This is a genomic window from Paenibacillus sp. FSL R10-2782, from assembly GCF_038592985.1.
GTDB classification, from domain to species: domain Bacteria; phylum Bacillota; class Bacilli; order Paenibacillales; family Paenibacillaceae; genus Paenibacillus; species Paenibacillus terrae_C.
Genome location: NZ_CP151951.1, coordinates 1,037,743 through 1,095,413 on the forward strand (window position 1 = coordinate 1,037,743; position 57,671 = coordinate 1,095,413).

The window sequence follows — 57,671 nt, forward strand, 5'->3', positions numbered from 1 at the left end:
AATATTCAACCCAATAACGCATTGGCAGCCCATGAAGTGGATGCAAACTTCTTTCAGCATGCTCCTTTTATGCAACAATACAATGAAAGCAACAAGTCTGATCTGGTAGCAGTCAAACCGATTTACAACGCCATCTATGGCGCGTACTCCAAAAAATACAAGAACATTAAAGACCTGCCCGAAGGTGCGACCATTGCGATTGCCAACGACCCGGCAAATACCGGACGTTCTCTCGTGATGATGGAACAAAACGGTCTGATCAAGCTTAAAGAAGGCGTAGGCTATAATGCCACACAGGCTGATATTATAGAAAACAAGAAAAAGTTTGTGTTCAAGGAAGTCGATCTCTTGATGCTGGCGCGTTCGCTGGATGATGTGGACATGGCTGCCATGTATCCCGCTTATGCCAAGCCGCTGGGCCTGACACCGAAGAAGGACGCGCTGATTACAGAAAAGGATGATACCCACTTTGCCATTAATCTGGTAGCGCGCAAGGATAATGCGGATTCGGATGCCATTCAAAAGCTGGCGAAGCGAATGACCGGTCCGGAGGTTCGCAAATTTTTCGAGGATAATTACAAGGACAGCGTCATTCCAGCGTTTTAATTGAAGTGTTGAAACGTTGTTTTATGATGAGTTGTGGCCTGTATAAGGTAATGAAGTCTGTGATGAGCAGATGGAGTTCCTTGTGCAGGTCTTTTTCTTTTCTATCCTTAATATGGATATTTTTCATCGAAAACAGGGTAAAAAGTCTTAGTTTTTAAGTTTACTGGGCGTGATATGGCTGTGATTTTTGGTCATATAGGGCGATGGAGTAATGCTTGCGAGCATATTAAAATAAACATACGAACAAGCATTCGTTTTCGATTTCGTTAACAGTGTCTTTGGATGGATGAAAAATTCAACTGACAACGGGTAAGAAGCGGAAGCAAGAAAGAAGGGGAACGACATGAAGCTGGCTGTAACTGTAAAAAGTTTGGGAAAAAGAAAGCCAGAACTCGCAAAACAGGAATTGGAGCTGAATCCTGCCCCTGAAACTTTGCGAGAGCTGATTGCTGCTACCGTCGCCCTGGATGTCCGCAGACTGCGTGAAAAGCAGGAGAGTGTTGCACTGATTCCGTTCCTCACAGGGCAGGAGGTTCAGGCGCAGGGCGAGACAGGCAAGGTAGGATTCGGGTCTATCTATAATGATGGCGTTCCTGATGTGGAGGATGCAGTAAACACGGCGATGCAGGCTTTTGAAGACGGGTTGTACAGGGTTTTTGTACGTGATGAGGAAGCCGCTGTGCTGGATGCCCCTTTGTTGCTTGAGGATGGAGACGAGATTGTATTTATACGGTTCACAATGCTGGCCGGAAGCCTATGGTAGAGGGGGAAATGAAATATGCATCAGGAGAAAAATGAGCAGGAATATTTCACCGAACTGAAGGGGCGCGCGGCGCAACTGGATGGACAGCAACAGGAATTGGCCCAATATGTAGTGGAGCTGGGTCGAATTCATTACATACGCGAGGATGAGGAGCCTTTTAACGAATGCCAGCGCATACTAAAAGAACAGGCAGAAGCAAGCGGAGATCTGCTGTTCAAGCCACTGGCAGAGGTGTTGCGTCAGTTGATTGGAACAACGGCGGGGGATGTGCTTGCATATATAACGGAGCATGTGACTGAATATCCATACAGTACAGGGTATGAGCGTAAACCGTTCCGTACCTCGGATATGACATTCCATACTTCGCGGATTTACAAAAGAATGGTGCAGCTTATCCGAATGGACTGGATCGGCTTTTCGCTTATAGATTATTTAACGAAAAAGGATTATGAACATGGAAATGACTATCGGATTCAAGAGACGATTAGTGATTGGATAGCCTATGAGTTGGATAACGGTAATCCGCAGGTGTTGGAGGCGCTAAAGGGGATTATTTATGGCGATAACCAGACTGCGCTTCTTACGCGTGCCATGATTAAAGGAATGCTCTTGAGCCATCAAGAGGAGAATTACCATATGGTCGGCGAGCTTTTGGCAGCCGCCAAGCTTCAGGAGGGATTGCGCCAAAGCATCGTGGAGCAAATGGATGAGGGAACCCCGGAGGCTCTTGTATATTTGTTGAAGGTGGTTATCGACCAGGGATTCATTCGTTACAGCTCGGTGGTACGGGCGCTTGCGGTATGGACAGGCATGGGCTTGGAGTCTGCTAATCAGCGGGTGGTTCGCCAACTGATTGAGCAGGCGTATGAAGCATTGACAAACAGCGAGCTGCGTCAGGAATGGCTGACCAGCGCGAATGCCAATGAGGTATATATGAGCTTGTGGGCTACCGCTGTACATGAGGAACGTGATCTGTATGGACAAGTTCGGCAAGTCATGGAACAGGGAGCAACTTATCAGAAGATTGTAGCGCTTTATGTACTCTCTAACAGTCAAAATAAGGATGTGCGTCTGGGGATTTCCAGAGAATATCTGAATGAGACGGACCCGGAGCTTCAATACTGGGTGCTGACGAACTATACAAATAATTATTTTTACGAATGGGTAGAAGGCGGAACAGTCGCGGATCGGATCGTTAAAGTAGTTCGTACTCCATTACTGGAAAATAAAGAAGAGCGACGCAAGGATTTTGAGCGGCTTCATGCTCTGTTTGCACAGATGAAAAAAGGGGAGTCTACCGAGTCCTCCAAGGTGCTGGATTTTGTAAACGTTCATCACCGCTCGGATGCGCCAATTCAAAAAATGCTGTATCTTGTCGGTTACGACATGGACGCGACCTGGATTGGAGAAATCATAGCCTTAAAGGACCAGATTAGCTCTAATTTACGCGGTGAGCTGCTGAATCAATTTGTGCGGAATCCGGATGATACGGTGCAGCGTGAATTTATTTTCTCAAGCCTGTCCGACAAAAGTATGAGCATTCGTGAGTTCGCTGTTGCCAAGGCGCACAAGCTGACGCTGGCGGAAGAGGAAATGCAGCAAATGGAGGGGCTATTGAAGCTCAAGACGGGCTCCCTGCGACAAAGTGTCATTGGTGTATTGCTGGCGCAGCCGGAGAAGTCTCTGCATAGCTCGTTGGAGCGGTTGCTTCGGGCAAAGGCGGAGCTACAACGATTGGGCGGACTGGAAATATTGACGAAGATATATGCAAGCCCTGAGCGTGCCGAGCAGTATGAAACCCTCAAGCCTTTAGCAGATATCATTCAGCAGCCGACGGCTAAGGAGGAACAGCTGCTGTCCAAGCTGGAGCAGGTGGATGCTTATACAGAGGCCAATGGCTTTGGTCTATACGATCCGAATGCCAAGGAAGCTTGGCTGGAAGAGAAGGTTGAGCTGGGAGGATTTCGATTAGCTGATATTTTTGTATGCCCCTTGGAGAAAATCAAGAAGTTCCTGAGCGGACTGAATGAGCTTGTCCACCAGCATCGTGATGTAGAATATACGGCTGAGTATTATTCGGGCTACAAAGAAACGCTGCTAATCGGTGCTAATTTTCGTACCGTGCGGTTGGCTCAGCCTAATGAGGAGGCAGTTTCCATGCTGTCTTTATATCCTCTTCACGAGGAATGGAGTCGTTATTTGCAGGAGAGCGACATGGAAGCCAGTGAACTGCTAGAGCTTGTTTTATATGACCGATTGGAGTCTATGGATCAAACACTTGACCGCTATTACCGTTATTTCTCCAATCATAACATGGACTATTCAGAACTGAGCAAGCACAAGCTGCTGGAAGAATGGCGTAAAGATTTCGCTGAACAAATGTATCCTTTAGATCGAATTAACGAGATGCAGCGATGGATAGCAGAGTTGACGTATAGCGATCAGGTAAGCACGCTGATTAATGCTTATTTTCTGGACACTCCCGGTGATAAAACCTTTGATACCATTGATTTCTCGTTGAATACATTAATGCAATCTATGCCGAAGGACAGACCTTCTGAGGACATGGGAATGCTGCACCTGCTGTCTAGCCCGTGGATCGGGCTGGAGAAAGGGCGTGTACATGATGATGAGTCCTTTAAACGTTTTTTCCATACTTTTGTTAACTATAATGAACTGGCAGCTGTATTAAATCACTTTTATTCACCGCTGGATCTGGATGATTATTTTAAAGCGTATGAAAAAGGGCTGATCGGTGTAGGAGAAGTGTATCGGGAACTATTGGCTGGCAGTGACAGCAGAAGACATATGAGTTCCTTAACGAATGCCCGCAATACATGGATTGCCAGCAATCCAGAATTTTTGGAAATACGGCGTACGGTTATTGACCGACTGCTGGAGGTTGAATTGGTTCGAGGTGATTTGCCTACCGAGGCCACGCCAAAAGTGATGGGATTGAGCCGAATTGAAGGCATGGATTATTTCATCCGTATTCTGGATGGACTCGACAAGGAAACGTTCGTGCGTGGTTATGTGTACGGTTACGGCGATCGTATTACCAAAAAGGAATCGTTCAGCCACTTGCTCAAGGTATGTTATCCGCGTGATGGCGAGGATTCTTCTTTGTTGAAGGAAAAGCTGAGTAACGCTAAAATTACGGATAAACGTCTGCTGGAGGCGGCAATGTATGCTCCACAGTGGATTGAAATTGTAGCAGGCTACCTCGGATGGGAAGGTCTTCGCAGTGCTGCATGGTACTTCCATGCACATATTAATGAAGGTTTTTCCGCCGAGAAGGAAACGATTGTAGCTCATTATTCGCCAATTGCTCCGCAGGATTTTAATGATGGAGCCTTCGATATTCACTGGTTTCATGAGGCCTATGAGACGTTGGGCGAGGAACGTTTTGATCTGCTGTACGACTGCGCCAAATATATTTCGGCTGGAGCCAATCATCGCAGGTCCCAGTTATTTGCGGATGCGACGCTGGGTAAGCTGAAACTGAGTGAAATGAAAAAATCGGTGGAAGACAAACGGAACAAGGAGCATTTGCTGACCTACAGTCTGATTCCTCTTGTCAAACCTCCCGAACCAGATGTACGGGAACGTTATGACTTCATCCAGAAGTTTCTGGAACAGAGCAAAAAATTCGGGGCACAGCGTAAGGCCAGTGAAGCTCTGGTTTCACGAATTGCGCTTGGGAATTTGGCACGTAATGCAGGCTATGATGATGTAACCCGGCTCGTGTGGGACATGGAAGCCCGTAAGCTGGAGGATCTTCGGTCTTATTTTGAGCCACATGCTTTGGAAGAGGCTACAACGATACAGCTTGTCATTGATGAAGAAGGAACGGCAGATATTGAGATTGTCAGCAAAGGGAAGACGCTGAAATCTATTCCGTCTCGCTTCAAGAAGGATGAGTATGTTACTGCGTTGAAGGAGCTTAAAGGCGATCTGGTAGATCAGTACCGTAGAGCCCGCAAGGAATTGGAGCGCTCTATGGAGTCCGGCACGGCCTTTATGATGAAGGAATTAACGGGATTATTAGGCAACCCTGTGCTTGCTCCGTTGGTGCGAACGCTAGTTTTCAAGGCTGGAGATCGCTTGGGATATTTCAATGAAGATACATCCGGGTTGGCCGATCCTTCGGGTCAACAGTATCCCGTAGGTGAAGAGGACAAGCTGATCATCGCTCATCCGCTCCATTTGTACGAAAGTGGTCGTTGGAGCGACTTCCAGAAGGATTTATTTGACCGCCAGATTCGGCAGCCGTTTAAACAGGTGTTCCGTGAGCTGTATTTGCCGAATGCAGATGAACGTGCAAGTGCCACCGTTTCCCGTCGATATGCAGGACATCAGGTACAACCGAATAAAACGGTAGCCCTGCTGAAAGGTCGCCAGTGGACGGTCAGCTATGAGGAAGGACTACAGAAGGTGTATTATGCCGAAAACCTGATTGCTAACCTGTACGCGATGGCAGATTGGTTCTCACCAGCCGATACCGAGGCTCCTACACTGGAGACGGTGCAATTCTTGGATCGGACAACGTATAAGAGTGTGCCGTTGGAGGAGGTTCCTCCAGTGCTGTTCTCGGAAGTCATACGGGATGTAGATTTGGTCGTCAGTGTCGCCCATGTAGGCGGTGTTGATCCAGAAGCCAGTCTTACGACCATTGAAATGCGCAACGTTATTGTGCAGGAATCGCTGCGTTTGTTGAAAATCAGTAATGTACGCTTGGATGGCAATTATGCGCGTGTAGACGGCAGTCTTGGTGAATATGCGGTACATTTGGGAAGCGGCGGTGTCTACAAGCAGGCGAAGGGAGCGCTGCATATCATTCCGGTGCATTCGCAGCATCGTGGGCGCATCTTTCTGCCGTTCCTGGACGAAGATCCAAGAACAGCCGAGATTTTATCCAAAATTGTACTGCTGGCTGAGGATCAGAAAATCAAGGATCCGCAAATTCTTGCGCAGCTCCAGGCGTAGGATAGAAACTGTAATATAGAGATTCATTTTGAAGTAGCGTGAAGCCCTGTCCATGCAGATCCGTGTGGCGGGGCTTCATTATTTGTGCCCAGATAATTCTTTTGTTCCTGGCAGGGGTTTGCTAGAATAAAAGGGATTGTGTAAGTCAACGTTGACCATATGCAGGGAGGGACACAAGTATGAGCAAGAAGATCAAATGGGGAATTGTCGGCACAGGATGGATTGCAGATCAATTCGCCGCGGATTTGGCACATGTTACGAACGGAGAAGGATACGCTGTAGGCTCACGCACTATTGAAAGCGCTACCGAATTTGCAGCCAAGCATCAAATTGCACGCGCTTATGGAAGCTACGAGGAACTGGCTCAAGATCCCGAGGTAGATGCTATATACATAGGCACTCCTCATCCTTTTCATAAAGAAAATGTTCTGACGGCTCTTCGGGCTGGAAAAGCCGTCCTGTGTGAGAAACCTTTCACCGTGAATAGTGGGGAACTGGAGGAATTGATCGGCTTAGCACGTGAACATAAGCTGTTCCTGATGGAAGCGATGTGGACACGCTTTTTGCCTCCGATTCGCCAAGTGCGGGAGTGGATAGATGCAGGACGGATTGGTGAGGTCAAGCTGGTTAAGGCAGAATTTGGTTTTCGTGTAGATTGGAATCCCGAGGGGCGGCTACTGAATCCTGATCTAGGCGGAGGTGCTTTGTTGGATACGGGGATTTATCCGGTTTCTTTTGCCTCGATGGTGTTCGGTCCTGAACCCAAGCATGTATGGAGTACCGCTCATATCGGGGAAACGGGTGTCGACGAGACGTTCTCCATCCTGCTGGATTACGGAAACGGGCGCACGGCTATGCTTAACGGGGCAGTTCGTCTCGGACTGACGAATGAGGCATATATTCATGGCACAAAGGGATATATCCACATCCCATCTTTCCTGAATAGCACATCGGCTACTTTACATGTGGACGGCGAAGAGGCACAAACCATTCAGGATGAACGAGCTTCTACAGGGTACGCTTTTGAAGCAGAAGAAGTGGGACGCTGCCTGAATGAAGGCTTGCTCGAAAGTTCCACGATATCTTTGGATGAATCACTGGGTATTATGAAGCTGATGGATCAGATTCGCGCACAGTGGGGGCTTCGGTATCCTTTTGAGTAATCTTCCCGGTTAACGAGTAGTCCACGCCGGTATCCTCACCAGAAAAATTACCGGGTGTGAACGGAATGCGCCGCCCTGGATGAAATATGCGGGCAGACCTACAATGGCTAGTATTTGGACTATAACGATCCGCGCGTCTATTCCGCGTATGCTGACTATTTTGTACGCTATATTCAGGCTTAAGCGAATGAAGATATTCCGATTCAGGCGATTTCCATTCAAAATGAGCCAGAGCTCACTACGTCCAAGTATCCCATCATGAGTATGGGGGCAGCCGAGCAGGCAAACTTTATTAAGCATATTTGGTCCTGCCTTAAGTCGGAACAAATTGTCCACCCAGATTATTGCTTTTGATCATAACGGGGATACCGGAAGTGAATATGTCCGTACGGTGTTGGGAGATGAGCAAGCCCGAAGCTAACCGCACGGCAAGGCCTTTCACTGCTACAAGGGAGAACCCACAGAGATGACAGACGTGCTAATGCCTTCCGAACAAGGCTGTGTACATGACAGAATGCAGCGGGGGCAGTGGAGTACGGATTTTGGAGACAATTTTCAATGGAACTCTTCGACTTCATAAAAAGGCCATTCTTCTGAATGCTTACAGTAGTAGATTTAGAGCGCTTAGCCTATCTGGCTAGGTGCTCTTTCTTGTGTGTTTCAAAGTTCAAGCCGCGAAAAGATAAAATTGTAGTATTGTTCTGAAATGGTCGGTCCGACCATCACTCAAATCGTTCAAAAAGTGAGTGCAGTCACACAAGTACATTGAAAAGCTTAACTATAATGTATACATATACATCGTTTTAAATTTCTCCCTTTTGGACCAACGCTTCCAAGCATTCATGTATAAAGGAGAAGAATAGCCTCATGGAAATACAATTACAGTTGGATCCCTTGTCAGTTGAACGATTAGCAAGGGCGCTTTCAGCAGAATCGGGAGTATTTAAGTTGTTTTATGACACAGAGGACTGTGGATGTAACGGCGTAATTGTCATCTTGGTGGTCACTGCGCCCGATGCTACCGATATAGTCATTCAGTCCGAGCCCTATTGTTTTTTTGTAGACCGGCAGCAGGAGCAGCAATTCGACAGCAGAATGAGGCTTGAGGCAGACCCTAATTATCCGTCGTTTAAATTGAGTAGCGATGCGGGCCTATTCAGCAGCAACATTAGAATTAAAGATGTGCGTGTAAAATCGTCAAGAACGTAAGAATACGAAGGGAAGAAGACGATCTGCTACACCGATAATTAGTTAAAATAAATTCACTCTTCGTCAAGGACTGGTGGAAAATATGAATAAATCAAGTACTGTACAAGAGTTTACATTCGATGATATGAAAAAGATCTCACGACCTGCTTGATATATTCCGTGAATTAAAAATAGGAGATCCTCACATTGTTCTTGAGGAAGAACATAAAATTCATGTTGCCGTAAAAGATTGCTTTTGCGAGGGATTACCCGAGATGGAAGGCAATATGGTGTGTGATTTGGAAGGAGCAATCATGGAAGGGGCATTGAGCAAAATCAAAGCTAAGAGAGTTAATGTCAGAGAAATAAAATGTAATGTAAACGGAGACGACTATTGTGAGTATGAAATCCGTTTTTAGCAAGTTGGGAATAAAGCCTAAATAGGGAGTGATTTTCAGTGGAAAAGAATAATCTTGCCCAATTTCAAGAATATCAGGAGAACAAATTTACTAAACGCATTCTTCATAAAGAAGCGGAAAATGTTATTTTTATTCTGAATTTTAGCCCGGGAACCGAGTTGCCGTCCCATAACCATCCGGGCGCTAACGTTTATATTCTGGTTCTTGATGGACACGGGACAGTAACCAGCAACGGGACGGAAACCTCGGTCGTTAAAGGGGATATCATTCATATCACCGGAGATGAGAGTTTCTCTTATCGCAACGACACAGATATCGAATCCAGCCTTTATGTCGTTTTAACGAAAACGCCCGGCGAGCACTACGCCCAAAATATATAATACAGACTAAATCGACATGAACACGAAACCAGTAACGAATCCAAAAAGACGAACCTCATCCAGCAAACATGGAGCGAAGTTCGTCTTTTTGGACATATTCACTCAGCTCTCCAAAGAACTATGTTATGTAGCAGCCTCCTTGTAAGTGGTACAATAACCATTATGACCATACGAGAAGGACGTTGAGATGATGAAAAACTTGCTCGTTTCGGGCTACCGCGCCCATGAATTGAATATTTTCAGCCAAAAGCACGAAGGTATTCCATATATCAAAAAGGCGATCACAGGCAGGCTCATTCCCCTGATTGAAGAAGGACTGGAGTGGATTATTACCCCCGGTCAGTACGGGGTGGATCTGTGGGCCTGTGAAGTGGCAATTTCACTGAGGCAGCAGTATCCTCACTTAAAATGCTCCATTATGGCAGCCTATCAAAATATGGAGGAAAAGTGGAAGGAGGATAAAAAGGAGTATTTTCAGCAGATTTGTGAGGGAGTTGACTATGTGGGAGTTGTCAGCCGCCAGCCTTATCAGGGAATATGGCAACTCAAGGCGCGGGATGAACTGCTTTTCCGCAAAACCGATGGTTTATTGCTCGTTTATGACGAGGATGCCGGGGAGGGCAGCCCACGTTTTATGAAAGAACTGGCATTAAAAAAGCAGCAGGCAGAAGGCTATCAATATATCAGCATTAGCTCAGAGGATATCCAAAGCATAGCAGAGGAAGAACGATTATTCATGGACCTCTGATTTTTAAAGCATTAGCTCTGATTTTTGAACAAAAAGGACGAATGCGTCCCTTTACTTTTATGTAAGCGCTATCATAAAATTTAAACAACAATAATTTATCAGTCAAATAAAATTAATTTATTGAAAAAACATTACCATGAAAGGAGTTAAGGATTCAGATGAAAAAAAGATTTCGGTATACCGCGTTGCTCTGTCTCGGTGTTATTTTGTGTGGAACAGTCACCCCGATGGATAGCCAGGTCTCTGCTGCCTCCACGAGGCAAATGGAAAAGCTGAACCGGGGAGCCGTCGCGGTCAAAGTGCCGGAGGGCGTGCTGGTGAGTTGGCGTTTGCTGGGCACGGAAGCGGATTCAGTCAGCTTCAATCTGTATAGAGGGACAAGCAAGGTCAATGATGCGCCGATTACGTCGAAAACCAACTTTTTGGACAAGGCTGGCACAACCGCATCCTCATACACGGTTCGTGCCGTAGTGAATGGAGCAGAACAGGCTGCTTCTCAGGCAGTGAAGGTTTGGAGCAACAACTATCTGGATGTTCCCATCCAGCAGCCTGCAGGCGGTACAACCCCGGATAATGTGAGCTACACGTACAATGCCAATGACGCCAGTGTAGGTGATCTGGATGGGGATGGCGAGTATGAGATTGTGTTAAAATGGGACCCTTCCAATGCCAAGGACAATTCGCAATCCGGCTACACGGGAAATGTATTTTTGGACGGCTACAAGCTGGATGGAACACGCAAATGGCGAATCGACCTGGGCCGGAACATTCGGGCTGGAGCGCACTACACACAATTTCTCGTCTATGATTTTGACGGAGACGGCAAGGCGGAAATCGTATGCAAAACAGCAGACGGCTCTAAAGACGGCACAGGTGTAACCATCGGCAACGCTTCGGCGGATTATCGTAATGCCAGTGGTTATATTTTGGACGGGCCTGAATTTCTGACCGTGTTCTCGGGCGATACGGGCAAAGCACTTAGCACGATTGACTATGTGCCGCCACGGGGAACGGTATCCAGTTGGGGAGATAATTATGGCAACCGGGTGGACCGTTTTCTCGCCGGGGTTGCTTATCTGGATGGCGTACGGCCGAGCATAGTCATGGCACGGGGGTATTACACCCGAACGGTTCTGGTCGCGTACGATTGGCGTAATGGTAACTTGAATCGACGTTGGACCTTTGATAGCAACAGCTCGACCAATGCCGGAACCGCCGGACAGGGCAACCATAGCTTGAGTGTGGCGGATGTGGATGGAGACGATAAGGATGAAATTGTGTACGGTTCGCTGGTAGTGGATGATACCGGAGCGAAGCTGGCTAACTCTGGGATGGGACATGGGGATGCACTTCATGTCGGGGATTTGAATCCCGACCGTTCAGGATATGAAGTGTTTAAGGTAAACGAGGACAAAAATGCGACTTATGGTGCTGCCATGTATGACCCGCGTAATGGAAACATTTTATGGGGCGTAAATACAGGCAAGGATACCGGGAGAGGCATGTCGGCAGATATTGATCCCCGTACAAAAGGGAACGAGCAATGGGCGCCGGGGATCGGCGTACGTTCGGCAAAAGGAGAGCTTATTACGAATACGCTACCGTCCTCCATTAATTTTGGAATTTGGTGGGATGGCGACCTGCTGCGTGAGCTGTTGGATCATACCTCATCGAGCGCTGGTAAAATCGACAAGTGGAACTATACCAACTCGACCACTTCCAATTTGCTTACGGCGACAGGTACCAGCTCCAATAACGGAACGAAAGGAACACCATCCTTGCAGGCCGATCTGTTCGGCGACTGGCGCGAGGAAGTGATTTGGCGCAAAAGCGATAATTCCGCCCTACGAATCTACACAACACCGTATGAGTCAGAGTATCGTTTTTATACACTTATGCATGATCCGTTGTATCGCCTGAGTATAGCGTGGCAGAATGTGGCCTATAACCAGCCGCCACACACTGGGTTTTATCTGGGAGAAGGGATGTCCAAGCCCACGCAGCCGAATATATATACCCCTTGATTTACAGGTCGGTTTGAAGGCCGAAATGAAACAGCGAATGAACCAAAACGGAAAGGGCCCCGGGTTGAACGGAGCTCTTTTTGTCATGCCATTATTTAGTTGATCGGATAAGGTGTGTTATTCATATTCCCGCAGGAATCTACCGATAAAATACAAAGTAACACACATTTTCTATGAATGACAACAATAGAAGGAGCGCATGACGAATGGGAAAAAAAGTGTTGATTGGTTTGGCTATATTTATGGGCGTCATTATTGTATTTTGCTTGATTACGGTAGGTTCGATCTGGAGTCACCGGAATACGGCTGTGAAGCTGGAAGGAAGAATTGAGGCTCAATATCTATCGAACCAGTCCAGCTACGATAATATGTGGAAGAAATTCAAGGAAATGACGCAGGTCACGGATTTACAGGCTGGACAGGTCAAAGAGGTATACACAGGGATGATTACCGGACGATATAATGATACGAATTTGCTGTATCAGGCGGTGCATGAACAAAATCCCCGTTTGGCTACATCTGTATATACGGATCTTCAGCGCGAAATTGCCGCCAGTCGCCAGCAGTTTGATAACAACCAGAAGCAAATGATGGATATCGTTCGGGAATATAACACGTATATTAAGGTACATTTTATTATGGCTTCCCTGACCAATATGAAAACATATGATATGTCCCAATATATCGTAACTTCAGACCAAACCGAGGATGCTTTTACCAAGAAGAAAGCGGATGAAATCCGTCTGAAATAGGGGGATCAATTTATGTATTGGTTTATCCCTTTCATCATATTCGTGGGGTTGATTCCAGTGAAACTACTGACCGGGACCCGCTGGAAAACGATCATTTGGACTGCTATTTTTAGTGCTGTATTGACGGCTGTGACGATCTACATTGATTTCCGAATAGAGACATGGGATACCGAGGTATGGTCCGGCAAAGTCACAGATTGGCACCATAAGGAGGAATGGGATGAGTGGCATCCGCCCAGAAAAAGCTGTAGTAAAGACAGTAATGGTAAAGAGAAGTGTACGAGACATAGTGGCTACTGGGAGCATCACAAAGCGGAAAACTCCATTTATACCACAGATGACGGATGGATTCGCGTGGATCGTGCGCCCGATGGCAGCACGTTTGGGGATAGCTGGCCCAACAATACCGCAACACTAAAATGGTTCTGGCCCTATGGCACACCGAGTGCTTCAACGCATCATTATCTGAACAAAGTACAGGCCTCCTATTCCATTTTCAGACATAAAGATATAGATGTGGAGCAATACTCCGACCTGCCGGAGTACCCCAAGGCTGTGCTCAATTATATTGATATTCACCGTATTATCGGTCAGGTTCCTAACAAAGCAAAGGCATTACGTATGCTGGCGAGCATGAACACTGAACTGAACAAGCCTGTACCCAACCCGGAAAAACCGGGAAAAACGAAGTCATGGAAGCAGGTCAATTTGATTTTTGTTCATGTGGGCTTGAATAAAACACAGGACTATGGCTTCGCGCTTCAGGACAAATGGGAGGGCGGGAACAAAAATGATTTTGTCGTAGCCTTCTCTACCAACGAAAACAATGAACTGCTATGGGTCTACCCGTTTTCATGGAGTGAAGTGGAACTGCTAAAAATAGAGGTCCGTGATTACATGATGAGCGTACACCAGATCACCGATTTTGTACCCATTGTCAAGAAGGTAGGAAACTTGGTGGCAGCCCGCTTTGTGCGCAAGTCTTTTTCCGATTTTGATTATTTGCAGATTGATATTAGCTTGGGAGGATGGGTTTCCATATGCGCTCTTAATCTGATGCTGGTGGGCTTGTACTGCCAGAATGTTATGGAGCAAAAAAGAGAACGACAACTTCAGGAGCGGGGAGTAACAGGCTAGATGTGGCATCACCTGTGCAGCCTTCTTTTTCAGAAGAGAGTCAACGTATGATTTTCATAAAAAAGGGAACATTAGTTCTTATTGGTGAAATATACGTATGAAAAAGGAGGCGGGATATGTGACATCTCTAACGACCGAAGGTATGATTGCGCTCGTAACCAATGTCGGATTCCCAGCTGCATTAAGTCTGATTCTGTTAAAATACATCCTTGTCACCCTCAGCCGCAGATTGGAGCAGCTTGACCGGTCTGTTAAGCAGCTGTCACGATCCCTGGAAGAGGTGGAGGCCCAGCGAGTGAAGCAGTCAAAAGAATCGTGCCCGACAAATACGGACAAACTTCGTGCAGAATGAACAATAAAGGCAAATAGAAACAATTTAGCAACCCAATTGTGGCAGGAGATTCTTATAATAGAAACGTGTGCAGTTTATGCAGGTATATGATTATGGAGGTGCATAGAATGATGAAAACAGGTATGAAAATAAATACGAAACTATCCGCGTTGTGCATCGCAGCCGCACTTATGAGCGTGGCGCAGGCCGCCGCCGCCGCGCCCGTCGTGACCGCTCCAGCGGAAGCGACGCAGCCGGGCGCTGCCAGTCCGGCCGCAGCCGCCCCGGCCAAGGTGCCAGCACCAGCAGCATCTTCGTCGGTTACGACGCCAGCCCCGGCACAAGCGCCGTCGGTTCCAGCTGCATCGGCCCCGGCCACAGCCGCCGATTCCGCCAAGGCTGCTACACCAGCAGCTCCGTCTGCGCCAGCACCGCGCCCTGCTTCAGTAGCGCCAGCGGCTGCTCCGTCCGTACCGTCGACTGCCAAGCCGTCGAAGCCGCAGCAGCCGTCTACCTCGGCGCCAGCAGCAGCCGAAGCTGCCAGCGTAAAGCCAACGCAGCTGGATAAGCTGAATCACGAGAGCGCCATTCCGCTCGTGCTGGAGGCGCAGTCACGTTATCTGTACGCGATCAGCGGTGGCAGCACGGTGGGCGAATCGTTCCAGTGGAACGGCAAAAGCTACCGCTACCTGTCTGAGGACATTGGCACCAAGACCAAGCTGATCAGCTATCTGACGCAGGCCTACACCAAGCAGGCCAGTGAGCAATTTGTCAGCAAATTTTTCGTTGAAGTCAACGGAAAACTAGCTCAGCTGGACGCAGATGGTGGTAACCTGCTGGAGTTCAACCGGGCAACAGCGAAAATGGTGACGATGACCCCGATTAAGCGCAGCTATCTGCTGACCGTGCCTTATCCGGCAGGAACCAAGCAGGCGAACGAGAAAATCACCGTGAATTTTGAAAAGGTCGGCAGTTACTGGAAAGTCAGCACCGCGCCACATGTCATTTTCTAAATTAAGATTTTGCAACGTTATTCACAAATGGAGTAAAGTGAGGTTGAGGCTTGTTTCGTAAGTCCCAATTCAAGGCAGGGGAGTGCTGTGCAATGATGACACCCATTAAGGTAAAAGACGTTAAGGATATTGAAAAAATCAATCAAATCGTTTCGAATTATACCTATGATATTTGGATTCATGGCAAAAGCGGCATGGCAGATGCCAAATCCATTTTAGGCATGTATGTGTTAAAGCTGGATGAACCGCTGACTCTGGTGGTACCTGACACCGTCAATCCCAAAAAGCTGTTTAAGGAGCTGGAAGAATTTATTCATTTTCCTGCTCAAGAAGGATAACAGACACGTAAACACCTGTAGATGCTGCATGCTCTAACTAAAAATAATGCAAAGAAGCCATGGAATCCTTAGATTCCACGGCTTCTTTTTTAATGCTCCTCCTCGTCCAAAAACGGGAGATTCACCGAATAGTACATCACACCCATCAGCAGCACGCCGCCAACCAGATTCCCAAGCGTAACCGGAACAAGGTTATGAATCACGCCAGCAACAGAGACCGTACCCGGATGATCCAGCACGAGCGCAATGGCGAAAGTACACATATTAGCCACACTATGCTCATATCCCGAAATGAAAAAGCAAAATACGAACAGCATCATGGCAAACATCTTCGCGCCGTTCTCCTTCATGAACATCGGTACAAAGAAGGCAAGGCAGACCAGCCAGTTACACAAAATAGCTCGGAAGAACAGCTGCATTGTGGGCGCTTCCATCTTATGCTCCACCACGTTCAGCAAAAAACTGTTCACATTGGAGGACTCAAACAGCCCAGTTAAGAAAATAAGGAGTGCGAACACCCCGGCACCCAGCAAATTACCGCCATAGCTGGCAGCCCACAGCCGAAGCACCTGTCCCCAGCGGAGCTTTTTACGGAGCGCAGCATAGGTGTAATAAAAGGTGTTGCCTGTAAACAAATCCCCGCCGCCGTAAGCGATCAGAATGATGGCCGCCCCGAACGTGAGCGCTGCCATAGGATAAGTGAATGGAGAATGCTCCATGTAAAAAAAGTTGCCCGTCTTGAAGGCCACAATAACGCCGAACCCGATGAACATACTCGCCAGCATGGAACGAGCCAAATACCGGAGTAGGCTTTGCTTGTAAATTTTGTACTTCTTCATGGCTAGCTGTTCGACATTGCGTAAGCCTTCCGTCTCCATATTCAACGACAACCTCCTATTTTCTCGAATGTAAGTCTTTAAACAGATCTTATTTTTCTCTAGACATTGCCCAGTCAGTCAGCATTCCTGTTCGCTTATAACAAACCAAGCTTTTGCAGCCCGTACAAAATGCCGTCTTCATCTGCGCGTTTTGTGACCATTTTAGCTGCGGCTTTGGCTTCATCACAACCGTTACCCATTGCGACACTATGATGTACAGCCCTCAGCATTTCCACATCGTTCAAACCGTCGCCAAAAGCGTATTGATTTTCATCGGCAATGCCCAGTCTGGACGTAATTTCGCGGATGCCGATTGCTTTGGAGCCAGCGTGAGGAACAACGTCCACAGAACTCGGATGCCAGCGTACAAAGTCAAAAGCTTTGAATACCGCTTCATAGAAGGGCTCTTCTTCTACCGTACACATCAACAGCGTCTGATAAATATCTCTTCCCTGAAAATAAAGCGGATCGTACCCAACCGAAATCTTGGCCTTCAATGTCTGGACCGACTTCTCTACAAGCTCATCGTTAGGGATGTTGGCTTTCATGTTCATATGATCCATATATACGAGAGCATGATTATGAGTAAGGGCCAGATCAGTCATGGATTGCAAAGCTTCTCTGTTCAGCGGATTTGTAGCAACGACTTCCCCGCGAAGCACGACATATTGCCCATTAAAGCTGACGTAAGAATCAATTTCAAGCTGCTCACGGATTTCCTTGAACATAAAAGGCGCGCGTCCTGTGGCAATGGCTACCTCATGACCTTGCTCTCTCAAAGCAAAGACGGCCTTCTCAGCCGTTAGTGGCATTTTTTTGTCATCGTCCAGTAATGTACCGTCGATATCGAAAAAGATAATTTTTTTGTCTGACATGTTCTTACACCTGACTTTCAATAATGTATTGTCGAAATGAACTCATATGAATTCATTATATCAAAGGAACTGCTTCTGAATACACAAATACGTATAAATCCTCATGAATGTCTGACTTCTATAGCTTACAATATGAAATAAGGATTACTGTAAAATATAATGCCTATCTCCTATTTTCATAGACGGGATGTGATCATCATAAATAAAATCCAAGTCTCACCGGAGCAACTGGATCACGTGGCCTCCCAATTTGCCAATGCCCACGGAACACTGTATAACCAGTTAAATGGCCTGGATAACACAATGAACAACCTTCACAGCCAGTGGGACGGTATGGAGAGAAATCGTTTTTATAACGACTATCGGACGGCTAAATATACGCTTTCTTCTGTGTTAAACAAGGTTCAATCCATTGAAATTGAGCTGAAAAGCATTGCTTCGAAGTTTAGAAGTACGGATGACAACCCGCGTGGCTTCTGGACTGCATTAGCGGCGGCTATGAGCGCTAGTGCAGCGTCGGCGGGCGTTGGAGAAGCCGGGAAACAAGCTGGAGATGCCTCCGAGCCTCCTAAAAACATAGATGACTGGGATCGGGCAGACGCCGATAAATACCATCAATATGAGAAATTAATGAAAGATGCCGAGGCGATTGGAGACAAGCAGGTTATGCAGAAAATCCACGACCAGATGAACGTCCTACGGCTGCAATATGAGGACTCGGTGACCCGTACAGATTACAATACAGGAGAAACGTCCAAGATCACATCCGATTCTCTCGTCGCCGTCACCGAACTGACAGGTAAGGATGGCACGAAAACGGATATATCTATAGATAAAAAAGGAAACATTGTCAGCTACGAGCAAAATAATGACAAATACGATTACTGGGCCCAAGAGCATACCCAATCGGCTGGAGAGCACGCTCTGGGTAAAACGGCCCAGACCGTCACCGGGTACGGCATAGGTCTTATATTGTCGCGCGGAACTGGTGTTGGTGGAGCAGGTTCAGGTGCAGCCTCCGGCTGGGGAGAACATGTCGTCGGCATCGGTGGCGGCATGATCAGTGACAAGGTGCTATTCTCTGTACCAGATGAAGGCGAAACCCGCACCATGATTTACCGAACCGACAAGGAAACCGGACATATCGAAAACATGATTATCGTCACCAAGGGTGAAAATGAAATGGAGTACCGCTACTGGGAGGACTATAACTAGAGGCGGTCATGATCTGAAAACGATCATACTCAATGCGAATAGGAGTATCTATAAAATCTACAGTCTATTTTCTGGAACAGGTGAGCGGCAGTTGGAAACTGTAAAACTCGCTAGCTGGAGAAGTCTGTAGATTTTTTTGTTTCTTATAAAAAAAGCGCAGTGACTTCCGCTGAATTGGAAGGCTGCGCCTTTTTATTGCTACTTAATATTTACTGAGCTTCCCCATTCAAATAACGATAAAAGGGAGCATCCACCCAGAAGTGGTAGCTTTCCACCTCTACACCTGGCTTGATTTTACGTAACCCATCGCCAATGGAGGAAGCTTTGTCCGTCAGTGAAAAGGACTGGGCGTAATAGCGCCCCGCGCTGACCCGATTGTTCGCAATCTCCGTGTAGGCTGAGCCGGGGGAGGATAGGGAGTAATAGAGCGGCTGCCACCAGGACTGAGCGATCAGGCCGGCTTGATCTTTGCTGTTCTTTTTGGCGTATTGGTTGATGATGGCGTCAAAACGGTTCTTCTGCCCGATCGTCGCAAATTCGAGGGCAAGGTCATATTCCTTGGAGTAGGCGATATAGTTGCCGTTATGGATTTGCACGACTTTATAGTCTTCGGTCTGGACAGGCTGTCCCCATTCTTTCAAATATACGAAAGCCGAAGTTTTCGGTTCTAGCTGTACTTTGGCTTGAATGCCCTCGCTGCGAAGCAGCCCAATCAGTTGGATCGCGTGCTTGAGATCGCTGTGTCCGTAAGTAAGGGACAGCTTCGGATCAAAATGGGCATCATAGCGGCTGTCCTTGATGTTGTAGCCTGTGAACAGATTTTGCTGAAGTCCTTCGTCAAACAGGGCTTGCAGCTCCGGGGATTGGACGAGTATCTGTGTATCGTAGGCCTGATGGGTTTTAGCAAAAATGTCGTCGTCCTGTACTTGGCCTACGCTATTTTTGTATTCGCCGTGGAATGCCAGCACACGGCTTAATACCTCGGCGGTGAATGACGCATCGGCTTGGCCTTCCGGCTGGAAGGAGGACAGCTCGCTTTGAGGCAGCAGCCCTGTATCTATAGCGACTGCCAGTTCCTGGGAGGTCGCTGATTGGGTCTCAGCAGTTCCAGCCAATGTACGAATACCCGATTTAGTCAGTACGGCCTGCGCCTTATCCGCAGGATATGTAGCAGCCAACTCAGTCAATCCGGCGGCTTTTACAGCTATACGGATCGTGTCGTTTTGTGTCAGAGGAACGGACGGTTTTACGTCAGTGTTATCCAGAATATCTTCTGCATACAGTACTGCCGCTTGGGCATATAACGGATTATTTGACTCTAAGCCTGTAAAGGCGGTGTTTTTGTCCCCAGAAGCGGTACTTGAGCTGTTCAGATGCAACACGGTGGCAAGCGCGGCGATATATTCCCCTCTTGTCGGGGATGAGGATAACTGGATGTTAAAACGGTCCTTTAGATAGGTGAGCTGGTTATCCGAATCAGTAATATTGCTTGAACCGAGGATGCTTATTTGTTGGACGATCGGGGCTGCCGCGGGTGCGGCATAGGAATCAATAGGGCTGGAAAAGGCAGCGATGAATAGGGCGGCGGATAGGGGAATCATTTTCCAAGAGGATGGTCTTAGGTTAGCAAAAGGTGCGGTCATGTGAAATTTCCTCCTAAATAGGCTATACTATTTTATATTATTCCTAGCGAAATACTTGTAATTTGATAGAATAATAGCTTGTTCCTCTTAAACTGTCAATCCATCTAGAAGAATAGGGTGGTATTTAGCCTCATAATCCATATGGTTATACCTGCGTGCTATCTACGGACTTGCAATTAGGGTACCAAATGATAGATGATGGAAGAGGGCCTTTCCGTAGAGAATAGGGCTAAAGATGGAGAGGATACCTATAAAAAATAGATCAGATTTACCGTATTTTTGTATATAATTGTAGAAAAAGATCGTAATTCAGGTTATAGTAAAGGAAGAAATTAACTAGGATGCGTTTCACCCAAATACGATTTTGTGGAGGGCAACATGAGTACATTTAAAAATTGGCTGAACACAACTAAAAAGGGTCTTGGAGACCAGGTAAAGAAGTTTAAAAATAAAGATTTCATGGAAGCTGTTGTTGCGGGTTGTGCGCTGGTAGCCTTTGCTGACGGTAACATTAGTCCGGAAGAGAAAGCAAAAATGGCCGGATACATAAATCTCAGTGAAGAATTGAAAGTGTTTGATATGGGAGAGGTCATTAGCCGTTTCAATCACTATGTAGCGAACTTTGAGTTTTCGCCTGAAATCGGCAAACAGGAAGCGCTGAAATCGGTTGGCAAATTGAAAGGCAAGCCTGAAGTGGGCCGACTCGTCGTTGGTGTATGTAGTGCCATTGGTGCTGCCGACGGTGACTTTGATGCTGATGAACAACGAGTTGTCGCTGAAATTTGCGGTGCGCTGGGCTTGAATCCGTCTGAATTTAGTCTGTAAATTTTACGGAAGGGAGGTGTGTTAATCAGTGGCTGTAATTAATCTGGTTAAGGGCCAGAAAATTGATTTGACCAAAGGAAACGCAGGTCTGACCAAAGTTATTGCTGGATTGGGATGGGACCCGGTGCAGTCCAAAGGATTTTTTGGCTTCAAGAAGCAACCGAATATTGATTGTGATGCTTCTGCCATTATGCTGGACGCAAACGGAAAACTGACCCAATCGGATAACGTAGTATGCTTCCACAATAAAAAAAGCCCATGTGGGTCCATCGTACATTCCGGTGATAATTTGACCGGACAAGGTGACGGTGATGATGAACAAATTGTGATTGACTTGGCACGTATTCCTGCCAGTGTCCACAAAGTGCTTGTTGTTGTAAATATATATGATTGCGTAAACCGGAAACAGGATTTTGGCATGATCGAGAAAGCGTATATCCGCATTCTGGACGGTGCTAATTCCAAGGAACTGGTCACGTTTAATTTATCTGATAATTATGAAGGGCTGACTGCATTGGTTTGTGGAGAACTCTATCGTCATAACGACGAATGGAAGTTTGCTGCCATCGGTGAAGGCACGAATGCCGTACATATTGATGTGCTGGCTCAGCGCTACATGTAATTTTATTTTACCAATACCAAACTTAATTATGGAAAAGGGGTTCTTATCATGGCAATTAACTTATCCAAAGGTCAAAAGATCGATTTGACGAAAACAAATCCGGGCTTGTCCAAAATCACGGTCGGCTTGGGTTGGGACACGAACAAATACGATGGCGGCAAAGATTTTGACCTGGACGTATCTGTATTTTTGGCTAATGCAGAAGGTAAAGTAGAATCGGATAAGAACTTCGTCTTTTTCAATAACCCGCAAAATGAAAACGGCTCTGTCGTTCATACTGGGGATAACCGCACAGGCGAAGGCGACGGAGATGACGAGCAAATCAAAATTGATTTGGGCAGCGTGCCAGCTAACGTAGAAAAGATCGCTTTTACAATTACAATCTATGAAGCACAGGAACGCAGCCAAAACTTTGGGCAAGTGTCCCGTGCCTATGCACGTATCGTAAATGAAGCGAACAATGAGGAATTGATCCGCTTTGATCTGGGAGAAGATTTCTCAATCGAAACGGGCGTTGTTGTAGGCGAATTGTATCGTCATAGTGGTGAGTGGAAGTTCAATGCCATTGGTAGTGGCTACCAGGATGGTCTTGCAGGGTTGACTCGCGATTACGGCTTGGCGTAACTAAAATCTGTACAAAGAAAGCAGGTATACAGTATGACCATTAGTCTTTCCAAAGGACAACGTATTGATCTGACGAAAACCAATCCCGGCTTGACCCGTGTTGTCGTAGGTCTTGGATGGGATACGAATAAATACAGCGGTGGCGCGGATTTTGACCTGGATGCTTCGGCTTTCCTGCTGTATGAAGATGGCAAAGCCAAAGCTGCGGATGATTTTGTATTTTACAACAATCCAACCGGCGGAGCAGGCTCTGTAACCCATACAGGCGATAACCGCACAGGTGAGGGCGATGGGGATGACGAGCAAATCATCGTTGATTTTGCGAAAATTCCTGCGAACATCCACCGTATCGGAATCACGGTTACCATTTATGATTACGAGGCCCGTGCGCAAAACTTTGGACAAGTGTCCAATGCTTTCGTACGTGTGGTAGATGCAGCGACGGATCGTGAAGTGCTGCGCTACGATTTGGGAGAGGATTTCTCCACCGAAACGGCCGTGGTATTCTGTGAATTTTACCGTCAGAATGCAGACTGGAAATTCCAGGCAATCGGTAGTGGCTTTGCTGGTGGATTGGGTGCGCTTGCTAAAAACTATGGCTTGGACGCTCAATAATATCCACTTGGGGTGGTGTCCATAGGGCGCTACCCTTTTTTTAAGCCATTGAAATTGGCGTGCGCTGACACATGACAAACGGACAGAAAGGTGACACAATCATGGCTGTTAACGTAGTAAAGGGACAGAAGGCGGATTTGACGAAAACGAATCCGGGTCTGACCCAGGTCAACGTAGGGATCGGCTGGGAGGCCCCAGCGACACTGGAACTGGATACTTCGGCATTTTTGTTAGGCTCTGGAGGAAAAGTGTCAGGCGATGAGGATTTGATCTTTTACAACAATCCGACCACGCCCTTCATCACGTATTCAGATGGACAACAGACTGGTGACAAAAAGCAATTCGCACTTGATCTGACGCGGATTCCTGCCAACATTGAGAAGATTGCGTTCACGCTGACGATTTATGATGCGGATCAGAAACGGCAAAATTTTGGACAGGTTCAAGGCGGATTCATTCGTTTTGCTCATCCGGTTAGCGGAGAGGTTTTGCGGTTTAATTTGGACAGCGGATTTACAGTGGAAACGGCCATTGTCATTGGTGAACTGTATCGTCATAACGGGGAATGGAAATTCAACGCGATTGGCGCGGGCTTTTCCGGTGGATTGGATGCGTTGTGCGTCAATTTCGGGATTGAAGTGGAAAATAATCCGGCTCCGCCGCCGCCAGTGCCTACACCACCTCCAACTCCTCAGCCAGCACCAACACCGCCGCCAGCACCTCCTGCTCCGAAGCCAGAGCCATCTGCAACACCGGTGAATCTGAATCTGCGCAAAATTGAGCTGAAGAAGAAGGGCGACACCATCAATCTCAAAAAAGGCTCAGGTGGATTAGGGGAACTCCTGATCAATCTGAACTGGAATCAGGTGCAGCAGAGCAAGGGCTTTTTCAGTCGTGGCTCCAAGGGTGTCGATCTGGATCTGGGTTGCTTGTATGAGATGAAGGACGGAGATAAAGGTGTGGTTCAGGCGCTGGGTGAAGCTTTTGGCTCGCTGAATCGCTTCCCATACATTGCTTTGGACGGCGACGACCGGACAGGTTCTGTAAAAACAGGGGAGAATCTCCGCATTAACGGCGCTAAAATTTCTGAAATCAAGCGGATTTTGGTGTTTACCTTTATCTATGAAGGGGTTACGAACTGGTCGCAGGCGGACGGGGTGGTCACGTTGCATCAGAAGGACGGACCGGACATTGTTGTTCACCTGAACGAACATGACAACCGCAAGGGAATGTGTGCGATTGCCATGCTCCAAAATGTGAACGATGAAACGTTCAGCATTGAAAGACTCGTGCAGTTCTATGGCGGTCATCGTGAGTTGGATCGTGCACATAACTGGGGCATGCGCTGGTCACAGGGTAGCAAATAAACTGAATTATCGGAGGCACTCTTTTCATGTTGAATGATTTATTTAAAAATATCAGTGAGAACTACGGCCATTTCTTCTCATGGAGTGATGTCGTGGCGACGCTTACTGACCCGGTGAGTTGGGGGATCATTGGAACTCTCATTTTGCTGGAAGGTCTTTTGTCGGCGGATAACGCCTTGGTTCTCGCAGTTATGGTTAAGCATTTACCTAAGGAACAACAAAAGAGAGCCTTATTTTACGGGATTTTGGGTGCGTATGTATTCAGGTTCCTCGCCATCGGCTTGGGTACGTTCCTGATTAAGTTTACGCTGATTAAGGTGCTGGGAGCGGCTTATCTTCTCTTTATTGCTTATAAGGGCTTATTCAAGTCCGAAGGTGATGGAGAAGTGAAAAACAAACCTGCTTCTTTCTGGAAAACCGTATTAATGGTCGAACTGATGGATATCGCCTTCAGTATTGACAGCGTCATTGCCGCTTTTGGTGTGAGCGAGAAAGTATGGGTTCTGTTCCTGGGTGGTATTCTCGGCGTTCTGATGATGCGCGGTGTTGCTCAAGTGTTCCTCAAGCTCATTGATAAATTTCCGGAACTGGAACAGACAGCCTTTATTCTGATCGCCATTATCGGGGGTAAAATGCTGGCTGCTGCTTTTGACTTTCATATGTCGCAAGTCTTGTTCTTCGGCATTTTGATTGCCGTCTTTGTAGGCACAATGGTGATTAGCTCGGTGAAAAGAAAGAAAAAGGCCGACGAAGAGGCTTAATGTACAAAGTATAGCGAAATCCCTCCTGAACCTAAGGGGGGATTTCTTGTATACCCGAGGCACAGGGCTTCAGTCAGGCAAGAATGAGCAAGAGGAGGAGAAGGCCCTGAAATATTTTAATGATTTGACCTCTGAGGAAGTAGAAGCGATCTTTTGCACGCCGCCATCAGAATTTAATAACCGATCCCCCAAAAGTATATTGGCTTACGCGATAGGGGCGGCTTTGTACATGCCTGCGACCCGTTCGGAAGTAGCGGAAGAGATCAAGAATGGAAAACATGAAGGATTGACGACGGTCATGCTGGATTTGGAGGATGCCATTGGGGATCAGCAGGTCGGGCAGGCGGAACAGTCGCTGGCACAGCAGTTGCTTCAACTATTGTCGTATGTACGGACAGGCTCGATGAGTGAACAGAGTTTACCGCTGCTGTTTGTACGTGTCCGGTCTGTGGAACAGCTCGAACGGCTACTGAACGGGTTGGGAGAATCTCTGTCGCTACTGACAGGCTTTGTTTTGCCCAAGTTTTCTTCAAATAATGGACGAGCGTATTTTGAACTCATTGCCAGATATAACCGGGGTAAGGCTGAACAGAACATCCCTGTGTTGTACGGATTACCGATTCTCGAAAGCTCCAACATCATTTACAGGGAAACCCGCTGGAGTGAGCTGCTGTCGATCAAAGAGATTTTGGACGAGTTTCAGGAATATGTGCTGAATGTACGAATTGGCGCAACTGATTTTTCCAGCCTGTTTGGCTTGAGACGTAGCCCGGATATTACAATTTATGAGATTGCCGTCATACGGGATTGTATCGCTGATATCATTAACCTGTTTGGACGCGTGGACTCCGATTATGTCATTTCCGGTCCTGTGTGGGAATATTTCTCTCATCGGGAACGTGTATTTAAGCCTCAATTAAGAGTGTCGCCCTTTGAGGATGCATTTGGTAAGCAGGGGCGCAATCTGCGGATGGACTTCATTTCAGATGCAGTGGACGGACTAATACGAGAGGTCATGATGGATAAGGAAAATGGCATCATCGGCAAAACGATCATCCATCCTTCCCATATTAAGCCGGTACAGGCCATGTACGCAGTGACACATGAAGAGTACATGGATGCCATCTCGATTGTGGAGCGTAATGACGGTAGTCTGGGTGTATTCAAAAGCACCTATGCCAACAAAATGAATGAAATTAAGCCGCATTTAAATTGGGCTCATCGTATTATAAACAGATCAAAAGTATACGGGGTGTTACATGAACAACAACATTTTGTCAGTCTCTTACCCAACCACGAAAATACATCTGCTGCCTATACTGGAGCAGTTCAGCGTTAAAATCACCGAAACACACAATCCATTCGGCCTTCCTGTGGACAAGCTGTTTGCGATGGCGGCGCGGGTGAACAAGAAGCGTTCGTTTTTGTTTGTCAGCAAGGTGCTGGGCAAGCATATTCCGGTAAACCCATACACCTCTTTGTTGAGTGGAGCGGCACTTGCGATACTGCTGTACAAGGAGCTTGTACCCCAGACGGAACAACAGATGGACGAGCTGATCGGAGAGGCTGTGAGGGGGCTTCTGGACTCGGATTATGCCGAAGAAGCTTATCGTAAGCTGATGGAAGAACGTTTGGCTTTTGCGGAGCCGATCAAGTTTGTTGGCTTTGCCGAGACGGCTACGGCGCTGGGACACGCCATGTATCAGGTGTTTGCGGACGGTGCTTCGTATATTCATACGACGCGCGAGGATATTCCGGGTCTTCAGCCGATCATTCGATTTGAAGAAGAGCATTCGCACGCTGTTGATCATCGTTGCTATGCACTGGATGAGCATGCATTTGCGGGAGACGGTCCCATCGTATTGGTAGATGATGAAATTACGACGGGCAAAACGACCCTTAATATTATTCGGGATATTCAGGCACATTTTCCAAGAAAGCAATATGTGATTGCTTCATTATTGGATTGGCGGACAGACAGTGATGAGCAGGCTTTCACCGACCTGGAGGCAGAACTGGGCATTACGATTACGCCTTTAAGCTTGCTCAAAGGAAAGATTGAGATACAGGGAGTGCCGATGCTGGATCACACAGAATACGCTGGACAGGTCGGACGCGCAGAACATGCTGCTACTAGCATAGCAAAGGATACGACAGAGGATTCTGGAATAATTGACCACTGTTTTGCAGAGAATGCGGCTGGTTTTGAACGGGTAGTACACAGTTCGATTTCAACGGACGGATACGCCAATCAGGCTCCTTATTTGAAATATACAGGTCGTTTCGGCCTGCAATCGGCTGATAATATTGCGTTGGATGTGGAGATTACGCGTACTGCGGAACGATTGAAGAAGCTTCGCTCAGGGCAACGCACGCTGGTGATGGGTACGGGGGAATTTATGTACATTCCAATGCGAATCGCAGCGGAGTTAGGCCCGAATGTGTATTATCAGTCGACGACACGTAGTCCGGTGTATCCCTACCGTGAGGAAGGGTATGGCGTAGTTTGTGGTGTGCCTTATCCTTCGGCTGAGGATGGGACGGTACGCAATTTTATTTATAATGTAGACCCTGGTCAGTATGACGAGATCTTTGTTTTGATCGAAAGGGAGTCGGATGCACAGCGAATGAAGCCGATGCTGGATGCTTTGAACCGTCTTGGCTGCGATCAAGTGCATGTTGTTTATTTTAACCGGTTAACCGGGCAGGAGAGTAAAGGAGCGCGGATATGAAGCAGACACTCATGAAGCAAATACAGCAGAAGAACATTCATCCACCCGAGCCGTTGGGGAGCTATCCTGCATCGGATGTGACATTTTTATTGAAGGATTTGAGCCGGGTTACGTTGGAAAAAGGAACGGAGGATCGTGAAGAGGCGATTCAGTCGGGCGTCCATTATTCAGAAATGCTTCCGGTGGAATATGAGCCTACAGCGGAGTATATTGCGTTGTTTCACGAAACGCTCGCTCAATCGGCCAAAAAGGTGGCGTTAGCCGCAGCTTCTGTGGCTGAAATGATTGTGAGAAAAAGAGGCCTGAACACGGCGATTGTTTCGCTTGCCAGAGCAGGAACACCCATCGGTATCTTGATCAAGCGGTATATTGACTGGAAGTATGGCGTTTCTCTGCCGCATTACAGCATTTCCATTATTCGCGGCAAAGGTATTGACCGGAATGCTATTTTGTATATTTTACAGCAGCATGGGCTGGATACTGAGCTCCAGTTTGTCGATGGCTGGACGGGAAAAGGTGCGATTCGGCAGGTGCTGATCGAGGCTTGCCGTGAGATGAACGCGGATTACGGATTGCACCTGAATGATGATCTGGCGGTGCTAGCGGATCCGGGGAGCTGCTCGGATACCTTCGGCACACGGGAAGATTATTTGATCCCGAGCGCTTGTCTGAATTCGACCGTATCGGGTCTGATGAGCCGGACGGTATTACGCGACGATCTGATAGGCCCGGACGATTTTCATGGGGCCAAATTTTACGAAGCCTGGCGGTCGGTGGATCAGTCCAATACGTTTGTAGATACGGTTTCAGGTTACTTTCAAGATGTGGCTGCCGCTGCTGTTGCGTATGCTGAACAGAAGACATTGAATCCACCTGTGGTGACGTGGCAGGGCTTACGGGATATAGAGGCGATTCAAAAGGCTTTTGGTATTCAGGATATCAATCTGGTTAAGCCTGGTGTGGGGGAGACGACTCGTGTGCTGCTGCGCAGGGTGCCATGGAAAATTCTGATTGATCGTGAGGATAATCCGAATCTTCGGCATATTATACTGCTGGCAAAGGACCGGGGAGTGCCTGTCGAGGTATTTGAAGGTCTGACCTATTCCTGCTGCGGGATCATCAAGCCGCTCAAGGGAGGACAAGAATGATCTACGCAAGCGATCTGGATCAGACGCTGATTTACTCCGAACGTTCGCTTGGCGTGCCGCTGGAGTCCCCTGGGCTGCTGCCTGCGGAACACATTGAAGGGGCAACGGCGGCGTTTATTTCAGCACAGGCCCTCCAACTGCTGAAGACGCTACCGCCAGACGTGATGTTTATGCCTGTGACGACCCGCACGATGGCACAGTATGGACGAATCACGGTGTTTCAAACGGAGCTGGTTCCGGCATACGCCGTGACCAGTAATGGCGGTAACATCATCGTCGGAGGCGAGGTGGATCGGGAGTGGAATCGCAGCATTCACGAGCGGGTGCGCCGTGATGGTGCCCATGCGGAAGAAGCACGTCATGTATTCGGACAAGTGCTGCATGAAGATTGGGTTAGGAGTGAGCGTTTCTGCGACGAGTTATTTTATGCATTCGTTATTGAACGGGATCGTATGCCGCTGGAGCAGGTGCTGGAGAAGGCACGAATCATGCGTGAATTGGGCTGGGAGGTATCCATTCAGGGGCGCAAGGTGTATCTGGTGCCTGCGGCCGTGAATAAACAGGCAGCCGTGGAGCATATCCGTAACCTCACGGATGGAGGGCCTGTTGTAGCGTCCGGTGACTCTTTGCTAGACCGTTGTCTACTGGATTATGCCGACTATGCGATTGCTCCACGTCATGGCGAGCTGTATCGGGAACAGCTGCGGGATAAGCTGGAGGTCAATTACCGTTTTACGGATGTGTCGGGTGTATATGCTGCGGACGAGATTGTGGCTTATGTCCATGAAGTACAGCTCATTTCAAGAGAGATAGGGGACAAGGCTCTGTGAAGAAGCTCAAAGTGTATTTTAACCGCTGGTTTTCGGTGGCGTATCATTATATGAATGCGATTCGTAACAATGAGGACGGTATTCCGTTCGAAATCTATGCGACGCACTCGGACCCGCAGCATATGGCACTACAGGCCAGTGATGTGGCTGAGGTGGAGCCGCGCATAAGTGGTGTGGAGTATGCACGTTATTGTGCGGATTTTTGCCAGCGTCACGGAATTGATGTGTTTATTCCACGGTGGAATATGCTTGATATTAGCAAAAATCTTCATCTGTTCGACGAGATTGGGACGAAGGTCATCGTATGCCGGGATACCGAACTGCTGGAGCAGTTGATGGAAAAGGATCTGTTTTACGAATCCATTCGCCAGAAGGATATTGTCACGATTCCCGATTATGCCATTGCCAGCAATGCGGAGCAGTTTAAACAGGCTTATGAAACGTTAACGGCACGCGGGCATAAGGTATGCTTCAAGCCATGTAATGCAGAGGGAGGAATGGGCTTTCGCATCATCGACAACGAACGTAACCCGCTGGAGGAGCTGTTCGGTCATGCGCTGAACCATATTTCGTTCGAGGAGGCATATCGTGTATTGTCATCCACGGAGTCGTTCCCCAACCTGATGGTGATGGAGCTGCTGGAGGGCTATGAATACAGTATTGATTGTCTGGCTGATCTAAACGGAAAGCTGCTGGCAGCAGTTCCACGCAGGAAGGCGGGAGGGCGATTACGGTTGCTGGAGCAGCATACCGAGCTGCTGGATGTGGCGCATAAGGTCGCTGAGGCGTATCACATTCCGTACAATTATAATATTCAGGTAAAATATAACGGCGAGTGTCCCAAGCTGCTGGAGATCAATCCGCGGATGTCTGGCGGGCTGCATGTATCCTGCTTGTCCGGCATCAATTTTCCTTATCTGGCGGTGAAATCGGCTTTGGGTCATGAGGTGGGTCCGCTTTATCCGCAATACGACATTTTAGCCAGTCATATTGAGCAGCCAATCACCATACGTAAATCCTTACATTGACACATGTAGAGTGTATTTTCTACAATATGGTAAGGGTTTACGTCAGGAGGTACAAGCTATGACGTCAAAAATGTGGGGAACCACGATTGCCGTGGGCAGCTATCTGATTGCGCTTTTGCTGAGCTTTTGGTTGCCATTGTTTGTGTGTTTGGCGATTCCGATCATTGGTTTAGGGGGATACAACGTCGTTATGGCTATCCGCCATCCCCGACCCAATCTGACGGGTTCTGTTATACCGGTAGAGCAGGCACAAGCTGTTGAGACACAAAAGATTGAAAAGGAATCCTCGGCACCAACAGAGCCTGTAATTGAGAAACCACGCTTATCAGAACAGGTGAGCAGCGAATTTGCTCAGGTCATGGAGTATCTGGAGGTATTGGAGGATATGGTAATCTCCGAGGGGCAAAAGGATGCGCTCGATAACGAGATCGTCGAGAAAGCATTGGCTCTGTTCGCACGTTTACAGCGGGTGATTCCGCTTTTGCATGAATTAAATAACAGCGAAGTGAACCACACGGTTCGGAGATTGATTTTGAAGGATCTGAATGGACTGATTAATCCATTTCTCCGGCTCAGCGGTGATGCCAAGCGAACCAATCGAAGAACGTTATTAAACGGCCTGCGGGATGTGGATAGCAAGATATCGGTGATTGTATCCACGGTGGAGCACAAGGATCTGCTTGAATTACAAACCAAAGCCGAACTGATTCACCAGCGTTATAGCAGTTCCGAATTGTAGGCTATTTTTTAAAAAAATCAGCGGCGTAGCTGCTCTGAACAATAACTATTAGCCATTGGATAACAGTTATTGGTAGAATAGGAGGTTAGCGTTATGGCGACCCCATGGTCTGAATTGAAAAAAGAAGACGAACAAAAGGTCACCGAGGAGGCTTCACAGCTCATCCAGAAGGTGTCACAGAGCGATGTCATGAGCCTGGATACCTTAATGGATGACATTGGGAAGCTGGGGGTTAAAACACAGGAGCGTGCGGGACAGACGCTTAAAATGCTGGATCGTCCAGTGAACGATCTCATGTCCGGCGACCGGGCTGAGGTATCGAACATGATCTTAAAGCTGCGGGATGAATGCGAAACGCTCCAGCAGAGCAAAAATGTGAGCTTTTTCGGCAAGCTTCTACGGAAAAGCCCGCTGAAAAACTACATTTACAAATATCAGTCGGTCAAAACGAACATCGAGCAAATCATTACAGCGTTGAGAGATGGTAAGGACAATCTGGAAGAAAATATTGTCGGTATGAGACAGTTGAAAAAGGCTTCCATTGAGGAAATCTACAATTTGCAGACGAAGATCGCCTTTGGCAATCGGTTGAAGGAGTTGTTCGAGACTGAGATTGCCAAGCCGGAAAATGAATTGAGGAAGTCTCATCTGGAACGGGGGCTGCGCAAGGTGGTTACTCGCACGCAGTCAATGACCGAAATGATTTTGCTCTACAATCAGGCGATTGCGGCCACGGATATTATTAATGATAATAATGATAAACTGATTGATTCCGTAAATAATGCCATTGATAAAACGTCGAATTTAATCACTGTATCGGCTATGATTGCGATGGCACTGGCGGATCAGGACAAAATCATTTCAGCCGTGGATGCCACGAATCGTACGATTGAGAATCAATTCAAGGAAAATGCCAAGCTTCTCAAAACGACGACGGAGAGAACGACCGATCTGCTTAGCAAGCCTTCGATGTCACTGGAGTCTGTGAATCAGGCGATTGGGGATTTGGTATCTGCTTTGGATTTATCCGAAAAATCCAATCGTCAAATTATTGAGAGCTGCCATGATTATACGAGCAAAATGACGGCAATCAACGCCAACCTCAGCCAACGTCTGGGTATAGAGGGGAAGGAACAGCCGAAGAGTTTGAAGGATAACGATTCTTCTGAAGGACTAAGCTCGTTTCTGAACTGATTTTACAAATGTAAAATAATGGACCTAACCTATTGAAAAGACGCCAGGGTGATCCTGAAAGGCGTCTTTTTTGGTTTGGGGGCAGCGAATAAAGGACATGATATTCATACATAGCAATCTCGTGCATAAACTCTTAAAAAGTGAATTAACAAAGGAGAGAACGAGTGTATGATGTCCTTTATTTTGGGGTGTGTGATTGTCTACCTGCTTGTAGCTGCCAGTAGCGAAAAAGCCGATTCTATCGTGGAGTTAAATGAATCTGTGAAATAAATTTTTTATTGAAAATCATGTATTTTCTGATAGGATAGAGTTAAATATTGGAATCCCAAAGGAGAATGCATGCTGGAATTTTCATTTGAAATCATCGACGAATCGAAAATCAACATTGTGTATCAGTATGGGAGCAGCAGCTTTAATTTCAACTTGTTTTTTAATTACGGTGTATGGACGCTGCATCCGTTTGACGGAATTCTGTTGCAAAACAAGGAAATGTGCCGTCTGATCGTGGGGGACCTGTTTAAGAACAAGGATTTTCATGTCATGCTGGTGCGCGAAAATATTTTGTTGTCAGCCTTGCGCACCTCTATTGATCTCAATCCCGAAACCCGTGGAGAGCGATACCAAGAGCAGGAGCCAGATGAGCTGTCTGAATTTGCCGAGGCACACAGCTTTGAAGATGTGCTGCATATGGAGCAGGATTCCATCCGCCAGCGTATCGAATTTTTCCAGAACATCATTCAAAAAATGTATATGGAAGGATTCGGCCCGGAAGACAGCGACTTTAACAAGGTACAAGCTATGATCCGAATTTACAAAGATGCGCATGACCAGCTTGGAGATTTGAGCGATTTTCCCCTGAGTGGCGACGAACGCCGCAGATGGTAGATTAGACGGGCTAAGGCAAACATCATAGAGGAGCGTGGGGAATATGAGCGGTATTTCTTTGCTTAAAAAGAATGCGCAACTGGTACTGACTAAAAAGAATCTAACGAATGTGACTGCGAGAGTTGGATTGGTGCTCGATATTTCAGGATCTATGAGAAGTTTGTACAAAAATGGAACCGTTCAAAAGGTGTTGGAGCGAATTGTCGCGGTAGCGAGTTCTTTGGATGATGATGGTGTGCTGGACGTATGGGTGTATGATCACCGTTTTTCGCGTTTGCCGTCCGTTACCGAAAATGACGTTGACAACTATGTTGAAAGACACATTTTGTCCAATGATTATTTGCCCAAGTTCGGTCGTAATGATGAGCCGCCTGTAATGCGGGATGTCATCGCCAAATACACCAAGGAAGAGCCTTCTGCTGATCCGGCTTTTGTTATTTTTATTAATGATGGCGGTGTGAAACGTGGAAAAGGAGACAACATCGACAACGCGGTAATTGATTCGTCAGGAGAACCGATTTTCTGGCAATTTATCGGTGTGGGTGAGTCCGATTTTGGCGTATTAAAAAAGCTCGACAACATAGAAGGTCGTGTGGTAGATAACGCTAACTTCTTTCAAATCCAAGATGTCGAAATCATGGAAGACAATGAATTGTACGAACTACTACTAAACGAGTTCCCGTTATGGCTGCAAGAAGCGAAAGACAAGCATATTTATTAAGCTTAGTAGGCCTTGTAATGTGAGAGTTCTACAAGGCTCATTTTGAAAAATAGATATTAAAAAGAGAGAATCCCAAGATTAAACTCCGCGGAACCCTCTCTTTTTGTGTTATCCATCTTGTAAACATAATAAATTATAGTGGGCACTGTCCATTTAGTCATTACTACCCAAAAGATACTGATATTTTTCGGATTCATTGCGAATATCGACGGCAAGCTCTTCATATTGGGCTGAAAGAACGATGGTACGGATACGTTGCGCCTCTGGATCTTTTGGCTCCAGGAACCCTTCTTCAATCCATTTTTTAATCTTTTCTCTTACCGTCCGTTCACCAGCGTCCAATAGCCTACAAATCTCAGTTATTGAGGCGGCATTTTGCTTGAATACCAATTGACGGAATAGCGTACGTTGCTGTATGTCCAGTTTACGGATCAGTTCAGGTTCTACCCTGAGCATCTCGCTATTTTTTTGTCTAACAATCTCTGCTGCCTCTGAGTATACCTCGGCCAATCCACTCAAAAAGTATTCCAACCAAACGGTTATATCTGCATCATTTCGACCAAAATAATAGTTATGGGAAAGCTTCATCTGCAACGCACGGTAATAATCATTTAGGTTTCGATCGTAGAAATTTTCCAAAACGAACAACCCTTTCAGACCATAGCCCCCTCTACGCAAAATGTACGTGGCGATCATACGAGCGGTTCGTCCGTTGCCATCCATGTACGGATGAATAGTTAGAAACTGCCACATGGCTGTTCCTGCTTGAATTGGAGCAGCTAAATTCACATTATGTGGCGAATTAACCCATGCAATCAAGTCTTCCATCAGAACGGGAACATCTTGAAACTCCGGCGGGAGATAAAAGCCTGTCTGATTGCGGTCGTCAACTTTATTTTGCTCATTACGGTATTCGCTCAGTCTAGGTCTGCGTCCATGTACTACTTTGATGATAGCATGTAGTTTTTTAATCCATTCTTCGGTGATGGGCAGTTCTCGCTGCTCCGACTCATCTAGAAATTCAATGGCCTTCATCAAGTTATAAACTTCTTGCTCTTCGTCGTTTTTACTGGATTTATAAAGAACCTTCCGTTTTGCTTCATTGTCCAGTGTGTTACCTTCCATTTTGGTTGAAAGAAGTACAGTCACCTCTTGCGCTTCTTTCTTTAATTCCTCAAGAATCGTTGCCGGAAGTGGAAGCTGCTCTACAACTACGCTGGAGCGTTCTATTTTCAGTAAGTCATTAATCATCGACGACGTAATGGTATATCTCGGCTTAAACATATTGAAACCCCCTTCTCATTATATTTTAACACATTTGCCGCTAAATTACCGCAAATTAATATAAATATGTAATTTGTTTCTTAACGATTTTAAGAAAAAGTCAACAAAAAAAGAGAGTCCCACGATTAAACTCCGTGGAACTCTCTTTTTTTGTGAACCTCAGTTCAAAACACGGTAGGCCAAGTTAAATCACTTGGCCTACCCCTCTTTCCACCTCTACACCCCTCTAAAACGTATAGAAGCTCTACGGCGGTTGCCAGCGGAGCGGGCAGAATTGTTCTGAAGAAGCGAAGCGTTCGCTTTTGTCCTCGGAAGAACAATCTGCACGCGCAGCGCCTACCAACCCCAAGAAAGCTTCTCATACGTCTAACCTATTCCCATTAAAACCATCGAACAAAGCACAAGTCCCGTACCGCAACCCGAGGTGTACACTTTGAGATGACGGAACACAGACGTTTTCCAGACAGTTAGAGACTCATCCGAACGCAAGCGTTCGTTCTCCTCCTGTAATGCCTTGGATTGTCGAATGAACAGATGTCTGATGTCGGCGAATCCCCGCAGGAAGAGGGTGAGAAACCCGCTTTGCAGGACGTGGAAGATTGCGCCGATCACCAAGCCCAGCAAGCCCAACAGGAATAGCAGATTCGCGGTAGCCATATTTTCACGATCATCTAATAGATGAGGTGAGGCATATAGATAACCAAAGGCGCCGACGATCAGGGCCGTTATTCCGAAACGCAAAAACATTATTTTTCGACCCGTTTGGCAAAACGAAGATCCGGGTTCGAACGGGCGTCAAATACGATGCCTTGAATTTTAGGGCTGATCAATGCCGTGTCCGCAGAGAATTGGATCGGGATAATTGGCAGATCCTCCATCAATACGTCTTCAGCCTGATGAAGCTGCTCGAAGCGTTTTGCCGGATCAAGCTCGAAGGTTGAGGATTCGATCAGTTTGTCATACTCCGGGTTGCTCCAGTTGGTAAAGTTGTTCGAGTTTTTGGAAGTATAGTGTCCCAATACGCCGAGCGGATCAAGGAAGTTTCCTTCCCAGCCCATACGGGCGATTTGGAAGTTCTTTTGTTTAAAGGTATCAATGTATGTTTTCCATTCCTGATTTTCCAGCGTCACTTCAACGCCCAGGTTCGTTTTCAGCATTTCCTGAATCGCTTCGGCCACTTTTTTATGCTTGTCCGAAGTGTTGTACTTGAAGGTGATCGGCGGCAGTTGGGTTAGACCTTCCTCTTTCAGACCTTCAGCCAGCAATTGTTTCGCTTTGGCAGCGTCGAATTCATAGTATTTCTTCGGCGCTTCGTCACGGAAGTCCTTACCGGATGGAGTTGTTGTTCCGTATGGTACGTATCCGTAAGCCGGAGTTTCGCCACCTTTGGTTACGTTGGTCGCCAGGATTTCGCGGTCAATCGCGTAGGCAATGGCCTGTCTGATTTTTTTATTGTCAAAAGGCTTTTGTTTTACGTTAAAAGAATACGTGTACACGCTGAAAGATGGATGCGACAAAAATTCCTTGTTGCTCTTTTCCTGATCCAGTGTATCGACCGGAAGACTCAAAATCAGGTCCAGATCGCCTGTTTTGTACATTTGATAATAGGTTGTGGAGTCTTGAACCATTTTAAAGTTAATCGTTGCCATCGTAATGGCACCTTTGTTCCAGTATTGATCGTTTTTCGCCAATGTAATTTGCTCATTATGCTTCCATTCCTTGGCTACATACGCGCCGTTGCCGACAATCGTATTGGCTTCTGCCGCCCATTTGTCGCTTTTCTCAACCACGGATTGGTTTACGGGCAGATACGCATGACCTACCGCGATTGTCGGGAAGAAGCTTAGCGGTGATTTCAGCTCGACCACAAGGGTTTTATCGTCTTTGGCTGTAACGCCCACATCTTCGACTTTACCTTTGCCTGTGTTGTAGGCTTCTGCTCCCTTGATGTAGTACAGAGCGGAAGGATCGTAGGCAGCCGTTTTCGGATTCAGCACACGTTTCCAGGAGTATTCAAAATCCTTGGCAGTAAGCGGGTCACCATTCGACCATTTCGCGCCGTCGCGGATCGTGAAGGTGTACGTTTTGCCGTCTGGAGTGACGTCTACTTTGCTGGCAGCGCCCTCTACGATTTTACCGGCTTTGTCATATGTATACAGACCTTCGTACAGGTTATCAATAACAAAGTAGGACGTTGTATCCGATGCAAAAGCAGGGTCCAGTGTATACGGCTCGCCACCTGCCAGGTTGGCTGTAATTTCCTGTGGAACATCTGCTTGCGGCGCAGCGGCTGGATCACTGCTTGCTGCTTTGTCTGTATTGCCAGAGCATCCGGCTAAAGCCGTTACTGCCAAAAGTAAAATGACAGTCATCCAATGCATTTTTTTCATCGTATAATTCCTCCATTTATGCAAAATGTTATTTCAAAAGATAAGTGCACCGTAACGGGATTTATTCAACCTCCTTTCCGGCAGGTATGCCGCGTGTGCGGAGCTCCATAAAGGAACTGCCGTTGGTTCTGCTGTTGGGCGAGAAATTGCGGATCATGCTAGACATCCCTCCTTGTTCCATTTGTACACCTCTGTTATTAATGCTGTGAACGCGGGTCAAGCGCATCCTGAAGCCCGTCTCCGAGCGTGTTGAACGCCAGCATGGTGAGCGAGATCATCAGTCCGGGGAAGAACAGGCGCCACCATTGTCCGCTTAAAATGACCCCGAGTGAATCGTTAGCCATCGTCCCCCAACTGGCGGAAGGAGATTGAATCCCCAGACCGAGAAAGCTCAGGAACGATTCAGCAAAAATAGCCGAGGGAATGGTGAACGTCAGATTCACGATAATGATCGCCGCTGCATTCGGCAGCAAATGCTTGAAAATAATGCGCGAATGGGAGGTTCCCAAACTACGGGCGGCTAACACATATTCCTGCTGCTTGAGTTGTAAAATTTGCCCCCGAACGACACGGGCCATACCCACCCATCCGGTGATGGATAGGGCAATAATCATCGTGAGCAGTCCCGGCTTCATAATGACCAGCAACAAAATGATGACCAGCAGATAAGGGATGCTGTACAAAATCTCAATAATACGCATCAGGATGCTGTCAATCCGGTCGCCCGTTTTGCCACGTCCTGCACAATACCCGGCTACACAGCCGACGAGGATGCCAAGCACCAAATCAATGGCGGCAGCGGCAAACCCGATCATCAGCGAGATTCTCGCCCCGGCCCAGGTCCGTGCCCATACGTCTCTTCCCAGATCATCCGTACCAAACCAATGCTCTCCCGAAGGAGGAAGGTTCGTCTTTAATAGGGATTGGTCACTGGGGGCATAAGGAACCATGGAAGGTCCGGCAACCGCCAGCGCGATAATAATGATAAGTAAGGAAAGTCCCAGAAGAGAGAGCTTGTTGTTAAAAAGTCTGCGAAGCCGATCCCGCCAGAGTGATTCCTTGGGTCTGGACAATGTAGGGGCGGGTAGCTGGCTGCGGTCAACGGGACTGAACAGGCTGTCCCTTTCGACAGTGGATGCTGCTTTCATGTTAATCTCCTTTGCTGACTAATTTGATTCGCGGATCGACTAGACGATAGGAAATATCAATTAAAAATAAGGTAACGACCAGAATGGCACTGTAAAAAATGGTTGTGCCCATAATGACCGGATAATCCCGGTTAAATATACTGTCTACAAAGTATTTACCGATGCCGGGAATGGCGAATATCTTTTCCACAACAAAGGTACCTGTAATAACGGAAGCGAACAGGGGGCCGATGAAGGACATCACGGGAATCAGTGCGTTGCGTAATCCATGACGGATGACTACGGCCCAAGAGGATAGCCCTTTCGCTTTGGCGGTGCGTATGTACTCCTGATGCATCACTTCCAGCATGCTTGTCCGCATGAAGCGGGCGATGACGGCGAGAGGTGAAACGGCCAGAGCCAACGATGGAAGCACCGTATGCTGCCAGGTTCCCCATGAGGCGACCGGGAGCAGATGCCATTTGACGGCCACATATTTGATTAACAGCGGTGCCAAGATGAAGCTGGGAACGGAAATACCAATGATAGCGATAAACATCGAAATATAATCCAATGGTCGATTATGATGTAAAGCAGCCAGCGTTCCGAGCGCAATACCCGCAATAATCGCAACCACGATGGATTGAATACCGAGCAATGCGGAAGGTGGAAAACCTCTGGCAATGAGCATGTTCACGTCCGTGGTTTTCGATTGAATAGATGGGCCCATATCCAGCACCAGCAAATTTTTTAAATACAACACATATTGCACGGCAAGCGGCTTGTCCAGATTGTACCTGGCGCGCATATTTTGCAGCACCGCATCTGGAATGGTTTTGGAATCGTTCGAGAACGGATCACCCGGTATGATGTGCATGATGATAAACGTTAAAGTGACGATAATCCACAACGTAACAAGCATCGTAAAAAGTCGTTTTAAAATGTACATAGGGCTTTATTACTCCTGTCTATGTCGAAAATAATGGTTATCTGTAGGCAATCGTCATTTTCAGGGCAGCTACGCTGCCGGTTTTCAGCTTTTTTTGAAATAAATAAAAGTACATAAGAATACTAGGAAATGATAGAACGGATAAGGTGACGTGTCAAGGTAAGGTTTTACATTATAGAACATTGGTCAAATTTTCGTCACAGGTTTTCCATTATTATAAGGCTAAGAATCCACTCCTTCCTCTCGACGAGTATCTTGCGGTATGTTATGATGATACTCTGATAACGTGTTAACGAACTAAAGCGTTTGCCGCCTGTCCTTTGGATAGGGAGGTTACCATTGCTGGAGGGAATAAAATGAAAAAAACAGCCATGCTCACAATGATGATTGGATTGATTATGATCGTTTTGGCCGGATGTTCCGGCGGTAAGGATAGCAGCAAGCTGATCATCGGAATTGATGATAAATTTGCACCGATGGGTTTTAGAGATGAAAATAACGAGCTGACCGGCTTTGATATTGATTATGCCAAAGCGGCTGCGGAGCAAATGGGCAAGCAAGTGGAATTCCAGCCCATTGACTGGTCTGCCAAAGAATCCGAGCTGAACAGCGGCCGTATTGATCTGATTTGGAATGGATATACGATTACGGATGAGCGCAAGGAAAAGGTGCTGTTTACGAAGCCGTATCTGAAAAATAGTCAGGTGATCGCGCTTCCGGCCAAATCCAAGCTCTCGAAGCTGGATGATCTGGCGGGCAAAAACGTAGGTCTTCAAACGTTGTCCTCGGCAGCCGATGCTCTAGATGCGAATCCGATCAAGAGCAAGGTGAAGGTGTCTGAGTATCCCGATAATGTGCTTGCGTTGACCGATCTGAAAACCGGACGTCTGGATGCGGTTGTCATTGACGAGGTGGTAGCCAAATACTATATGTCCAAAGAGCCAGGAACGTATAAACTGCTTGGTGAATCGCTGGCCCCTGAGGAGTACGGTATCGGCGTGAAAAAAGGGAACGACGAGTTGCTAACGCAGTTACAATCCGCTCTGGGTGAGCTGCACAAGAACGGCAAAGCCGCTGAAATTTCGAAAAAGTGGTTTGGTGAAGATAAAGTTTTGAATTAATACGTAGCGTATTGAACTAAGGGTTTAGGAGTCGAAGGTTATGAGTATGGATTATATTTTACGAATTATGAAGCCTATGCTCGAAGGGGCGCAGATGACGGTTATTTTATTTTTCGTCACCCTCATCTTGTCCATTCCGCTGGGTTTTATCGTTACGTTGCTGGCGAAAAGCCGGATTAAGCCTATTGCCTGGCTGATGCATACGTACATTTATGTCATACGGGGCACACCGCTTTTGCTGCAACTGCTGTTCTTTTGCTTTGGTCTGCCGATGCTGCCTGTGATCGGGGAGTATCTGGTGCTGGACCGGACAACGGCTGCGTTGTTGGCATTTGTGCTGAATTATGCGGCTTATTTTGCTGAAATTTTCAGAGGCGGGATGTTGTCGATTGATAAGGGACAATACGAAGCCTCACAAGTGCTGGGCCTGAGCAAGTCGCAGACGCTGATACGAGTTATTGTGCCGCAAATGGTACGGATTGCTTTGCCTGCGGTCACGAATGAGGCGACAACACTGGTCAAGGATACGGCTCTGCTATACGCGGTAGCTGTACCGGAACTACTACATTTTGCCAATACGGCTGTGAACCGTGATTTTACGATTGTGCCTTATTTTGTAGCGGCTATGATCTATTTGTTGTTGGCTTTGGTGCTGACGCTATTCTTTAGAGCGCTGGAAAAACGTTTTAAATTCGAGTAAAAGGAATGTCGGGATATGAACACTAACGCAATAGAAGTAATCGATTTGAAAAAATCGTTCGGTAAGCTCGACGTTCTGAAAAGAGTGAGCTTTAACGTCCAGGCGGGTGAGGTCGTTGCGGTCATCGGTCCTTCTGGCTCGGGGAAAAGCACCATGCTTCGCAGTCTGGTTCATCTGGAAGATGTGACGGGCGGGACGATCCGCATTCATGATAAAGCATTGGTGGAAAATGGTCAGTACGCCCCGGCAGGCGATATTAAAGGCATTACCACAGGGATGGGCATGGTATTCCAGCATTTTAATCTGTTCCCTCACTTGACGGTGCAGGATAATCTGGAGCTGGCTCCAAAGCTGGTGCAAAAAACGAGCAAGGCTGAGCTACGTCGTCAAAGCGCTGAGCTACTGGCTAAAGTCGGCTTGGCGGATAAAGCAGATGCATATCCATCCCGCCTGTCGGGTGGACAGAAGCAGCGCGTGGCGATTGCCCGGGCAATGATGATGAACCCTGACATTTTACTGTTCGACGAGCCGACCTCGGCCCTTGATCCCGAACTGACGGGCGAGGTGCTGCGAGTCATTAAAAAGCTGGCTGAGGAGCACATGACGATGGTCATCGTGACCCACGAAATGAACTTTGCGAGAGATGTGGCGGATCGTGTCATCTTTATGGACAACGGAGAGATTGCAGAGTCTGGTACGCCTGAGCAGATTTTTGGTAATCCGCAGTTGGAGCGGACGAAGATGTTTTTGAATCGGGTGGAGGCTTAAAAACATAGTTGTTTGTTTGGGTGTGTGTCGGGGAGGCGCTGCGCGTGCAGATTGTTCTTCCGATCGCTGTTATCCCCGGATTTTTTCCATTGAAGTAGGATCTAAAGGTGAAAATCCGGGGATAGCTTATGCTTACGATGCGAGCTTTCCTTCGGAAAGCTTTTAGCCGAACGCTTCGCTTCTCCAGAACAATTCTGCCCGCTCCGCTCACCGACCACCTGTGAAGGCAAAATGTTTTTAAGCAGGAAGTGTGAGTAAGAATAAGAGCAAGGGAGATGGCAAGCGCCATCTCCCTTTTGCAGTTGCAGGGGGGGGCTATAAACTGGGCTTAATGCTCCTATTTTTAAGCTGATAGCAGGCAAAAATGAAGTGATGGCAACGAATAGCATGTCAGTGTAAAAAGTAAAGCACTCTTTTCTCCATCATCTTTCTTATGGTTTATTACCAGCAACCCATTCTTTTTCCCCGCTAAATACCTCAATCATCGTCATTGCCCCCGTTCGGTACCCGTGGATGAACGCTGCTGCGGAGTGCAAGGAAGTTGACTCGCTTAATAAATCAAACATGACTTCAATTTGCTCAAAATCGACTGCTGGTAATTTATTTTTCAGCATCTCCATATATTCGCTAATTTTTTGATTCACTTTTTGAGACTCAGGGTCGGTTGACTTTATTTGTTCACTGGGACGCCAATTCCCATAATACAGATCCTCCAAAATCATTTTCATCAAGCCTCTCTATGAAAAGTTAAGTGTTTTGTCCTCACGTGAATCGAGAATTCCCTTATGCGCTGTTCATCCCCCAAGCACAGTTTACAGCATACGATGGATGTATATTGATATTTATGCGTTATTTGCATAAAGTTTTTTTATAAGCTGAGTTAAAAATGTACATGAGGCGCCACTATGCGGTCGGATGGTGCTTCCCATCGCTGTTGTGCCCGGATTTCTTAAATTAAGCAAGAAGGTTGAAATCCGGGCACAAAGGCGAACGCTATCGCTTGTACAGAACCATTCCGCCCACTTCGTTCTTGTTCAACTTGGTGCCGACTTCTTACAAATCTCACAAACAACCTATTCCCGATATGAAAATGGGAACCTGGACGTTCCAAGCGTTGTTTTGATCAAATTGGCGGATTTCCACAAGGTGAGTATCGACTTTATTCTTGATCAGACAGATAATCCTAAACGTACAGGTAAAAAGGCATAACATGCAAAGTAAAGCTCCCGTGATGATTCACAGGAGCTTTATTGCTGGAATTATTCATTATACGAACAGACAGATTAGCTTAATAAATGATATGCTTTAAAAAAGCAGATCATTTGACCAAGAGGAGAGGTACATTAATGCGGTACCATGAATTTTATATCGGACAACTATTTAGAACCAAGTCTTTAACATTAACAAAAGAGGATATTACCAGATTTGCAACGGAGTTTGACCCACAATATATGCATTTGGATGAAGATAAAGCAACGCAGGGAAGATTTAATGGAATCATAGCCTCAGGAATTCAAACGCTAGCAGTTTCATTTAAGCTTTGGGTTGAAACGGGTAGTTATGGTGATGATGTCATTGCTGGAACTGCTATGAACAATATTAGATTTATAAAACCCGTGTATCCGGGAGATGAATTACATACAATTGTGGAGGTAACTGCACTTAGAGAGAAACTAAATGAAACAGGAATAGTTACTGTTATGCTGACGACTTTCAATAACAAGGATGAGAAAGTATTTGAAGGTGAATTGTCCGTTTTAGTTAATAAATAAGGTGTATTCGGACAGTAAATATAGAATCCACAGAAGAGAGCCTCCTAATATTAAGTTGATTAGGGAACACCTGTTCTTCATAATGGTTTTAAGGTGAGGACTACCTGCTGATGGTAAACTAAATGTTTGATTCCACTTACGATGCGCTTTGAGCGCTAAAGGTTACTCTTGAAAATAGATTTATGGAGGAAGTTAGATGACTAAAGAGGAAATAATTAATTATTGTCTCACTTATCCCGACGTTTATAAAGACTACCCCTTTGATGAAAAATGGACTGTAATACGTCATAAGGATAATAAAAAAATATTTGCGATGATTTACAAGCATGATGGCCACCTTTGCATCAACCTCAAATGTGAGCCGAGCCGAGCCGATTTCCTGCGCAGCATATTTGAAGAAGTTAAGCCGGGATATCATATGAATAAAGTGCATTGGAATACCGTTTTTTTAGATGGTAACATGCAAGAGGATGATCTTTTTGATATGGTGAAACATAGCTTTCAATTGACGAAACCGAAGAAGAAGAAAGAAAAGACATAATTCCCCCATTTTCTTATCGTATATGCGTGAGAAACTATGTGTTTCAATACCATAATCACCTAATGTTATCCTTAATTAGTTGATGTGAGTACGTTCTACAAATGTTCAAATATCTTTTAAACCCCCTCGAAATGGTCATAAATTTCTCGGTTTCACAGTGTCCGTTTGTATGATCTGTTCGAACCCCGATGTATCTATAAATGCCTGCCCTTGCTCTCTATCTAAATTTTCTGTCTCCATCAAAGTGTTTGTCCTCACTTGAATCGAGAATTTCCTTATGCACTGTCATCACCCAAGCACAGTTTACAGCATGCGATGGAGGCATACTGATATTTATGCGTTATTTGCATAAAGTTTTTTATAAGCTGAGTTAAAAATGTACATGAGGCGCCACTATGCGGTCGGATGGTGCTTCCCATCGCTGTTGCGCCCGGATTTCTTAATCAAGCTAAGAAGGTTGAAATCCGGGCACAAAGGCGAACGCTATCGCTTGTACAGCACCATTCCGCCCACTTCGTTCTTGTTCAACTTGGTGCCGACTTCTTACAAGTCTCACAAACAACCTATTCCCGATATGAAAATGGGAACTTGGATGTTCCAAGTGTTGTCTTAATTAAGTTGGCAGATTTCCACAAGGTGAGTATCGACTTTATTCTTGATCAGACAGATAATCCTAAACGTACAGGTAAAAAGGCATAACATGCAAAGTAAAGCTCCCGTGATGATTCACAGGAGCTTTATCGCTGGAATTATTCATTAAGTCGTCCCATCTTAACTGTGTTGTGGTACTTACCGTCGACAGAATTTTGTTCTTTTTTAATATGCACACCTTCTTCCAACGTTACGAAACCCGATTACACTTCAACGGGTTCTATAAAATTCAAAGAAAGCTAAACATAATAGAGTTAAAGCTTTAATTTGCTAGGTTTTTATGTAAGCGTTATCATTCTATAATTTACTCAGAAAGGAGGTAAAAGTAAAAAACACGATATAGCACGGATAAGTGATGTACTGGAAAGAGAATCAACCAACAAGCAGGTGTATGGGACAAACACAAAAATTTTAGGAGGTAAAGTATGTTTAAGTTTAGTAAGAAAATGATGACGGTAGTTCTGGCAGCTTCCATGAGTTTTGGGTTATTTGCAACAACCTCAAGTGCAGCGACAGACTATTGGCAAAATTGGACCGATGGCGGCGGGACGGTCAATGCTGTTAATGGATCAGGCGGTAATTACAGCGTGACATGGCAAAATACCGGGAATTTTGTTGTCGGCAAAGGCTGGACTACCGGATCACCAAACAGGACGATTAACTACAATGCTGGCGTCTGGGCGCCGTCTGGCAATGGGTATTTGACTCTCTACGGGTGGACGAGAAACGCACTCATCGAATATTACGTCGTTGATAGCTGGGGGACTTATCGACCTACCGGAACGTATAAAGGTACAGTGACCAGTGATGGGGGCACATATGACATCTATACGACAATGCGATACAACGCACCTTCCATTGACGGCACACAAACGTTTGCTCAGTACTGGAGTGTTCGACAGTCGAAGAAAGCGACGGGGGCCAACTCCACCATCACTTTCAGCAACCACGTGAACGCATGGGCGAGCAAAGGAATGAATCTGGGAAGCAACTGGTCTTACCAGGTGTTAGCGACAGAGGGATATCAAAGTAGCGGGAAATCTGACGTGACGGTGTGGTAACCAATCAATTGCAAGCCTTTCAATGAACAGGCACGGTTGGGACCTCCTCATAGGATAAGCGGGTTTCGAGTTGTCTGATAGAGTTTAAACGAATCGGTCATGGAGAAAACTCGATCCCTAAAACATTGGAGACTGGTCAATGGCCGTTCCCCTCCAGTTCTATTTGTCAGTCCGGATATGTTGAAGGCCGTTTCTTGCCAGGCGAGCGGCCTTCAAACCTTACCGGAGGCGAGTTGCATGCTGTCATGGCTTATCATTTTTCCAATCAGCTTAAAGGAGATATATCAATGAGAAAGCTATTAATGTTTCTTTTAATAGCAACAATAGTTGTGATCAGCGCTTGTTCGCAGGATAAACCTGAAAAAAAGGATAACCTTGTATTCGTGGAAGGCGGGACTTTTAAGAACAACAAGTCCAATTATTCTGGAAAAAGCGTGACCCTGTCGAACTTTTATATCGGCAAATATGAGGTAACTCAAAAAGAGTGGGTTGAAGTCATGGGAAGTAATCCCTCACAATTCATAGGCGACAATTTGCCGGTAGAAATGGTGAGTTGGTATGACGTGGTGGAGTACTGTAACCAAAGAAGTATACAAGAGGGCTTAAAACCGTATTACAACATAGACAAGGATAAACAGGACGCGAATAATAAGAATGATAACGATAATATAAAATGGACAGTAACGATTAATGAGGGAGCTAACGGTTACCGATTGCCTACAGAAGCGGAGTGGGAATATGCTGCAGGCGGAGGTCAGGTGAGCAAGAATTACACATACAGCGGAAGCAACAATGCCGACGAAGTCGCATGGTATTGGAAAAACGCCGGAGACAAGTACTTATCTGGAGACTGGAACTGGCCTATCATAGAGAGCAACCATAATAAAACAAAATCGATCGGTACCCGGAAACCCAACGAGTTAGGAATTTACGATATGTCTGGCAACGTAAGGGAATGGTGCTGGGACTGGTATGGAGACTTGGATAGCCAAAGCGGTTCCTACCGGGTTGTGAAGGGTGGCGGTTGGATCGGCAACGTTAGCAACAACGAGATATCTTTCCAAGGCAAGTTCGATGCAAATGGCTTTGGTCCCGATCAAGGGTTTCGTATAGCTCGTAGAGAATAGTCTGAACAAGGACAACAAACGAAGGTTAAACTAACGGGCAGAATAACGCAATGGGACCGCAGTCTATGCCGAATACGAAAAAAAAGAAGTCGACCATCTCGTTGGTCGGCCTCTAATTATTCTATTGCGCGGTCAGGATTTGTGGACCTTCAGCCGTGATGGCGATCGTATGCTCGTATTGGGCGGCGAGCTTGCGGTCCAGCGTCCGCGCGGTCCAGCCATCCGGATCGATTGTCATGTAGTAGGTGCCTTCGGTGATCATGGGCTCGATCGTGAACACCATACCTTCCTTGATGCGGAGGCCTTTTCCGGGCTTGCCGACATGCATATAAGTCGGCTCCTCGTGCAGGTCCCGGCCGATGCCATGGGCGAGAAGGTCGCGCACGACGCCGAAGCCGTGCGATTCCGCATGCTGCTGAATCGCGCTCGTCACGTCGCCGAGCCGATTGCCGGGCTGCGCCTGCGCGATGCCGAGGTCAAGGCATTCCTTCGTGATGCGCATCAGCTTCTCGGCCGTCGGCGAGATCTTCCCGACCGCATAGCTCCAGGCCGAATCGCCGAGCCAGCCGTCGAGCTCCGCGACCGTGTCGATCGTCACGATATCGCCTTCCTCAAGTGGCTTATCGCTAGGAAAGCCATGCGCGATCACGTCGTTGACGGAGGCACAGGTCGCATATTGATAGCCCTTGTAGCCCTTCTCGTATGGCTTGGCGCCATGCTTCAAAATCATGTCTTCGAATATGCGCTCAATCTCGTTCGTCGTGATGCCCGGTTTGATGAGCGGGGCGATTGTACGATGGCATTCGGCCACCACTTGGCATGCCTTGCGGATGGCCTCGATTTCATGCTTGCTTTTTAAGATGACCATGTTCGTATCAGGACTCCTTCGTAATAGCTTGCATAGCGAGTTGAGCGATTCGATCGACGTCTAGGTCGGAATTGCCCGCATAATAGTGCAGCCCGCAGCAGCCGACCAGCACGGCAAGCATATGGTCGACGCTGTCGTCTTCGCACTGGGCGATCGATTGGAGTGGAACGTACAGCCGTTCCATGAATCGTCTCTTGGCGGGGTGTCGATCCTTCTCAGGCAAGCCTGTATAATGTTCCGCCGCCATTTTGTAGACGAGATATGTGCGGGTGTCCGACTGCCACAGCCGGAGCAGCGCCTTGCAATACGTCAATAGCTGCCTGTCTTCCGGGCGGCCGCCGCTGATGTTCGCCCATTCTGCCAGGACTTGCTCGCATCGCTCGAAGCCGCTGCCCAACACATCTTCTATTAATAAATGCCGGTTGGGGTAATAATGGTACACCGTGCCGTAACCGAGCCCGGCCTCGCGGGCGACGTCGCGAATATCAAAGCTGCCGCCCGTGAGAAAGTAGGCGCGCGAGGCGGCGTCCAGGATCTGCTCTCTGCGCTGCATGCGGATGAGCTCATTTTGTTCTTTGGTACGGGGGGACATGGGTGCGTGAACCTCCTTTTATAGACCTGCAAATTTGTCTATATAAATATAGTAACGCATGGGGCGGGGATATGCAAATTATCTGTTGGCGAAAGAAAATAAAGTTAATTAATTGAAATAAAGTTCTTTAGTGAACTGAACAAAGCCAGACCTCCATGCAGGTAGTTTCGGAGGCGGCAGCGATAAAGTGGCTGTCGTTTTCTCAACTAACGGGCAGATTAACTTAATAAATACATTGATACCGCAAACGAAAAAGAGGAGTAGATTTCCTTAAAGCATCTACTCCATACTTTTAACGGTTATTGTTAAATTGTTGGTTCTTTTGCAGGAGTAATGCCCTTATCCGCAATCTCTGAGATTATTCGTCCAACAATTCAAGAACTATAAAAATAGAAAAATCATGTGATGTGTTGATACTGCCCTAAAAATAGATTTTGGGGCAGTATTTATATTTGTAGGGTTTACATGCCTCTTGCTATTGCTATGGGATAGACGTGGTGGTCTGGAAATTTTCGAAGTTCAGTTACAGTTAGTAGAGCTTTTTTATTGTCTACAAAATGGGGCTTGACCAATACCAAGCATGCCCCTTTGGAACCAGCCCAGTCGATAGATGCTTTTAGCAGACTTTTCACCATACCCTATCCCAAAAATTCTTTACATACGCAGACTCCAAATTCTACTTTATGAGCGAATCTATTTAAATAAATACCTTCGCATCTTGAAAACCCCATGATTCGATCACCCACTACAGCAACTAATAATAAATTTCTTGGTTTTACAGTCGCATCTTTGTGATTGCCGATCTAACGGTATAATTTAGCCCATTCACATAAAATTATTGCTTGTTAATGATCATGATATACTCCATTCCTTTTGAGTTGATGTGTTCGACTTGTTCTGTAAAAATCAAGAAAAGGCAAGCCCTCTTGCCGCTCCGCGCTTGCAGTCCCCTTGCCGCCCCAATTCCCTAAAAAGGGCGATGACTTTACGGCGGTTGGTTAGCGGAGCGGGCAGAATTGTTCTGAAGAAGCGGAGCGTTCGCCTTTATCCCCGGATTTTACCCTCTAATCTCCTATTCATAGAAATCCGGGGGTAACAGCGATCGGAAGAACAATCTGCACGCGTAGCGCTCGCTACCCACCGCCGTAACTCATCCCACTTTAGGTTGAAATCCTATATAAATCGGTTGAAAATGTTGATTTTACCAATGGACAAGTGTTTGTACAATGGAGTTGTAGCGCTTACATTTCCAAGGAGGTTGCGGCGAAATGAAGAGAGTTCAGGTGATTGGCAAGCAAATCAGGACCCCAAGATCCAAAAGGAGGCGTGTTGATGAAATTTAAAGGAATATTGGCGGCATTTTTGTTTTTAACCGCGGCGTCTGTACTATTTGGGACGCATACGGCGGAGGCCTATGAACTATCCAATGACAAGCTGACGATTCAGACAGGCGAGCATGGCGAAATTTCATCCATTCGTATCAAGGGAGATGCTTTCCCGACAGAGTACGTGATGAACGCAACGGTAACACCCGAGCAGAATACAGCAGATCATCAATGGCTCGGTGAACTGATGTTCACGTACCGATTGGACGAAGGCAACTGGACCAAGGCATGGACGAACAAGTCGGCAGACGCGCGCAAAATCACGACCAGTGGCAACCGCGTCACCGTCACGTATGAGAACTCAAGCAACGCAGAAGGCATACGCAATTTTAAAGTCATCGAAACGTATTCGGCGGAGTCGAACGGTTCGGTGTTGTGGAATATACAGGTCCAGAATACGAGTGGCAAAAAATTGGAGATTGGCGATTTCGGTTTGCCGCTGCCTTTCAATGAGCAGTGGACCAACGGTGATGCGATTTACGAAACGAGAGTCGTGACGCATTCCTTTGTTGGCAACAACAGCTCCTATATTACGGCTGGACGTCCCAGCGGCATTGGTTCTTCACTGCTGCTGATACCTGATTCCTCGACAGGTGCAGGCTTTGAGTATCAGGACCGTTGGCGGGATGAGGAGCATCCGGGCAGCAAATGGGCCTGGAATCCGGCAAATGAAGGCAAATGGGTGGAAGGACTGAATGTATTTTATATTCATTCCAATGTAATCAAGTCCACCAATCGGGGATATTTGCCCAACACAAGCCTGATCCTGAATCCCGGTCAAAGCCGGAATTATGGCTTCAAGTTTCTGGCGGTGAAGGATGAGCATGATGTAAAGGATACGTTGTATCAAGAAAACCTGGTGGATACAACGGTTGTACCGGGCATGATCGTGCCTACGAATCAGAAGGCAAAAGTGGACCTGCGCACCAAGCAGGCGATCAGCAAGGTAACCTATCCAGATGGAACCGTCATCCCGCAGACGGACAGCAAGACTGGAGGGCACAACATTTATGAGTTGAAATTTACGAAATTGGGTCCAAACTTCATCACGGTGGAGTATGGAAACGGCAACAAGACGGTTTTACAGTTCTATGCCATCGAGCCCATTGATTTGGCGCTGCAACGGCACGCTACGTTTATGGTAGATAAAACCCAGTGGAATGTACCGGGTGATCTGCGCGACAAGGTCTTTGACGATTGGATGATGCATACCAAATCCAAGCGTAACATTTTCAACGGATACTGGGGCTGGGGGGATGATTGGGGTCTGACGCACGGACAGTTCTTGGCTGAGAAAAATGCACTGTCTCCCGTCGCCAAAGAGGTGCGGGCAGTAGACGATTATCTGGAGACGGCGATCTGGACGAATCTGATGAACGGTCATCATGAGGATTATCTGATCCATGATTTCCTGATGCCGGAGCCGAATGATACACCAACCTATCGGGGGTACGCATACCCGCATGTGTACAACACCTATTTCAGCATGTACAAGATTGCGAAGGAATACCCGGATCTTGTGACTTACAAGCATCCGAAGGAAACGTATTTGCTGCGGGGGTATAACATTTTCAAAGCATTGTATGAAGGGCCGGTCGCTTACAACTGGGAAACGGGCTTGATGGGCGAACTGACCACACCGGATATTATTCAGGCACTTCATGATGAAGGCTATGATGATGAGGCGAACGATCTTAGGGAAAAAATGGATCGCAAATATAACAATTTTAAAAATACAAAATATCCTTACGGCTCCGAATACAGCTACGATAACACTGGGGAAGAGGCCGTATATACGTTAGCCAAGCAGAATATAGATACAGAAGGCGAGCAAAGCAAAGCGCTGGAAATGATGAGTAAAATCAATGCCAAAACCCGCGCAGCACGCGGACATATGCCAGTATGGTACTACTATACCGATCCGGTGACAATTACCGGGGAGAACTGGTTCAACTTCCAGTACACGACTTCGCTTGCGGGCTATGCGATGGACGACTGGATACGGCATCATGAGGACAATCAACGTGAGGAACAGCAACGTCTGTCCTATGCAGCTAAAATCGCCAATGTCGGAGCGATTAATTCCGGGCAAATCAGCTCCGACCCTGACAACATCGGGGCAGTCGCATGGACGTATCAGGCGGAAAAAGGCAACCAGGGAACGAATGGCACTGGAGGCGGTAAAAATGTTCCGCTCTTTAACGGCTGGCGCGGTATGAGCGGCGAGGCCGATCTTGGACTGTTCGGTGCACTCAAAACGCTAAGTGCCGACATTGCAGTAGATCCGATCTTCGGATTGACGGGCTATGGTGCAGAGGTAAGCAAAAGCGGCAATGTGTATACCATTAAGCCGCTGGACGGCCTGTTCAAGCGGGTCAATCTGATCACGGAAAAGCTGTATATCGAGCTGGACAGGGACCAATACACAGAAGCCAAGCTGGCAACAGCCAAGGATTATGTATGGCTCCAACTGAAAAATCAGACACCTGGTCAAGCACATTCCACGTACGTTACGTTCGATGGCTTGAAGAAGGGAACGTATTTGGTTAAAGTAGGTGGTCAATCGCAAGGTAAATTTAATGCGTATGCACCTACCAACAAGCTGAAATTGGACATTGGCACAGCCTCTTCCTATACGGTGGAGCTGACACCAACGACGCCTGATCCGAATAAGGCGCCTGCCGTAGATGCGGGTAAAGCGTCCAAGGTGAAGCTGCCGGATCCAATTATTTTGAAAGGTACGGCTGAGGATGATGGACTTCCGAAAGGAAAGGTTACAAGCGAGTGGAGTCTGGTTGAAGGACCACAGAATGCCAAGATCACATTCAGCAGTAAAACATCGCTGCGCACGAAGGTGGACGTTTCCGAGCCGGGAACGTATATATTCAAGCTGACAGCCAGCGATTCGCTGTTGTCTGCAGAGGCCAGAGTGAGCGTGATCGTAGAACCGGCGGCTCCGTTACTTGAACAGCTTGCGTTGTATAAGTTTGACGAAACCAGCGGTTCAGTCGCTACGGATTCGTCGGACAGTCACAATGATGCTGTCGTGAAGGGTACGGCTGCATGGGCTGCAGGGAAAAAAGGCAATGCCGTCAGCCTCAATGGCAAGGACAGCTATGTGCAGCTTCCAGCGGGCATTGTGAGCCGGGCACAGCAGTTGACCGTATCCGGCTGGGTTAAAGCGAACAGCCTGAGCGATTATGTACGGATTTTTGATTTCGGCTCCGGGACGAATGAATATATGTTCCTGACCCCTAAAGCAGGGGACCGGATGCTATTTGCCATTACGAATCAAGGTAACGGGCAAGGACAGGAACAGACGATTGATGCCCCTGTACTGCCGACAGGTGTATGGAAGCATGTTGCGGTCACGCTTTCGGGCTCCACGGGAATTTTGTATGTGGATGGCAAAGAAGTGGGACGCAATACCAGCCTGACCTTGAATCCTACCAGTCTGGGCCAGACCAAAAATAATTTTATCGGCAAGTCCCAGTACCCTGATCCGTATTTCAATGGTCTGGTGGATGAATTCCGCATCTACAGCCGTGCTTTGAATGCATCCGAGGTGGCGGGGCTGGCCTCTGGCACAGCACAAAGTCTGACGACGGCCGAGAAAATCACGGCTATAAAAGAAGTAAACGTGACGACTCGTGCAGGTGAAAAACCCGAATTGCCGAGCGTGGTGGAAGCTACGTATGGAGAAGGCTCCACTACATGGGTAGCTGTAGAGTGGGAAAATATTAATCCTGCACAATATGCTACTCCGGGTTCATTTGAATTGAAGGGCAATGTAGAAGGAACAGAATTGAAGGCGATTGCCAAGGTGACCGTGATCGAAGCGGGGGCCCCTGTCAACTCCGGTACTCCGGAAACGCCAACAACTTCGGTTAACTCCGTAACACCTGAAACACCTGCTCCTGTCAGCTCTGCTAAACCAGCAGGAGGTTCACGATCTGGAGTAAATAATGAATAGCCATGGGTAACCTTTCCCACCGTCACTTTCTTCCTGCAAAGGGGAGAGTGGCGGTGGGTATCCTTGCATTTGGAGTACAAAGCTGCGAATACGAATGGGAATGGGGGAAAAGGCATGAGCAAGATTACGTTTCTAGGTGCAGGCAGCACGGTATTTGCCAAAAATGTGCTTGGTGATTGTATGCTGACACCTGCTTTGCAGGGCTTTGAGCTGGCGTTGTTCGATATTGATCCCGGAAGGCTAAAGGATTCGGAACATATTTTATCCAATTTGAAAAAAACAACAGGGAGCACCTGTGTGATTCGCTCCTACACAGACCGCAAGGAAGCGCTGCGTGGAGCTACCTATGTGGTAAATGCTATTCAGGTTGGCGGCTATGATCCATGCACGATTACGGATTTTGAAATTCCCAAAACATACGGTCTGCGCCAAACGATTGCTGATACGGTCGGGATTGGTGGGATTTTCCGCAACTTACGGACGATTCCGGTGATGCTCGATTTTGCCGCAGATGTGCGTGAGGTATGCCCGGATGCATGGTTTCTCAATTACACCAACCCGATGGCTGTACTGACGAATGTGATGAACGTACACGGCGGCGTCCGTACGGTGGGGCTGTGTCATAGCGTGCAGGCGTGTATACCAGAGCTGTTCAAAAGCCTCGGGCTGGAGCAGGAAGGCGTAAAGGCGAAAATCGCAGGCATCAATCATATGGCGTGGCTGCTCGAAGTGAGCAAGGACGGCGAGGATGTATATCCCGAGATTAAAAAAAGGGCTGCCGCCAAGCAGCAGGAAAAGCATAACGACATGGTACGCTTTGAGATGATGCTGAAATTCGGCTATTACATTACGGAATCGTCCGAGCATAATGCGGAGTATCATCCGTATTTTATCAAACGGGCATATCCCGAGCTAATCGAACGGTTCAATATTCCTTTGGATGAGTACCCGCGTCGCTGCGTGAGCCAGATTGAACGATGGGAAACGATGCGCGGGGAGCTTTTGAGCAATCAGGATCTTCGCCATGAAAGGTCGCATGAATATGCTTCGTATATTTTGGAGGCTATCGAAACAGATCGGCCTTTTGCCATTGGCGGCAACGTGATGAACACGGGTTTAATTACCAATCTGCCGAAGGAAGCATGTGTGGAGGTGCCTTGTCTGGTGAATCGCAACGGGGTGACGCCGACCTATGTCGGAGATTTGCCGCCCCAATGTGCTGCGCTGAACCGGACGAATATCAATACACAATTGCTGACGATTGAAGCTGCGATCACCGGGAAAAAAGAGCATATTTATCATGCCGCACTGCTGGACCCGCACACGTCAGCCGAGCTGTCCATGGATGAGATTGTTTCTCTGTGTGATGACCTGATTGCGGCGCACGGAGAGTGGCTTCCAGCCTATGTGTAAAGGAGGCAGATGAATGGGAGGCCGTGATCGTCAAAAGTTTACCACGTAAATGCCGCCATTCCGGCTGCATATTTGGAGGGCAAGGATAAAGCGACAGTAACCTTCAAAGCCAAGCCGGGGCAGCGCATCCTCAGATTGTTTGGGCTGAGGATGGTTAACCAGGGCGTGTATGAACAGCTATATCAGGCTGGCAGCTTAGGTTTGCATGAATGATCTTTGAGATGTTTCGTAAGAAAAAGTAACGTTTGATTTTTAGTCAGTTATGATTTATGATGTAAGAAATATTGGATGATGCTGGAACAAGCATTAGGGTATGAACTGATATATTCATCGTTTTTTGCGCGTGAAGCACACGGGCTGTTTCTTCCTTAACAGGGGAGAGGCAGCCCTTTTTTGTTGAGATTTTGGGGAAAGGCAATAACCCGAACGAGCTAGTCTTCTGAATATTAGGGCAATAAAACTTTGGTCAATGTAGTCTGGCTTTTTTTTAGAATGCTTTATATTAGAAGTTTTCTTATAGATTTTGTGATAGAGAAAACATATAATATATAAGTTGTATCCAGTATTTTCCGAAAGTGGGGATGCGATAGGCTTGTGGGATTTGGCTTGATATACATAGTTTAAGTAGACAAAGGGGATCGAGAGATGAGTATGAAAAAATGGATGTTGAGTCTGACCGTAGTCGTGCTGCTATGGGGAGGAACATTTCCGACAGCGGGAGCAGCAAGCAGTTCCAAACCGATTGAAGTCTTATTGAATGCGAAAAAAATTCAGTTCCCGGATGCTAAACCTTTTCAGGATGAGAACGATTATGTGATGGTTCCCATTCGTTTCGTATCCGAAGCACTGGGAGCCAAGGTAGGCTGGGAGAAAACAGGCGGTCAGTTGGCTGTGTCGATTAAGAATGATGCCCATGTGGTCAACATGACGGTTGGACAGAACACAGCTACTGTGGATGGACAGACTAAAACGTATGAAACGAAGATTATTTTGAAGCAGAACCGTACTTTTGTACCTTTACGGCTAGTAAGTGAAGGCTTGGGACAGACGGTGGAATGGGATAAGGTTAGCCGCTGGGTTTGGATTGGGAAGAAGGATATTGCCGCGCTGGAGGATACGGGGCATCAGGCGGTGAGCATTGAGCCGTATAAAAAATTATTTGCTAAAGACCAAAATTTGCTTAAAAATCGAAAAGGTCAGGAATATACCAAAACTATGATTTTTAAGTACACTGACCTTCCCATCAAATTACTGCGTGATGTTTATTCAGTTGAGCCTTACACATCCTCGCAGGGAATTCCATATTTGAAAGTCAGAATTAAAACTGCTTCTACAGCAAGCCCATTGTTCTATGTTACTAAGGACAATGACACAAGATACCGTTATCCTATGGACCAAC

52 protein-coding genes and 3 pseudogenes (2 of these 55 only partly in view) are annotated in these 57,671 nt (G+C 46.9%); 42 read left to right on the forward strand and 13 right to left on the reverse strand.

Annotated features, from left to right (window positions below; all coding sequences use genetic code 11):
• The 14 genes from NST83_RS04715 to NST83_RS04780 all read left to right on the forward strand — a co-directional run.
• A protein-coding gene (locus NST83_RS04715; protein ID WP_342416765.1) for a MetQ/NlpA family ABC transporter substrate-binding protein crosses the window boundary here: on the forward strand, positions 1 to 606 show its 3' portion. Its footprint begins 243 nt before the window's first position; only the last 606 of its 849 coding nucleotides appear in the window; its start codon lies beyond the left edge, outside the window; the stop codon is at positions 604 to 606.
• Between the two features lie 343 nt (positions 607 to 949).
• Positions 950 to 1,369 carry a hypothetical protein gene (locus NST83_RS04720; protein ID WP_342416766.1) on the forward strand — a complete coding sequence of 140 codons (420 nt, stop codon included), beginning with the start codon at positions 950 to 952 and terminating at the stop codon, positions 1,367 to 1,369.
• Positions 1,370 to 1,384: 15 nt separating this feature from the next.
• Entirely contained in the window at positions 1,385 to 6,355 is a 4,971-nt protein-coding gene (locus NST83_RS04725; RefSeq protein WP_342416767.1) for a DUF5724 domain-containing protein, read from the forward strand.
• Positions 6,356 to 6,534: 179 nt separating this feature from the next.
• Positions 6,535 to 7,518 (forward strand): Gfo/Idh/MocA family oxidoreductase, encoded by a 984-nt coding sequence (locus tag NST83_RS04730; protein ID WP_342416768.1) that lies wholly within the window; start codon positions 6,535 to 6,537, stop codon positions 7,516 to 7,518.
• 867 nt (positions 7,519 to 8,385) lie between these two features.
• Positions 8,386 to 8,727: an iron-sulfur cluster biosynthesis family protein gene (locus tag NST83_RS04735; protein WP_342416769.1), complete on the forward strand. Its 342-nt coding sequence runs from the start codon at positions 8,386 to 8,388 to the stop codon at positions 8,725 to 8,727.
• A gap of 266 nt (positions 8,728 to 8,993) precedes the next feature.
• Positions 8,994 to 9,125: a 4-vinyl reductase gene (locus tag NST83_RS04740; RefSeq protein ID WP_342417873.1), complete on the forward strand. Its 132-nt coding sequence runs from the start codon at positions 8,994 to 8,996 to the stop codon at positions 9,123 to 9,125.
• Between the two features lie 38 nt (positions 9,126 to 9,163).
• Positions 9,164 to 9,505 carry a cupin domain-containing protein gene (locus tag NST83_RS04745; RefSeq protein WP_342416770.1) on the forward strand — a complete coding sequence of 114 codons (342 nt, stop codon included), beginning with the start codon at positions 9,164 to 9,166 and terminating at the stop codon, positions 9,503 to 9,505.
• A gap of 190 nt (positions 9,506 to 9,695) precedes the next feature.
• Entirely contained in the window at positions 9,696 to 10,253 is a 558-nt protein-coding gene (locus NST83_RS04750) for an SLOG family protein (protein WP_170970800.1), read from the forward strand.
• Between the two features lie 227 nt (positions 10,254 to 10,480).
• A complete protein-coding gene (locus tag NST83_RS04755) occupies positions 10,481 to 12,277 on the forward strand; it encodes a rhamnogalacturonan lyase (RefSeq protein WP_342417874.1) in 1,797 nt (598 codons plus the stop codon).
• A gap of 206 nt (positions 12,278 to 12,483) precedes the next feature.
• Complete coding sequence (locus NST83_RS04760) at positions 12,484 to 13,029, forward strand: LemA family protein (protein ID WP_137061655.1); 546 nt, start codon at positions 12,484 to 12,486, stop codon at positions 13,027 to 13,029.
• Positions 13,030 to 13,041: 12 nt separating this feature from the next.
• On the forward strand, positions 13,042 to 14,166 hold the full coding sequence (locus NST83_RS04765) for a hypothetical protein (RefSeq protein ID WP_342416771.1): 1,125 nt from the start codon (positions 13,042 to 13,044) through the stop codon (positions 14,164 to 14,166).
• A 118-nt stretch (positions 14,167 to 14,284) separates the two neighbouring features.
• Complete coding sequence (locus tag NST83_RS04770) at positions 14,285 to 14,518, forward strand: hypothetical protein (RefSeq protein ID WP_342416772.1); 234 nt, start codon at positions 14,285 to 14,287, stop codon at positions 14,516 to 14,518.
• A 122-nt stretch (positions 14,519 to 14,640) separates the two neighbouring features.
• Positions 14,641 to 15,510: a DL-endopeptidase inhibitor IseA family protein gene (locus tag NST83_RS04775; protein WP_342417875.1), complete on the forward strand. Its 870-nt coding sequence runs from the start codon at positions 14,641 to 14,643 to the stop codon at positions 15,508 to 15,510.
• Between the two features lie 92 nt (positions 15,511 to 15,602).
• Positions 15,603 to 15,848 carry an HPr family phosphocarrier protein gene (locus tag NST83_RS04780; protein WP_014279995.1) on the forward strand — a complete coding sequence of 82 codons (246 nt, stop codon included), beginning with the start codon at positions 15,603 to 15,605 and terminating at the stop codon, positions 15,846 to 15,848.
• Between the two features lie 89 nt (positions 15,849 to 15,937).
• Here the strand turns inward: NST83_RS04780 and NST83_RS04785 are convergent, their stop codons facing one another.
• Together NST83_RS04785 and NST83_RS04790 are read right to left on the reverse strand one after the other, a co-directional pair.
• Positions 15,938 to 16,726, reverse strand: coding sequence for a formate/nitrite transporter family protein (locus tag NST83_RS04785; protein WP_137062232.1), 789 nt, complete (start codon positions 16,724 to 16,726; stop codon positions 15,938 to 15,940).
• 95 nt (positions 16,727 to 16,821) lie between these two features.
• Positions 16,822 to 17,601: a Cof-type HAD-IIB family hydrolase gene (locus NST83_RS04790; RefSeq protein WP_342416773.1), complete on the reverse strand. Its 780-nt coding sequence runs from the start codon at positions 17,599 to 17,601 to the stop codon at positions 16,822 to 16,824.
• Positions 17,602 to 17,760: 159 nt separating this feature from the next.
• On the opposite strand from NST83_RS04790, the gene NST83_RS04795 reads away from it, so the two are divergent.
• Complete coding sequence (locus NST83_RS04795; protein WP_342416774.1) at positions 17,761 to 18,816, forward strand: WXG100 family type VII secretion target; 1,056 nt, start codon at positions 17,761 to 17,763, stop codon at positions 18,814 to 18,816.
• Between the two features lie 209 nt (positions 18,817 to 19,025).
• Here the strand turns inward: NST83_RS04795 and NST83_RS04800 are convergent, their stop codons facing one another.
• Positions 19,026 to 20,459 (reverse strand): hypothetical protein, encoded by a 1,434-nt coding sequence (locus NST83_RS04800; protein WP_342416775.1) that lies wholly within the window; start codon positions 20,457 to 20,459, stop codon positions 19,026 to 19,028.
• A 378-nt stretch (positions 20,460 to 20,837) separates the two neighbouring features.
• Between NST83_RS04800 and NST83_RS04805 the strand changes: the two genes are divergently transcribed.
• From NST83_RS04805 to NST83_RS04875, 15 genes are all read left to right on the forward strand, one after another.
• Entirely contained in the window at positions 20,838 to 21,284 is a 447-nt protein-coding gene (locus tag NST83_RS04805; protein ID WP_137061660.1) for a tellurite resistance TerB family protein, read from the forward strand.
• A 28-nt stretch (positions 21,285 to 21,312) separates the two neighbouring features.
• Positions 21,313 to 21,906, forward strand: a complete 594-nt coding sequence (locus NST83_RS04810; protein ID WP_014280005.1) for a TerD family protein — start codon at positions 21,313 to 21,315, stop codon at positions 21,904 to 21,906.
• A 48-nt stretch (positions 21,907 to 21,954) separates the two neighbouring features.
• Positions 21,955 to 22,530, forward strand: a complete 576-nt coding sequence (locus tag NST83_RS04815; protein ID WP_137061662.1) for a TerD family protein — start codon at positions 21,955 to 21,957, stop codon at positions 22,528 to 22,530.
• Between the two features lie 33 nt (positions 22,531 to 22,563).
• On the forward strand, positions 22,564 to 23,145 hold the full coding sequence (locus NST83_RS04820; protein WP_137061663.1) for a TerD family protein: 582 nt from the start codon (positions 22,564 to 22,566) through the stop codon (positions 23,143 to 23,145).
• Between the two features lie 101 nt (positions 23,146 to 23,246).
• Positions 23,247 to 24,512: a TerD family protein gene (locus tag NST83_RS04825; protein ID WP_342416776.1), complete on the forward strand. Its 1,266-nt coding sequence runs from the start codon at positions 23,247 to 23,249 to the stop codon at positions 24,510 to 24,512.
• Between the two features lie 26 nt (positions 24,513 to 24,538).
• Positions 24,539 to 25,273: a TerC family protein gene (locus NST83_RS04830; RefSeq protein WP_342416777.1), complete on the forward strand. Its 735-nt coding sequence runs from the start codon at positions 24,539 to 24,541 to the stop codon at positions 25,271 to 25,273.
• A 196-nt stretch (positions 25,274 to 25,469) separates the two neighbouring features.
• Positions 25,470 to 26,612 (forward strand): HpcH/HpaI aldolase/citrate lyase family protein, encoded by a 1,143-nt coding sequence (locus NST83_RS04835; RefSeq protein WP_342417876.1) that lies wholly within the window; start codon positions 25,470 to 25,472, stop codon positions 26,610 to 26,612.
• A 52-nt stretch (positions 26,613 to 26,664) separates the two neighbouring features.
• Positions 26,665 to 28,005 carry a phosphoribosyltransferase family protein gene (locus NST83_RS04840; RefSeq protein ID WP_342417877.1) on the forward strand — a complete coding sequence of 447 codons (1,341 nt, stop codon included), beginning with the start codon at positions 26,665 to 26,667 and terminating at the stop codon, positions 28,003 to 28,005.
• Positions 28,002 to 29,153 (forward strand): cysteine protease StiP family protein, encoded by a 1,152-nt coding sequence (locus NST83_RS04845; protein WP_342416778.1) that lies wholly within the window; start codon positions 28,002 to 28,004, stop codon positions 29,151 to 29,153. Before NST83_RS04840 ends, NST83_RS04845 begins: the two co-directional genes overlap by 4 nt.
• Positions 29,150 to 29,983: an HAD family hydrolase gene (locus NST83_RS04850; protein ID WP_342416779.1), complete on the forward strand. Its 834-nt coding sequence runs from the start codon at positions 29,150 to 29,152 to the stop codon at positions 29,981 to 29,983. Before NST83_RS04845 ends, NST83_RS04850 begins: the two co-directional genes overlap by 4 nt.
• Entirely contained in the window at positions 29,980 to 31,011 is a 1,032-nt protein-coding gene (locus NST83_RS04855; RefSeq protein ID WP_342416780.1) for an ATP-grasp domain-containing protein, read from the forward strand. Before NST83_RS04850 ends, NST83_RS04855 begins: the two co-directional genes overlap by 4 nt.
• Before the next feature lie 58 nt (positions 31,012 to 31,069).
• Positions 31,070 to 31,750: a hypothetical protein gene (locus NST83_RS04860; protein ID WP_342416781.1), complete on the forward strand. Its 681-nt coding sequence runs from the start codon at positions 31,070 to 31,072 to the stop codon at positions 31,748 to 31,750.
• A 93-nt stretch (positions 31,751 to 31,843) separates the two neighbouring features.
• Positions 31,844 to 32,944, forward strand: a complete 1,101-nt coding sequence (locus tag NST83_RS04865; protein ID WP_342416782.1) for a toxic anion resistance protein — start codon at positions 31,844 to 31,846, stop codon at positions 32,942 to 32,944.
• A 339-nt stretch (positions 32,945 to 33,283) separates the two neighbouring features.
• Positions 33,284 to 33,829, forward strand: a complete 546-nt coding sequence (locus NST83_RS04870; protein WP_137061670.1) for a hypothetical protein — start codon at positions 33,284 to 33,286, stop codon at positions 33,827 to 33,829.
• A 43-nt stretch (positions 33,830 to 33,872) separates the two neighbouring features.
• The gene (locus NST83_RS04875; RefSeq protein WP_137061671.1) at positions 33,873 to 34,550 is read left to right on the forward strand and encodes a VWA domain-containing protein; all 678 of its coding nucleotides are present in this window, start codon (positions 33,873 to 33,875) and stop codon (positions 34,548 to 34,550) included.
• Between the two features lie 153 nt (positions 34,551 to 34,703).
• On the opposite strand, the gene NST83_RS04880 is transcribed toward NST83_RS04875, so the two are convergent.
• The 5 genes from NST83_RS04880 to NST83_RS04900 form a co-directional block, all read right to left on the reverse strand.
• Positions 34,704 to 35,834 (reverse strand): Fic family protein, encoded by a 1,131-nt coding sequence (locus tag NST83_RS04880; RefSeq protein WP_342416783.1) that lies wholly within the window; start codon positions 35,832 to 35,834, stop codon positions 34,704 to 34,706.
• 366 nt (positions 35,835 to 36,200) lie between these two features.
• Positions 36,201 to 36,581 (reverse strand): DUF3899 domain-containing protein, encoded by a 381-nt coding sequence (locus tag NST83_RS04885; RefSeq protein ID WP_342416784.1) that lies wholly within the window; start codon positions 36,579 to 36,581, stop codon positions 36,201 to 36,203.
• Positions 36,581 to 38,224 (reverse strand): peptide ABC transporter substrate-binding protein, encoded by a 1,644-nt coding sequence (locus tag NST83_RS04890; RefSeq protein WP_342416785.1) that lies wholly within the window; start codon positions 38,222 to 38,224, stop codon positions 36,581 to 36,583. Before NST83_RS04890 ends, NST83_RS04885 begins: the two co-directional genes overlap by 1 nt.
• A 197-nt stretch (positions 38,225 to 38,421) precedes the next feature.
• Entirely contained in the window at positions 38,422 to 39,372 is a 951-nt protein-coding gene (locus tag NST83_RS04895) for an ABC transporter permease (RefSeq protein ID WP_342416786.1), read from the reverse strand.
• A gap of 1 nt (position 39,373) precedes the next feature.
• Positions 39,374 to 40,300 carry an ABC transporter permease gene (locus NST83_RS04900; RefSeq protein WP_342416787.1) on the reverse strand — a complete coding sequence of 309 codons (927 nt, stop codon included), beginning with the start codon at positions 40,298 to 40,300 and terminating at the stop codon, positions 39,374 to 39,376.
• Positions 40,301 to 40,656: 356 nt separating this feature from the next.
• Here NST83_RS04900 and NST83_RS04905 point away from each other — a divergent pair, with 356 nt between their 5' ends.
• The 3 genes from NST83_RS04905 to NST83_RS04915 are packed head-to-tail and all read left to right on the forward strand — an operon-like array spanning position 40,657 to position 42,889.
• Positions 40,657 to 41,421, forward strand: coding sequence for an amino acid ABC transporter substrate-binding protein (locus tag NST83_RS04905; protein ID WP_342416788.1), 765 nt, complete (start codon positions 40,657 to 40,659; stop codon positions 41,419 to 41,421).
• A 40-nt stretch (positions 41,422 to 41,461) separates the two neighbouring features.
• Entirely contained in the window at positions 41,462 to 42,121 is a 660-nt protein-coding gene (locus NST83_RS04910; RefSeq protein ID WP_137061678.1) for an amino acid ABC transporter permease, read from the forward strand.
• A 15-nt stretch (positions 42,122 to 42,136) separates the two neighbouring features.
• Positions 42,137 to 42,889, forward strand: coding sequence for an amino acid ABC transporter ATP-binding protein (locus NST83_RS04915; protein ID WP_342416789.1), 753 nt, complete (start codon positions 42,137 to 42,139; stop codon positions 42,887 to 42,889).
• A 431-nt stretch (positions 42,890 to 43,320) separates the two neighbouring features.
• On the opposite strand, the gene NST83_RS04920 is transcribed toward NST83_RS04915, so the two are convergent.
• Positions 43,321 to 43,611, reverse strand: a complete 291-nt coding sequence (locus NST83_RS04920; RefSeq protein ID WP_342416790.1) for a DUF6809 family protein — start codon at positions 43,609 to 43,611, stop codon at positions 43,321 to 43,323.
• Between the two features lie 322 nt (positions 43,612 to 43,933).
• On the opposite strand from NST83_RS04920, the pseudogene NST83_RS04925 reads away from it, so the two are divergent.
• The 3 genes and pseudogenes from NST83_RS04925 to NST83_RS04935 all read left to right on the forward strand — a co-directional run.
• Positions 43,934 to 44,098: pseudogene (locus NST83_RS04925) on the forward strand (helix-turn-helix transcriptional regulator); the annotation flags it as partial.
• Positions 44,099 to 44,235: 137 nt separating this feature from the next.
• Entirely contained in the window at positions 44,236 to 44,661 is a 426-nt protein-coding gene (locus tag NST83_RS04930) for a MaoC family dehydratase (protein ID WP_342416791.1), read from the forward strand.
• A gap of 196 nt (positions 44,662 to 44,857) precedes the next feature.
• Positions 44,858 to 45,202: an MmcQ/YjbR family DNA-binding protein gene (locus NST83_RS04935; RefSeq protein ID WP_342416792.1), complete on the forward strand. Its 345-nt coding sequence runs from the start codon at positions 44,858 to 44,860 to the stop codon at positions 45,200 to 45,202.
• Positions 45,203 to 45,340: 138 nt separating this feature from the next.
• On the opposite strand, the pseudogene NST83_RS04940 reads toward NST83_RS04935, so the two are convergent.
• A pseudogene (locus tag NST83_RS04940) lies at positions 45,341 to 45,439 on the reverse strand (GNAT family N-acetyltransferase); the annotation flags it as partial.
• A 168-nt stretch (positions 45,440 to 45,607) separates the two neighbouring features.
• Between NST83_RS04940 and NST83_RS04945 the strand changes: the two are divergent.
• From NST83_RS04945 to NST83_RS04955, 3 genes are all read left to right on the forward strand, one after another.
• Positions 45,608 to 45,901 carry a helix-turn-helix transcriptional regulator gene (locus NST83_RS04945; RefSeq protein WP_342416793.1) on the forward strand — a complete coding sequence of 98 codons (294 nt, stop codon included), beginning with the start codon at positions 45,608 to 45,610 and terminating at the stop codon, positions 45,899 to 45,901.
• Positions 45,902 to 46,278: 377 nt separating this feature from the next.
• Positions 46,279 to 46,914 (forward strand): glycoside hydrolase family 11 protein, encoded by a 636-nt coding sequence (locus NST83_RS04950; protein ID WP_342416794.1) that lies wholly within the window; start codon positions 46,279 to 46,281, stop codon positions 46,912 to 46,914.
• A gap of 287 nt (positions 46,915 to 47,201) precedes the next feature.
• Positions 47,202 to 48,041 carry an SUMF1/EgtB/PvdO family nonheme iron enzyme gene (locus tag NST83_RS04955; RefSeq protein WP_342416795.1) on the forward strand — a complete coding sequence of 280 codons (840 nt, stop codon included), beginning with the start codon at positions 47,202 to 47,204 and terminating at the stop codon, positions 48,039 to 48,041.
• A 121-nt stretch (positions 48,042 to 48,162) separates the two neighbouring features.
• On the opposite strand, the gene map is transcribed toward NST83_RS04955, so the two are convergent.
• From map to NST83_RS04970, 3 genes and pseudogenes are all read right to left on the reverse strand, one after another.
• A complete protein-coding gene (gene map, locus NST83_RS04960) occupies positions 48,163 to 48,909 on the reverse strand; it encodes a type I methionyl aminopeptidase (protein ID WP_342416796.1) in 747 nt (248 codons plus the stop codon).
• Positions 48,910 to 48,916: 7 nt separating this feature from the next.
• Positions 48,917 to 49,501 carry a TetR/AcrR family transcriptional regulator gene (locus NST83_RS04965; protein WP_342416797.1) on the reverse strand — a complete coding sequence of 195 codons (585 nt, stop codon included), beginning with the start codon at positions 49,499 to 49,501 and terminating at the stop codon, positions 48,917 to 48,919.
• Between the two features lie 641 nt (positions 49,502 to 50,142).
• A pseudogene (locus tag NST83_RS04970) lies at positions 50,143 to 50,330 on the reverse strand (GNAT family N-acetyltransferase); the annotation flags it as partial.
• 503 nt (positions 50,331 to 50,833) lie between these two features.
• Between NST83_RS04970 and NST83_RS04975 the strand changes: the two are divergent.
• From NST83_RS04975 to NST83_RS04985, 3 genes are all read left to right on the forward strand, one after another.
• On the forward strand, positions 50,834 to 54,859 hold the full coding sequence (locus NST83_RS04975; protein WP_342416798.1) for a DUF5695 domain-containing protein: 4,026 nt from the start codon (positions 50,834 to 50,836) through the stop codon (positions 54,857 to 54,859).
• A 114-nt stretch (positions 54,860 to 54,973) separates the two neighbouring features.
• A complete protein-coding gene (locus tag NST83_RS04980; protein WP_342416799.1) occupies positions 54,974 to 56,272 on the forward strand; it encodes an alpha-glucosidase/alpha-galactosidase in 1,299 nt (432 codons plus the stop codon).
• Between the two features lie 645 nt (positions 56,273 to 56,917).
• Positions 56,918 to 57,671 carry the 5' portion of a copper amine oxidase N-terminal domain-containing protein gene (locus NST83_RS04985; RefSeq protein ID WP_342416800.1) on the forward strand. It continues 185 nt past the right edge of the window, so the window shows 754 of its 939 coding nt (coding positions 1-754); the start codon lies at positions 56,918 to 56,920; the stop codon falls past the right edge of the window.

What these genes read in the sequence shown, in the direction of transcription:
- NST83_RS04720 (WP_342416766.1), top strand. Translation starts at nt 950, where the DNA reads ATGAAGCTGGCTGTAACTGTAAAAAGTTTGGGAAAAAGAAAGCCAGAA.
- NST83_RS04725 (WP_342416767.1), top strand. Translation starts at nt 1,385, where the DNA reads ATGCATCAGGAGAAAAATGAGCAGGAATATTTCACCGAACTGAAGGGG.
- NST83_RS04730 (WP_342416768.1), top strand. Translation starts at nt 6,535, where the DNA reads ATGAGCAAGAAGATCAAATGGGGAATTGTCGGCACAGGATGGATTGCA.
- NST83_RS04735 (WP_342416769.1), top strand. Translation starts at nt 8,386, where the DNA reads ATGGAAATACAATTACAGTTGGATCCCTTGTCAGTTGAACGATTAGCA.
- NST83_RS04740 (WP_342417873.1), top strand. Translation starts at nt 8,994, where the DNA reads ATGGTGTGTGATTTGGAAGGAGCAATCATGGAAGGGGCATTGAGCAAA.
- NST83_RS04750 (WP_170970800.1), top strand. Translation starts at nt 9,696, where the DNA reads ATGAAAAACTTGCTCGTTTCGGGCTACCGCGCCCATGAATTGAATATT.
- NST83_RS04755 (WP_342417874.1), top strand. Translation starts at nt 10,481, where the DNA reads ATGGATAGCCAGGTCTCTGCTGCCTCCACGAGGCAAATGGAAAAGCTG.
- NST83_RS04760 (WP_137061655.1), top strand. Translation starts at nt 12,484, where the DNA reads ATGGGAAAAAAAGTGTTGATTGGTTTGGCTATATTTATGGGCGTCATT.
- NST83_RS04765 (WP_342416771.1), top strand. Translation starts at nt 13,042, where the DNA reads ATGTATTGGTTTATCCCTTTCATCATATTCGTGGGGTTGATTCCAGTG.
- NST83_RS04775 (WP_342417875.1), top strand. Translation starts at nt 14,641, where the DNA reads ATGAAAATAAATACGAAACTATCCGCGTTGTGCATCGCAGCCGCACTT.
- NST83_RS04780 (WP_014279995.1), top strand. Translation starts at nt 15,603, where the DNA reads ATGATGACACCCATTAAGGTAAAAGACGTTAAGGATATTGAAAAAATC.
- NST83_RS04785 (WP_137062232.1), bottom strand. Translation starts at nt 16,726, where the DNA reads ATGGAGACGGAAGGCTTACGCAATGTCGAACAGCTAGCCATGAAGAAG.
- NST83_RS04790 (WP_342416773.1), bottom strand. Translation starts at nt 17,601, where the DNA reads ATGTCAGACAAAAAAATTATCTTTTTCGATATCGACGGTACATTACTG.
- NST83_RS04795 (WP_342416774.1), top strand. Translation starts at nt 17,761, where the DNA reads ATGCCTATCTCCTATTTTCATAGACGGGATGTGATCATCATAAATAAA.
- NST83_RS04800 (WP_342416775.1), bottom strand. Translation starts at nt 20,459, where the DNA reads ATGACCGCACCTTTTGCTAACCTAAGACCATCCTCTTGGAAAATGATT.
- NST83_RS04805 (WP_137061660.1), top strand. Translation starts at nt 20,838, where the DNA reads ATGAGTACATTTAAAAATTGGCTGAACACAACTAAAAAGGGTCTTGGA.
- NST83_RS04815 (WP_137061662.1), top strand. Translation starts at nt 21,955, where the DNA reads ATGGCAATTAACTTATCCAAAGGTCAAAAGATCGATTTGACGAAAACA.
- NST83_RS04820 (WP_137061663.1), top strand. Translation starts at nt 22,564, where the DNA reads ATGACCATTAGTCTTTCCAAAGGACAACGTATTGATCTGACGAAAACC.
- NST83_RS04825 (WP_342416776.1), top strand. Translation starts at nt 23,247, where the DNA reads ATGGCTGTTAACGTAGTAAAGGGACAGAAGGCGGATTTGACGAAAACG.
- NST83_RS04830 (WP_342416777.1), top strand. Translation starts at nt 24,539, where the DNA reads ATGTTGAATGATTTATTTAAAAATATCAGTGAGAACTACGGCCATTTC.
- NST83_RS04840 (WP_342417877.1), top strand. Translation starts at nt 26,665, where the DNA reads ATGGCGGCGCGGGTGAACAAGAAGCGTTCGTTTTTGTTTGTCAGCAAG.
- NST83_RS04845 (WP_342416778.1), top strand. Translation starts at nt 28,002, where the DNA reads ATGAAGCAGACACTCATGAAGCAAATACAGCAGAAGAACATTCATCCA.
- NST83_RS04850 (WP_342416779.1), top strand. Translation starts at nt 29,150, where the DNA reads ATGATCTACGCAAGCGATCTGGATCAGACGCTGATTTACTCCGAACGT.
- NST83_RS04860 (WP_342416781.1), top strand. Translation starts at nt 31,070, where the DNA reads ATGACGTCAAAAATGTGGGGAACCACGATTGCCGTGGGCAGCTATCTG.
- NST83_RS04865 (WP_342416782.1), top strand. Translation starts at nt 31,844, where the DNA reads ATGGCGACCCCATGGTCTGAATTGAAAAAAGAAGACGAACAAAAGGTC.
- NST83_RS04870 (WP_137061670.1), top strand. Translation starts at nt 33,284, where the DNA reads ATGCTGGAATTTTCATTTGAAATCATCGACGAATCGAAAATCAACATT.
- NST83_RS04875 (WP_137061671.1), top strand. Translation starts at nt 33,873, where the DNA reads ATGAGCGGTATTTCTTTGCTTAAAAAGAATGCGCAACTGGTACTGACT.
- NST83_RS04880 (WP_342416783.1), bottom strand. Translation starts at nt 35,834, where the DNA reads ATGTTTAAGCCGAGATATACCATTACGTCGTCGATGATTAATGACTTA.
- NST83_RS04885 (WP_342416784.1), bottom strand. Translation starts at nt 36,581, where the DNA reads ATGTTTTTGCGTTTCGGAATAACGGCCCTGATCGTCGGCGCCTTTGGT.
- NST83_RS04890 (WP_342416785.1), bottom strand. Translation starts at nt 38,224, where the DNA reads ATGAAAAAAATGCATTGGATGACTGTCATTTTACTTTTGGCAGTAACG.
- NST83_RS04895 (WP_342416786.1), bottom strand. Translation starts at nt 39,372, where the DNA reads ATGAAAGCAGCATCCACTGTCGAAAGGGACAGCCTGTTCAGTCCCGTT.
- NST83_RS04900 (WP_342416787.1), bottom strand. Translation starts at nt 40,300, where the DNA reads ATGTACATTTTAAAACGACTTTTTACGATGCTTGTTACGTTGTGGATT.
- NST83_RS04905 (WP_342416788.1), top strand. Translation starts at nt 40,657, where the DNA reads ATGAAAAAAACAGCCATGCTCACAATGATGATTGGATTGATTATGATC.
- NST83_RS04910 (WP_137061678.1), top strand. Translation starts at nt 41,462, where the DNA reads ATGAGTATGGATTATATTTTACGAATTATGAAGCCTATGCTCGAAGGG.
- NST83_RS04915 (WP_342416789.1), top strand. Translation starts at nt 42,137, where the DNA reads ATGAACACTAACGCAATAGAAGTAATCGATTTGAAAAAATCGTTCGGT.
- NST83_RS04920 (WP_342416790.1), bottom strand. Translation starts at nt 43,611, where the DNA reads ATGATTTTGGAGGATCTGTATTATGGGAATTGGCGTCCCAGTGAACAA.
- NST83_RS04930 (WP_342416791.1), top strand. Translation starts at nt 44,236, where the DNA reads ATGCGGTACCATGAATTTTATATCGGACAACTATTTAGAACCAAGTCT.
- NST83_RS04935 (WP_342416792.1), top strand. Translation starts at nt 44,858, where the DNA reads ATGACTAAAGAGGAAATAATTAATTATTGTCTCACTTATCCCGACGTT.
- NST83_RS04945 (WP_342416793.1), top strand. Translation starts at nt 45,608, where the DNA reads ATGGTGCTTCCCATCGCTGTTGCGCCCGGATTTCTTAATCAAGCTAAG.
- NST83_RS04950 (WP_342416794.1), top strand. Translation starts at nt 46,279, where the DNA reads ATGTTTAAGTTTAGTAAGAAAATGATGACGGTAGTTCTGGCAGCTTCC.
- NST83_RS04955 (WP_342416795.1), top strand. Translation starts at nt 47,202, where the DNA reads ATGAGAAAGCTATTAATGTTTCTTTTAATAGCAACAATAGTTGTGATC.
- map (WP_342416796.1), bottom strand. Translation starts at nt 48,909, where the DNA reads ATGGTCATCTTAAAAAGCAAGCATGAAATCGAGGCCATCCGCAAGGCA.
- NST83_RS04965 (WP_342416797.1), bottom strand. Translation starts at nt 49,501, where the DNA reads ATGTCCCCCCGTACCAAAGAACAAAATGAGCTCATCCGCATGCAGCGC.
- NST83_RS04975 (WP_342416798.1), top strand. Translation starts at nt 50,834, where the DNA reads ATGAAATTTAAAGGAATATTGGCGGCATTTTTGTTTTTAACCGCGGCG.
- NST83_RS04980 (WP_342416799.1), top strand. Translation starts at nt 54,974, where the DNA reads ATGAGCAAGATTACGTTTCTAGGTGCAGGCAGCACGGTATTTGCCAAA.